Raw genomic sequence first — 56416 nt, forward strand, 5'->3', positions numbered from 1 at the left:
AGTGAAAGAGCGCCTCTATCGCCACAACTTTACCGGTGCCCAGCACCAGCTGGTGGGGTTACGAAATCCAGACCTTGAGCAGGAGAGCCTGGCGCTCTTGCGATCCAGTGCTACCCTTTCGGCCCGTATCGAACAGGCTGCCGAAGGGCAGCAACTGGTGGTGCGGGTCGCCAACACAGGCGCAGGCCACGCCCTGCCCACCGGAGTGGCCGATTTCCGTGAACTCTGGCTGGAGCTGACCGTCACCGACGCCAGCGGCAACATAGTGCTCACCAGCGGCCAGCCGGTGCAGGGCGCCGTCCCCGAGGATGCGCGCTTGTTCCGCAAAGTATTCGGCGATGCCGAGGGCAAGCCGGTGGGGCTCAAGTTCTGGCGCTACGCCAAACTGCTGGAAGACACCCGCATCCCGGCCGATGGCTGGCGCGATGAAGCCTGGCCGCTGCCAGCGGATGCCAAGGGGCCCTTCCAGGCCGATATCAGACTCAATTTCCGCACCTACCCCAAGTGGGTCAGTGATGCGGTGCGCGCCGCCGAGCCGAACCTGCCGGCGCCACCCATAGTGCTACTCGCTCGGCTACAACTTAATCGGCTGCAACTGACCCTGCAGCCCCTCCCCGTCACGCCCGATACGGAGCCTCAATCCTGATGTTTGCAAGTTTTCTCATTACCCTGCGCGAGGGGCTGGAAGCCTTCCTGCTGGTGGGCATCTGCCTCTCCTACCTCGCCAAGCTGGGGGCGAGCCGCTACAACAAGTTCATCTATCTGGGGGTGGGGCTGGGCCTCGTCGCCTCCCTCGTGGTCGCCTTCCTGTTCCAGGTGGTGGTGAGCCAGTTCGAAAGCGAGCGTTACAACCACCTCTTGATGGCGGGGATCCTGATCTTCGCCACCCTGGTGCTCACCTATATGGCAATCTGGATGCAAAAACAGGCCAAGTCCCAGGTGGGGGCCATGACGGCACGCATCGATGCCGCCATCGACGGCGGCAACCTGTTCGGTCTGGTGCTGCTCGCCTTCCTCGCCGTGATGCGGGAGGGCTTTGAAACCGTGCTCTTCTTCTCGGCCCTGGTCTATTCCGGGCAAGGGGTGGATCTGCACGAGGGACTGATGGGGGCGCTGGCGGGGCTGCTGGTCTCTGTGGTGCTGGTGTGGGGGCTGCTGCGCTCCACCCGCAAGGTGGCGCTGGCCCCCTTCTTCCGCTGGACCGGGCTGCTGATCATCATCATAGCCGCGGGGCTGCTGTCGTCCGCCGTCAACATGTTGCAGGCGGCGGACGTCATCACCTTCTGGACCACGCCCGTGTTCAACATCAGCCACATCCTCGACGATCAGGGGGTCTTCGGCACCTTCCTGCGCGCCCTGTTTGGCTACAATGCCTCACCGGCCGGCTTGCAGTTGCTGACCTGGGCCACCTATCTGGCCATCTTTGTCACCCTCTGGCATCGCAGCTATCGTCCTCGGGTGCAGGGATAAACCCGCCCCCGGTTGCAACCCCATTCGGGGCCGCGCCCTGGCGCGGTCCCCTTAGATATCAAGCCGTTTCGGAACACTCATGAGCGACAACAACAAGAAGATTGCGGTACTGGGTGCCGGTCCCGCCGGTCTGATGGCCGCCTGGCGCCTCTGCCAGGCCGGTTTTGCGGTCACCCTGTTCGAGCAGGAGAGCGTGGTCGGCGGCATGTGCGCCACCCAGACCTTCAAGGGGCGCGACGGAGAGTACCGCTTCGACTACGGCGGCCACCGCTTCATCACCAAGAACCCCGAGCTGCTCGCCTTTATCGACGAGCTGATGGGGGACGACTTGCTCCACGCCGAGCGAAAGAGCGTCATCCGCTTCAGCGGGCGCACCTATGACTACCCCTTGAACCTCACCAACCTGCTGAGGACTGCCCCCCTAACCCTGATGGCGGGGGCGGTGAAAGACTTGCTGCTGTTGCCCTTTGCCAAGAAGCCGGACGATTTCGCCAAGGCGAGCTTTGCCGAGTGGATCCAGAGCCACTTCGGCCGCACCCTCTACCGCCAGTTCTTCGAGGGTTACACCGGCAAGCTGTGGGGCATCAACCCGGACAAACTCTCCGCCGACTGGGCCGGTCAGCGCATCAGTCTCATCGATTTGAAAGACGTGGCGCGCCGCCTGCTACCAAGACGCAAGGGCAACCTCTCGGTGCGCACCTATGCCCGCAAATACCGTTATCCAAAGTATGGTTTCGGCCAGATCTTCACCACCCTGGGGGAGCGGCTGGTAGCAGAAGGCGTGACGGTCAAGACAGGCGCCACCATCAGCCGCCTCGAGCAGGTCGATGGCCGCATTGAGCGGGTCTATTGGCAACAAGAGGGTATTGAGCAGAGTGAGGCCTTCGATCAGGTGATCTCCACCCTGCCGCTGCCGCTCACCTGCCAGCATCTGGGCTTGCCGTGCGATCTGCACTACCGGTCGCTCCGCTTCGTCAACATGCCGCTTAAACAGGAGAACCTGTCGGACAACACCTGGCAGTACCTCTCCGACCCCCATATTCTGGCGACCCGCCTGCAGGAGCCGCGCCGCCGCAGCCCCTTTATGGCGCCACAGGGCCAGACCTCGGTGATGCTGGAGATCCCCTGCAATCCGGGGGATGCCACCTGGCAGGCACCGCTGGCCGAGCTGCGGGGCCGGGTGACAGAGGATCTGGCAACGCTTGGTGTAGATACCCAAAAGCTTGGGGACGAGACCTTCGAGGCGCGAAGCGAATACGCCTATCCGCTGATGGATCTCGGCTATCAGGCGCGCCGCAACGAAGCCATTCAGGCACTGATGCCGATTGGCAACCTCATCATGACAGGTCGCCAGGGGACGTTTCGCTACATCTTCACCGACACCGCCATGGAGATGGGGATGATGGCCGCTGACATGGTGATCGACGGGGTGGACAGACGCCACGCCATCTTCAATCATCGCAACGAAAACACCGTGATCGAGACCCAGAGCGTGGCGTAGCAACAGGAACAACCCCCTCCCGGCCTCCCCCTTCGAAAGGGGGAGGGTAAAAACGCCCTCCCCTGACAAGGGGAGGGTCGGGGTGGGGTCCAACGGATCAGGACTGGCGCCATGCCGTCAGGACAAATCAACAAGGAGAACAGGATGACCATACGCCACGGCTTGATCGCCCTCGCCCTACTGACGGGCCCGCTGCTGACCCTGAGCGGACAGGCGCAGGCTTACTCCTACGCCGCCGCTGGCAAGGAGCCGCTGATCGATGCTCGCGAGGCGCTGCTGGGCGCCGCCACTGACGGCAAGGATGCCAGCGCCACCTTGAGCGAGATTGCCGAGGAGCTGACCTATCTGGAACAGCATCACAAGGTGACACTGCAAGCGCCCCTGGCCGCCGCCATCAAGGGGAAAGATGCCGCTGCCACCGCAGCTTTGCTCAACCGTGCCTACAAGGCCGAGATCGAGCGTCGCCTCGAGGGGGCCGGGCAGAACCTCGGCGATTACCAGAGCGCCAAGGTGCTGGTGGTCAAGAGCAAGCGCTTCCTCGACCTGATCCTCCCCTCCCTCGGTGAAGGGGATCGCAAGGCCGCCGAACAGGCCCTGGCCAAGGTGCTGGACGCCATCGGCAACCCTGGGGTATTCGGGGTGGGCGCCAAGCCTGCCGATGCTGCCGCCTTCGCAGAAGCCGAGAAAGCGCTGATGGCCGTGCTGGCGCCGCTCTGATGACCACCAGCCAATCATTGCGCCATCTCGCTGTGACAAACCGTGGGTTTCGCTTCGCGCTACCCACCCTACGCACAGCCTGCCGATAGATGCACCCGGATGCCGGTTTGCCCCCTTCTCCCCTTGCGGGAGAAGGGATGGGGATGAGGGGGAAGGCAAGGTCTCGGCGTTGGGCTTCCCCCTGCACAACCACCATTTGGCTGCTTGCCCTGCTGCAAGGGGTCTGGACGGGCTGGCTATTTACCTTCCCGGTGGCCCTCGATTCCGACGATGCCCTGAATTTCGCCCACGGGGTAATGCGCTTTAGCGTGCTGGAGTTCTCCCCTCACTTTCCGGGCTACCCCGCCTTTATCTGGCTGGCGCGGCTGATCAATCTGGCGGTGGACGATCCCGCCGCTGCGGTGCAGTGGGCGAGCCTCCTGGGCACAGCGCTGATAGCGCCGCTCGCCGCCTTGCTGGCGGTGCGATTGTGGCAGCGACCAAGCCTGCTCGCCCCCGTCTGGCTGCTGGTGCTGGCCCTGCCGCTCACCCCGACGCTGGCACTCTCCGGCCTCTCGGACGGGCCCGCGCTCGCCGCCTGGCTCGGGGCTCTGCTGGCCTTGCAGCATCGCAGGATAGCGCTGACAGGCCTCATGGTTGGATTGCTGCTGGCCCTGCGCCCCTCCTATTTTGTGCTGGCCCTGCTGCCGCTCTGGCTCGGGATAGAGCACAAGGGTGAGCGGCTTAAGTTTCTGTTTCCCATCGCCCTGGTAGGGCTGATAAGTCTGCTCTTTGTCTGGCAGGCCGATGGCTGGGCCTATTTTGGCGAGGGGCGACGCTTTACCGACGGCCACTTCACCCTCTGGGGCAACACGGCGGCGGCCCACGGCGACCGGCTGCTGAGCTGGGCCCGCACCTTCCATGATCAGCTCACTCCGCTCTGGCCCTTGGCTGTCGGAGCCTTGCTGGTGCTGCCGCTCAGGCAACGAGTGCGCCAGCAGCAGAGCCTGTCGCAACTCTGGACCCTCTACTGGCTCGCCCTGCTGCTCTGGACCCTGTTTGGCCAGAACCCGGACAATCCCCGCCATCTGGCCCCCCTCAGCCTGCTCGGCATAGTGCTGCTGGCGGGCAGGCTACCCCTATGGGGCGAGCGACCAGCCATGCTGGGGGCCCTGTTGCTGCTGATGAGCACTCTCACCCCGCCTGCCGCGCCCGCCATGGTGCAGGCCGCCCGACTGGCCGAACGGACCTGCCCGGCCCTGGTGACCCAGTGGGGGGTGCGGCTGCTGCGCGAAACAACCACCCTGCCCGTCACCGATGGCTGGTACCAGGGGGATGCGGCCCTTGCGCTCACCCAGGGAGCCTGCCGCCTCAGCCGCCGCCCCATAGCGCAGAGCGAGATGCCGCTCCCCCACCAGGCGCACTGGTTTGCCCCCCGCTTTGGCGCCGAGCCCGGCCTCTGGCTCGCCATACCGCGCTGACAGGCGCAGGGCTCTGGCCCAAACGCGTCGCTGCGCCAGCTGACTCGTCTACACTCACTGCGCATGGGCGTGGCAGGGAGAGGATGCATGAAGGGAGGCAAGGAGTGGGCACTGGTGCCCCTTGTCCTGGCGCTGGCCAGCGCGCTCCTGGTGCTGCCTGTCTGGCTGCAGGGGGGCACCCAGGGGCACGATCTGTTCCACCACCTGCTCTCAGGCCACTATTTTGCCCGCCAGCTGTGGCAGGGGGAGCTCTATCCCCGCTGGCTGATGGCCATGAACGGCGGCTTTGGCAGCCCCACCTTCTTCTTCTATCCCCCGCTCCCCTACTACGTCAGCGCACTCTTTGCCGGTCCCGGCTCCCCCGCCCAGCAGGCCATCTATCCCCTGCTCGGCAGCGCCACCCTGGCGCTGTTGCTCTCAGGCGCGTTCGCCTATCTGTGGCTGCGCGCCACCACGCCCCCGGGCCGGGCCCTGGCGGTCAGCCTGCTCTACCTGATCCTGCCCTATCACCTAGCCATGGATCTCTATGCCCGCTTCGCCCTGGCGGAGTTCTGGGCCTTCGCCTGGGCGCCGCTGATCCTGCTTGGCCAGGATCTCGCCCATCGCGGCCTGCGCCAGGGCCTGCCCCTGCTGATCCTGGGGCTGGCGCTGCTGGCCTTCTCCCACCTGCCCAGCCTGCTGCTGATGATGGGTCTGGTCAGCGTGCGCGCCCTCTGGTTCGCCTGGCGATCCCGCACCCTGGCGCCCTGCTGGATAGCCCTGGGGGCCCAGGGGCTGGGGCTTTGCATGGCGGCGGCCCTGCTGCTGCCCGCCCTGGCGGATCAGGGGGCCATCTCCATGGAGCTGATGCGCGGCGGTATGTTCGACTTTCGGCGCAACTTCCTCGACCGCCTGCCTTCTGGCTGGGGGGACTGGCGCTTTCGCGGCCACCTGGCGTGGCAGAGCCTGCTGACCCTGGCCCTGCTGCTCATCGCCTGGGCCGCCGCCCGCGAGCCGCGCCACCCAGAGCTCCTGTGCTGGGGGGCGCTCGGGGTGGGGGCCTTCCTGATGATGCTGCCCCTGAGCCAGCCCCTCTGGAGCCTGCTGCCCCCCCTGCAACGGGTGCAGTTTCCCTGGCGGCTCAATCTCATCCTCACCCTGGCCACGGTTGCCGTGGTGGCCCTGGGCACCCCCACTCACCGCCCCTGGCAGTGGCTCTGGTGGGGAACACTCCTGCTGACCCTGATCACCACCCTCGCCTACGTCCGTCACGCCCCCCTCACCCAGGCCCCCACCCGGGAGGCCATGGCCCTCGAGTTCGACAGCAAGCGCAGCGCCCGGGAATACAGACCAAGAATGGTGCCGGGGGGCATGTTCGCCCCGACCCTGCTCGCCTGGAAGGACGAGTTCCAGCCCCCGGTGAGCGCCGAACCCCCGGGCGCCAGCTGGACAGTGCACCGCTGGCAGCCCAGGGCCCTGACCCTAGCGGTGACGGCGGCGGTGCCGACCCGGCTGGTCCTGCACCAGTATGATTACCCCGGCTGGCAGGCCTGGCTCGACGAGCGTCTGATGCTGACGGTGGGCGCCAATCCCCAGGGCCTGATGCAGCTCTGGGTGCCGGCGGGCAGCCACAGCCTCACCCTCAGGCTGACGGCGCGCTGGCCCGAGCGGGCAGGCAATGCCCTCTCCTTGCTCGGGTGGCTGGGCTGGCTGCTGCTTCTGTGCCACCACAGGGCAAGGCGTCCGGGGCACTGATCTCGCCGCAGATCTGACCTCAAGGGCCGGGGCAGGATAGACCTGCTCAAGCCTGCCAAAGCTGATAGACTCAACACTCGCCCCTTTTCCCGGCCCTGCCACGACTCGGATACCCTATGCCTCAAGCCACGCCCCTCTCTCCCCGCTTCCTGTTCATCCTGCTCGGCGCCCTGGCGGGCCTGACCCCGCTCGCGGTGGACATGTACCTGCCCGCCATTCCGGCCATAGCCCGGGATCTGGCCACCAGCATAGACGGGGCCCAGCTCACCATCAGCGCCTTCCTCGGCGGCTTTGCCATCGGCCAGCTGTTCTACGGGCCGCTCGCCGACAGCTTCGGCCGCAAGCCGGTGATCCTGGCGGGACTGACGATGTTCGCCGTGGCCTCGGTGGGCTGCGCCATGGCCGACTCCCTGCCGGAGCTGCTGGCCTGGCGTATGCTGCAGGCCGCAGGGGGCGCGGCGGGATCCGTGGTGGTCAATGCCCTGCTGCGAGATCTGTTCGAGAAGGATGCGTTTTCGCGGGCCATGTCCTTCGTCATCCTGGTGATGACGTTGGCCCCCCTGGTGGCCCCGGTGGTGGGCGGCTACATCAGCGCCCACAGCGATTGGCGGGTGATCTTCTGGCTGCTGGTGGGGGTGAGCCTGCTCATCTGCGTGGTGATGCAGTGGAAGATCCAGGAAACCCTGAAACCCGAACACAGGCAGCCCCTCAAGCTTGGCCAGGTGCTGCGCAACTACTGGGGCGTGCTCTCCCACCGCGGCGCCATGGGCTATGTGCTGTGCGGCGCCCTGTCGAGCTCTGGCATGTTCGCCTTCCTGAGCGCCTCCCCTTATGTCTATATCGAGTATTTCAAGGTACCGACCGAGCACTACGGCTGGCTCTTTGGCCTCAATATCCTGCTGATGATGGTGGTCACCTTCGTCAACAGCCGTCTGGTGAAGGGGGTGGGCGCCGAGCGCATGCTGCAATACGGCCTGACTGTGCTGCCGCTGGCCGGGGCCCTGCTTATCTATAACGCCTGGAGCCAGACCGGGGGCCTCTGGGGCATCGTCATCCCCGTGGTGCTCTTCGTCGGGCACATCAGCCTGGTGGGGGCCAACGCCATGACGGGCCTGATGGGCCATTTCCCCCAGTCGGCGGGCACCGCCTCGGCGCTCGCGGGCACACTGCGCTTTGGCATAGGCGCCGTGGTGGGCATTTTGGTCAACCTCAATCCCCCCGAGTCGCCGCTGCCCATGGCCATCGCCATCGCCGCCTGTGGCCTGGGCTCGGCGCTCAGCTACTGGATACTCACCGGCAAACGTGCCAGGGCGGCCTGACGATCCCTTCGGCTCACTGCTTGCCGACACGAAAAAGCCCTGTCCACCGGACAGGGCTTTTTGCATCTGGGGCGCGGGCCCTCAGGCGTCTGCCGGCAAGCCGCTGCGGGCCAGGATCTCGCTCTCCACGCCATCCAGGCTCAGCTGGTTCTTCTTGCGCCAGTAGGCCTCTATGCCCTCCTTGCCCTGGCGGGTCGACCAGTTGGCGAGATCCTCCCTGTCCCCCTGGTAGTCAAACAGGGGCACCGACATGCCGCAGGAGGTCTGGACCCGTTCAATGTCGAGCAGGAAGATCTGGCGGGCCGCCACGCTGGCCGGGAAGCGCGCCAGGGCCGTCTCCCAGTCCGGATCGCCCCGGTGCAGCACCCGCGCCTGACCATAGGCCCGCAGTATCATGGGCGCCCCCTCGAAGGCGCAGAACATCACCGTCATGCGCGGGTTCTGCAACACATGGGCCGCCGACTCGTTGCCGCTGCCGGTCAGGTTGAGCCAGGCCAGGGTATGGGCATCGAGAATGCGCAACGAATCCCCGCCCTTGGGGGAGAGGTTGACCGTGCCCTCCGCCGCCGTGCCGACAAAATAGATCTTCTGCGCCTCGATAAAGGCCACATGGCGCGGCGAGAGCGCCTCGAACAGTTGTCCCATAGTCCCTTCCCTTGCAATCTTCATGGTGCTCAGAACAGGGCGCTGTTGAGCCACAGATGCGCCCCTATGCTGACCATATAGCCAAGCAAAATGGCAGGCAACCACTTGAGATGGCCAACGAAGGTATACATGCCCCTGGCCTGCCCCATCAGAGCCACACCGGCGGCGGAGCCGATGGAGAGCAGGCTGCCCCCCACCCCCGTGGTCAGGGTCACCAGCAGCCACTGCCCGGTCGACATCTGCGGCTCCATCGACAACACGGCGAACATCACCGGGATGTTGTCGATGACGGAGGAGAGCAGGCCTATGACCACATTGGCCTGGGTCGGATCCCCCTGATAGAGGAGCTGGGACGCCAGCGCCAGATACCCCATGAAGCTGAGCCCGCCGACGCACATCACCACCCCGTAGAAGAAGAGCAGGGTGTCCCACTCGGCCTTGGCAATCTTGTTGAACACGTCGAACGGCACTATGGAGCCGAGGCGCAGCAGCCGCGCCTCGTCCCCAGTGCGCTCATAGAGGGCGCGCTCCCGCGCCAGGACACCAGGTTGGGTCTTGCGCAGGTAGAAGCCGAAAAATTGCAGATAGCCCAGCCCCGTCATCATGCCGAGCACCGGGGGCAGTTGCAGGAAGTGATGGCAGGCGACGGCTGTCCCTATGGTGAGGAGGAAGAGCAGCACTATGGTGGCGGCCCCGCGCCTGAGCGTCACCTCCTCGTCCAGCACCCTGGGGGCATGGCGCGGCACCATCAGGCTCATCAGGAGGGCCGGGATCAGGAAGTTGAGCAGGCCGGGGATGAAGAGCGCAAAGAACTGGCCGAAGGGCACCTTGCCCGCCTGCCACACCATCAGGGTGGTGATGTCGCCAAAAGGGCTGAAGGCGCCGCCGGCATTGGCCGCCACGACGATGTTGATGCAGGCCAGGTTGATGAAGCGGCGATCCTCGTTGGCCACATTGAGCACCACTGTGCACATCAGGAGCGCAGTGGTGAGGTTGTCCACCACGGGGGAGATGAAGAAAGCCAGGAACCCGGTGAGCCAGAACAGGGTGCGCAGGCTGAGCCCGGCCCGCACCAGGCGGGCGCGCAGGGCGGCAAACAGCAGCCTGTCCTCCATGGCGTTGATGTAGGTCATGGCCACCAGCAGGAACAGCATCAGCTCCCCGTATTCCAGCAGGTTCTGCCGAAACCCCTCGTGGGCCAGCGGGCTCAGCCCCGCGTCCGCATAGACGACGCCAATGGCTATCCAGATGATGCCGGCGGCGATCAGCACCGGCTTGGATTTTCGCAGCTTCAGGTACTCTTCGGCCATCACCAGGAGGTAGGCGAGCACGAAGATGACGAGGGCAAAGAGGCCGACGCCGCTGTGGGTCAGGGCTAGGGGGCCGCCCTCGGCCAGGGCGGGGCCGCAAAACAGGCAGAGCCCGGACAAGGGGGCAAGGCGTGAGGATCCAGACATGAGTGCGCGTCTCTTGAGAACTGTCTGGCATTGAGGCTAGCAGTGGACAGGGAAGTCACCCTCATCCCTATCCGGATGATCGAGCCACCCGCCTCGGGCAGGCGGCGTGGCTCAGGGGGCATCAGGGGGATTTTTTGCCAAAGCCGGATTGCTTGAGGGTGTAGCCTGCACTGTTTTGCCAGGCATCCAGCCCGCTTCTGTTGTTACCCGCCACCCGCCTCGGCCGGGCAGGCGGCGTGGCTCACTCAAGGGGTATCAGGGGGATTTTTTGCCAAAGCCGGATTGCTTGAGGGTGTAGCCGGCGCTGTTTTGCCAGGCATCCAGCCCGCTTCTGTTGTTGCCCGCCACCCGCCTCGGCCGGGCAGGCGGCGTGGCTCAGGGGGCATTAGGGGGATTTTTTGCCAAAGCCGGATTGCTTGAGGGTGTAGCCGGCACTGTTTTGCCAGGCGTCCAGCCCGCTTCTGTTGTTGCCCGCCACCAGACTGGCGGCCAGGCTCGGGCTGTTGAACAGCTGATCGGCGCTAAACACGAAGCCCCCCTCGGCTCGGGGCACAAGCACCCCCTTGGCCAGCAGCTCCTGGCGCAGCTCGATCACCGCCTCGCGCAAGGAGGCTGCATCCTCGCCGTTGGCGGTGGAGCCCGCCTGCACCATGAAGCCGGGGTTCTGCCGCTTGCCCACCGGATAGCCATGGGCCTCGGCCCCCTTGCCGTTGAAGTGGTAGAGCTCGCGCTCGCCGGGCTTGTTGTCGGAGAGCGCCTTTTGCAGGGTCATCAGCTCGTTGTAGATATCGATGGGGACCACGGCAGCCTGCTTGGCCCCCTTGCTGTCGACGATAAAACTGACTTGCTTGTGTAACATCCTTGCTCATCCTGTGACCCATGGAAGCCCCTATTCTAACCACCTCTGGCAAGCGGGATCCAGCAAGGATCCTCATCCCTTTTGCAGGCGCGATCACTAACTGGCATAGTGACTGACATTGTGAAAGCCATTGGCCATCAACCGGTTATCCCATGCTGAATCTGCGCAACCTCGGTAAACACTTCGCCAACGGCGGTGAGACGCTCCCCCTGTTTGCCGGGCTGGATCTCAAGCTCAACCCCGGCGAAACCTGTCTGCTGCTGGGGCAGAGCGGCTGTGGCAAGTCCACCCTGCTCAACCTTATCGCCGGTCTCATCCCCCCGGATGAGGGGGAGATCTGGCTGGGAGAGACCCGGCTCGACACCCAGTCCCCGGACGAGCGGGCCCGCTTGCGCGGTCGGCATTTTGGCATCGTCTATCAGGACTTCAACCTGCTGCCGACCCTCACAGTGCTGGAGAACCTCTGCCTGCCCCTGGAGATAAACCACCTGCCCCGCGACATGGCGCGCCTCGATGCCCTGCTCGAACGCCTGGGGATGAGCCACAAGCGCCACGCCTGGCCGGAGCAGCTCTCCGGCGGCCAGCGCCAGCGGGTGGCCCTGGCCCGGGCCCTGGTTCACCAGCCGAAGTGGCTGCTCGCTGACGAGCCCACCGGCAGCCTCGATGAACACAACGCCGAGCAGGTGATGGGGCTGATGATGTCGGCGGTGCGGGACACGGGCGCAGGCCTCTTGCTGGTGAGCCACAACCCCGGCTATGGCGCCCTGGCGGATCGGGTGCTGCGCCTGGAAGGGGGGCAGTTGCTCGAGGCCGGACCCCATGGGTGACGCCCGCCGCAGGGATGCATCATGCTGCCGCTGAAGGCGCTGCTGCGCCTCTATCGCGCCCACCCCTGGCTGCTGCTGATGAGCCTGGCCGGGCTCATGCTGGGGGTCACCCTGGTGGTGGCCATCGAGCTTTTGAACCACAGCGCCCGCACCAATTTCGTCGCCGCCCGCAGCCAGCTCGCGGGGGAAGCGAACTACCGCCTGGCCCCGAGCGGCGGCCTGGATGAGGGGCTCTACGTTCGGCTGGTGCGAAGCCAGCCCGCTCTTGACGCCATGCCCCAGTTGCACGCCTGGCTCAAGGATGAGCAGGGGCGCAGTTTCCAGCTGCTGGGGATGGATCTCTTCAACCCAGGCCCCCTGCGCCGACTCTTTGGTGAGCAGCCGGGGCGCGAACCCGACTTCACCCTGAGCCGCGCCGACAGCGTCTGGCTCTCGGCCCCCGAGGCGAAACGCCTCGGCTGGTCGCCGGGGCAGTCGCGGAGCTTTATGCTGGGCACGGATGCAGAGCGCGCCCGCACGTTGGCCCTCACTCTCGCGGGTACCTTCGAGCCGGGCGCCGTCCCCATGGAGCGGCTGCTGGTCACCGACATAGGCCTGGCCCAACCCCTGCTTGGCAAGGCAGGAAGGCTGGATCGCATCGTCTTCAAGTTAAGCGACGAAGAGGCCAATGCCTTGCAAAGGGCGCTGCAAACCTATTACCCCCATCAGCCGCTCTGGCTCGAGCCCATCAGCCCGGCCCTCGATGCCAGCCAGCTCGGGGATGCCCTGGCCCTCAACCTCAGTGCCCTCTCCCTGCTCGCCATGGCGGTGGGTTTGTTTCTGGTGTTCAACGCCCAGCGCTTCGTGCAGAGCGTGCGCCGCCCCCAGCTCGCCCAGCTCATCATCCTGGGGATGCCGCCAAGCCGGGTACTCCGCTATCTGGCCCTGGAGCTGCTCATCCTCGCCACCATAGGCACCCTGCTCGGGCTGCTGCTGGGCAGCCTCTTGGCGCTGGCCCTCATGGGGCAGCTCACCCAGGCGCTGGCAGACCTTTATGGCCCCAACCCCATCGATCTGCTGCGCCTCTCCCCGACCAGCCTCATCAAGGCGCTGCTGATAGGCCTGGCTGGCACCCTTGCCGCCAACCTCCCCGGCTGGTGGCAGTTGCTGCGCCAATCCCCTCTTGAACTGCGGGAGGGGAGCAGCCGCCCGCCGGTTTATCCCTGGCGCAGACGCCTGCTCGCCATCGCCATACTGTTGCTCTGCGCCCTCTGCCTCTTGTTGCCGCAGACCGGCCTGGGGGGCGCCCTCTTCGTGGCCGGAGGCTGGCTGCTCGCCATGGCGCTCGCCCTGCCCGATGCCCTGCGCGCCCTGCTGGGGCGGCTGCGCGGGCACGGCCCCCTCAGCGTCCGGCTCGGGGTGGCCGAGACCCAATACCATCTGGATCGCACCGCCATCGCCGTGATGGCGCTGCAACTTGCCATAGCCGCGGCCATCGGCATCGGGGTCATGGTGTCGAGCTTTCGCTCGAGCGTGGAGATCTGGCTCGGCCAGCGTCTGGCCGCCGACCTCTATGTCAGCGCCCCCAAGGGGGTGGCAGGCAGCAGAGGCCAGCTGAGCGAGCAGACCCTGACCGCTATCCTGGCCGCGCCGGACGTGCGTGCCGCCTCCCGCCGCGCCGTGCATCCCGCCCGCTGGCAGGGGCAGCCCATCGAGTGGGCGCAGATGGACTTTATCCCCGAGCTCAAGGCCGCCTACCCCTTGCTGGCCGGGCGCTGGCCCGCAACGCCCGACGAGGTGCTGGCGAGCGAGCCGCTCACTGTGCGCCTCGGGGTCAGAGTGGGGCAGACCCTGGATGTGACGAGCGAAGGGGGGCCAAGGCGGCTCACCGTCACCGGCGTCTATCAGGATTACGGCAGCGACAAGGGGCAGATACTGCATGCCTTCGAAGGGGGCGCGGTGCAATCCCTCGCCCTCTTCAGCCCGGATCCCGAGCGCCTCGGCGATCGGCTGCGCGCCCGTTTTGGCGAGCGGGTGAACCTGCTGCCCGCCCCCGCCATCCACGCCGCGGCGCTTAAGGTGTTCGATCAGACCTTTGTGGTGACCGAGCTGCTGAAATTGCTGATCCTCAGCATCGCCTTCGTCGGCATAGGCTCCGCCTTTATGGTGCTGGGGCTGGCCAGGCGCGAGGAGTTGCAGACCCTGCAGAGCCTAGGGATAGGCCCCCGCCACTGCCGCCGCCTGCTGGTGTGGCAGGGGGCGGGATTGGGGCTGCTCACGGCGCTGCTGGCCCTGCCGGTGGGCTATGGCCTCGCCTGGGTGCTGATTGAGGTGGTCAACCCCCGCGCCTTTGGCTGGCGCCTCGCCTTCGAGGCCGCCCCCTTGCACGCCGTCACGGCGCTCTTGCTCGCCCCCCTGTGCGGGGCGCTCGCCTCCTGGTATGCCGCAAGGAGAGTGGTATGAAAAAAGTCTGGAAGTGGCCGCTGATGATCGTCTGCATTCTCCATGGCGCTGCGGTCGGTGCCAGCGATCTGGGCACCCTGCTCGGGGGCGGCGGCGATCAGTTCAGGAAGGCCCTGCCGGGCCAGTCCATCCGCCTGCCCGCCGATCACGGCGCCCACCCCGACTACAGATCCGAGTGGTGGTATCTCACCGGTAACCTGACAGACGAGCAGGGGCGCGACTACGGCATCCAGTGGACCCTCTTTCGGCAGGGTATCGAGCAGCAGATAACATCGGACAACCCCTGGCTCAGCCCCCAGCTCTGGCTGGCCCAGTTCGCCATCACGGATCTCGCCCGTGGTACCCACCGCCAGGATGAGCGCACCAGCCGACAGGGGCCGGGGCTCGCCGGCGCCAGTGGCGGCGAATACTGGCTAAGAGAGTGGGTGCTTGCCTCTGAAGGAAAATCGCTCTTTCCCGCCACCTTGAAGGTGCAGAGCAAGATGGGTGAGCTGAACCTCAAGGTGAGCGCCGCCAAGCCGGTGGTGCTGCAAGGCAAAGCGGGTTACAGCGAGAAGAGCCCGGGCAACGCCTCCTTCTACTACTCCTACCCGCGCCTGACACTGAGCGGCACTTTGACCCTAGAGGGGGAGACCCGCAATGTCACGGGCCAGGGCTGGTTCGATCACGAGTGGAGCAGCTCGGTACTGGCCCAGTGGCAGTCGGGCTGGGACTGGTTCTCCCTGCAACTTGCCGATGGCCGCGAGCTGATGCTGTTTCGCCTGCGCACCAAGGAAGGTCGCCCCGAGCCTGAAAACCGCTACGGCATCCTGATCGAGCAGGATGGCAGCAGCCGAGTGCTCGCCCCGGAATCCATTGTCCTCACCCCCGGTAAAACCTGGCGCGGCCCCAAGGGGCAAGACTACCCCGTCGAGTGGCAGCTTAAAGCCGGTGATCTCAACCTCCGCATTAAGGCGCGCCAACCCAATCAGGCCATGACGGGGCGCTTTGACTACTGGGAGGGGGCTGTGACCGTGGAGGGCGATGCCAAAGGACTGGGCTATCTGGAGATGACGGGGTATTAAGCCTAGGGCCTGCTCTATTTCTCTGCATAATGCCTTGTTTAAGCTGTCTGCTCTCCCCGATTTCTGATCCCCATCAAAAATGCGCTTAAATTCCCCGCCCTAGAAAACGTTTCGCTCAACAACTGGATACGCACTTGGTACCCTACTCATCCGGCCCTCACAGCCCCAAAGGCAATCAGGGAGCGACTATGGTGTATCTCTCCTCAATTTGGTCAACTGCAGCACAACGGACTCTGTGATCCGTGCGGTAGCTATGTAGTTTGCTGAGAAAAGGAATCAGGAATGGATATCTGTGAACCCTATTGATGGATAATGAGGAAAGGTTCCATGTATTCATGGCGTGGATCCGTGGGATCGCTTGGGCATTTAAATATCAGTCGTATGTTCTATTCCTCAGTAATATTTATGAATATACTTGGAATAGAAATACCTTACTATATGGAAACTTCCACATAATAAATTATTAAACAATCACTTAATACTTATGGGGGTTCAATGAAAGGTAAAATTACTCAATGGAATGACGACAAAGGTTTTGGCTTTATTATACCTGACGATAGATCAGAAAAGATCTTCTTTCATATCTCCACTGTAAATCCAAGAAGCAGACGACCACAAATTAATGATGATGTATGGTTTGAAGCTACAGTAGATAGTCAGCAACGCATGAGAGCCACTGTGGTTTACTATGAAGGATTGACGCTTCTCCCTATCAAATCGCGCGCCAAACAAAACTCTCACATTAAGAGCCAATCAAGTGATAAGAAAATCATCCTTGAACCAGTCAGAAAAACGCTTCTGGATTATTTATTGCTGATCATTGCTATCGTTTCTTTAGCTCTAGCCGGTTTCAATTACTTTAAAACGAACGATGTAACAATATCGGTACTAATTGCATTGCCTACAGCCTTTTTTCTTGCTCTTTTTAATCGTTCCAAAACACCTTCAAGTAAGTTGTTTACCTGTTCTCGTTGCCGTTGTAATGTTCCATTTGATAATAGAACTATACGCGCATGGAACATGGGCACACTAAAACTCTACTGTTCAAATTGCCATGCTGAATGGTTGCGTAATCGAGAAACCACAAATCATAACCCCTACTCATCATCAAGCAGAGGCAGTGGTTGCCTTGGCACTCTAGCAATATTGATAGCCATTCCTGTGGGTCTATTATCTATTGCAAATTGGCTTAGTTAATCATCAATTAACAAAAACTTGGTGTGTGTCAGCTATGCAACCCCACAAATAAAAGTTCGTTGAAAACCTAGGACTACCATCGTTCTGAACACAATCTCAGGGTTAACACCGCCAAGCCTGTGGTGCTGCTGGGTAAAAATGGTTACAGCGAGAAGAGTCCAGGCAACTCCTCCTTCTACTACTCCTACCCGCGCCTGACGCTAAGTGGCACCTTGACCCTGGAGGGGGAGACCCGCACTGTCACGGGCCAGGGCTGGTTCGATCACGAGTGGATCAGCTCGGTATTGGCCCAGTGGCAATCGGGCTGGGACTGGTTCTCCCTGCAACTTGCCGATGGCCGCGAGCTGATGCTGTTTCGCCTGCGCACCAAGGAAGGTCGTCCCGAACCGGAGAACCGCTACGGCATCCTGATTGAGCGGGACGGCAGCAGCCGGGTGCTAAGCCCTGATCAAATCCGCCTCACCCCGGGCAAGACTATCCCGTCGAGTGGCAGCTGGAAGCCGCCGATATGCAGCTAACCATCCGTGCCCGCCAGCCCAATCAGGCCATGACCGGCAGCTTCGATTACTGGGAAGGCGCTGTGACTGTGGAAGGAGATTCCCAAGGGCTGGGCTATCTGGAGATGACGGGGTATTGAGACCTTGAAATCAGATCGGCTTCAAAAGATCATTCAAATTCCATTCGTTGAGTGAGTTTTCACTCAGCATTTAGGTGGTTGCTTGATACCATATCTAGATGGACCCTTTGTTGCCTTTGCACATATGATTTCTATCATCGGCTTGTTAGACCAAGAAAATTTCCACAAACGTCCACTCCTTGACCAAACATTAGATCTGTGAAATAAGAATGACGACCATAAGCACCCATGCTGGCTCAAAAATTTTGGCCCTATTTTTAGATAGCCAAATAAAGCTACTCGTAGATAACGTAAGCACTATAAATCAGTGTAACCAGCCACGTATCTCACACCTCTATGCGATCTATTCTGCAATTATCGAAGACGCAATTTCAATACGGTTGTTGTGTGATAACTCCCGAACTAACCAGGCCTATATTATCTCGAGAGCTCTAATAGAACGGGTCACAAATTTCTGTTTTCTTCAACTCTGCACGGACACTACATTTTCAGATTATCTTGATTACTCCCTGAACAAAGCAGGTCGAAGTCTAGATCAATCTATTGAAGCCAATGGACAGGTTAAAGCACGACTTACGCTCAACGGTGGAGATTTTGAACTCCCACCAAAAATCCGCGCTGCAATCGCAAAATTCACAAGTGAACGAGGAAGAGAAAAGACACGTTGGACAAATGTTTCCCTCCCGGAAAGAGCTGCTGTAATCGAAGCAACGTTAGGTAATACCGGATTATTTATGAGCCTGCTGGCAATTTATGCTAATGCATCAGAAGCATTGCACGGGACCATTTATGGCGCAATTTTTCACTTAAGTACCTATGAGATCAAGCCACCCCACGACCAAGTGAGTTTAGACTGCTATTTTCACCAAACGCTCTCAACCTTGTACTTAATGGCGGGTGCTAGCATAGACACATTGTTTAACCTTTTAGCATCACTCCACGATGAAACCTTCAATGCAGTAGCTAAGGAATCTAAAAATGCTTTCAAGGAGGCTGCAATTGCAACTGGGCTTGCAGTTGGTTCATAGATTCGATTACGCTCCGCTAATCAAACCTACTCGAAATGCTCCAAACCGACGTTCATTGGGATGAAAATAATATTTCCGTGTTGGGTTTCGCTCCGCTCAACCCAACCTACGCCAAACCTTATCGATTAAATGGCTTATATCGCAGCCGTCTGGTTGGATATAAACGCCAACGACTGTCGATTAAAGTGCTCCGGCTGCTCCACATTGCAGACATGGCCGCAGTTTTCGATGATGGCGAGCTGGCTGTAGGGGTCGCGGGCGACCTGCTCGCGTACCGGGGCGATAAACATATGATCCTCCTCCCCCATCAGGTAGAGGGTCGGGATCGGCAGGGCGCGCTCCTTGAAGTAGCGCATCAAGGGGTTCACCTCGGTGGCGAGGCGGAACCAGCGTTTGAACTCCTTCTGGCACAATTTCCGGGCCTCGCGCACGAAGAGGTTGCGGGACTCCTGATGGTGCTGGCGCGGCATGATGATGAAGGCGAACAAGCGGTAGAGCCACATGTAGGGCAGTATGTGCTGGCCGACCCGGCCAAGCTGTACCAGCACCCGGGAGCGGATGTCGAGGCGCAGTATGGCGCCGCCGAGCACCATGCTCTTGACCCGCTCCGGGCAAAGCTCGGCCAGGTGGCGAATGAGGATGGTGCCAAGGGAGATGCCGACAAAATGGGCGCGGGGAATGCGCAGGTGATCGAGCAGGCGCAAGATGTCCTCGGTCACGGCCCGAAAGCTGTAGTGGCCCTTGACCACCTGTTGCAACTGGTTGGATTGGCCGTGGCCGCGAAGATCCAGCAGCAGCACGTTGAAGTGCTCCCGGTAGGCGCGCAGTTGCTTGAACCAGATGGAGGAGCTGCCGCCGGCGCCGTGCACGAACACCACCCAATCCCGCTCAGGGCCAAGCTCAAAGGTCTTGTGGTACAACATCTTATGGGCTCCCGGGGGGTTGGGGGATATACTCGGCGGGCATATTAACAGAAGGGGCGCCCCGCTGAATATGCTGCCACCCATCATCGGACCAGCATGGAGTCCTGTATGAGCCTTGCATCGTTACGTGAATTTCTGCTAAGCCAGCCCGGCGCCACCGAGGATACTCCCTTTGGCCCCGAGATCCTGGTCTATCGCATCGCCGGCAAGATGTTCGCCCTGGTGGACTGGCAGGCAGAGCCGCTGACCATCAACCTCAAATGCGAGCCCGAGCTCGCCCTGCTGCTGCGAGAGATACACCCCGAAGTCAAACCCGGCTGGCACATGAACAAGCAGCACTGGAACACGGTGACCCTGGCCGAGAGCCTCGACGCCGAGCTCTGGCAGGGCTGGATTGAACACTCCTACCAGCGCGTGGTGGCGGGCTTGCCCAAAGCCAAGCGGCCACAGGCGCCGACCTTATCAGCAAAGGCAGGATAACAGCCATGCCGCAGACACAAAAATCCTCGCCCGCCCGGATCATCCCCCTGAGGGAGCAGCACATTCCCGCCCTGCTCGCCCTGTTCGAGCAGTCGGTGCGCCGCCTGGGCCCGGAGCACTACAGCCCGGAGCAGGTGGAGCAATGGGCCCAGGGCGCCCGTCATCCGGGTCTCGCCAGCCAGCTGCGCGAGCACCACGGCTGGGTCATGGAGCAGGAGGGCATGCCCCTTGGCTTTGTCACCTTAAGCGATGACGGCCACCTCAGCCTGCTCTATGTGAGCGCGGATCATCCGCGCCAGGGGCTCGGCGGCCTGCTGCTGGAGCGGGCCTTGCAGGCGGCCAGCCAGCTGGGCCTGCACAGCCTGACCACAGAGGCCAGCGCCTTCAGCCTCGCGCTCTTTCTGCGTCACGGCTTCGAGCAGGCCGGATTGGAAACCGTGGAGCGCGGCGGGGTCAGTTTTGTCCGCCATCGCCTCTACTGCCGCTTGCCAAGCCAGGGCCAGCCACTAAAATACCCACCATTTCCCCAAAGCAATGAATGAAGGCAGCCATCATGGTGGTAGAGAGCGACGGTTATATTGCGCTTATCGAGTATCTGGTAGAGAGTCTGGGCCTGTTCGAGAGCCAGCAGCAGGGCACGGGCTCCCAGACCATTGAGGATCTGGTGAGCAACCGGGTGGCAGACAACCTCATGGCCATCTGCGAGCAGAACCCCCAGCTCGACCCCAAGGTGCGTTTCATGATCATGCAGGAGGCCGACGCCGTGGTGGCCGATCTGGAGGAGGTGCTCTCCGCCGTCTGGCTGCGGGCGCCCACCCCGGCCCAGCACGCCTTCCTCGATGAGTTCATCGATCTCATCAAGAACCTGTTCGACAGCACCATCGGCTAGTCCCCTCCCCTGCGGCCGCATGGCCCGCAAAGATCCGCAAAATGAAAAGGGCCGCCTCAAAGGGCAGCCCTGCTTGCTATCACTTCCGATTCATCGCGCTTGTCAGTTGAATGAATATCGAGGCAAGAAATGTGTCTGGTCTTGGCTGCCGTCCATGGTAGCTACCCTGATTAGTCTGCCGAGGTTGGGTTAAGTTCCCGGCCATGACGCTTTTTTTAATATTTCTTTCAAAAAAACGAAACAGGGGCCTAATGGCCCCTGTTTTATCCAGGCTGCGCCTCAGCGGTTCAGGCTGGGCGGCAGGCAGACGCCAATGCCTCCCAGTCCGCAATAGCCTTCCGGGTTCTTCTCCAGATATTGCTGATGGTAATCCTCGGCGTAGTAGAAGGGGGCCAGCGGCAGGATCCGGGTGGTGATGGCGCGGGCATCGCCGCTCGCCATCATCGCCTGCTGGTAGGCCGCCAGGCTCTGCTGGGCGATGGCCTCCTGGGATTCATCCCCATAGAAGATCACCGAGCGGTACTGGGTGCCGATGTCGCCGCCCTGGCGCATGCCCTGGGCCGGATCGTGCTGCTCCCAGAACAGCTTGAGCAGATCGCCGTAGCTGATGACCTTGGGGTCAAACACCACCTGCACCGTCTCCGCATGACCGGTCAGGCCGCTGCACACCTCCTTGTAGGTGGGGTTCGGCGTCAGGCCCCCCTGATAACCGGCGGCGGTGGAATAGACGCCGGGCTGCTGCCAGAACAGGCGCTCCACGCCCCAGAAACAGCCCATGCCAAACCAGGCCAGCTCCTTCCCCTCGGGCCAGGGGCCCTGGGTCGGGTGGCCGTTGACGGCATGCTGCTGGCCGATCGCCAGCGCTTCCCGTCGTCCCGGCAGGGCCTCTGCCGGTGAAATAATCTGCTCCATATGCCCTGTCCTTGAATAAAATCCCGCGCGAGGCGGCTGACGAAAAGGAACCCCGAAGATAACAGGTTATGAGCCCGGATCAACCAAGGCGGCCCCTTCAGCGGGCTGACCGCCGCCCGGCTCGCCCAGGCGCAGGGCGTCTACGGCTGGTCAAAATGGCGGCACAAAACAGCAAAACCAATATTTAGTCTTGATTTGTGAATTTATTTTCATATATTGAGCAAATTGCTGCTTTTTTATGGAACGAAACACGTGCGTGAACGCGAACCCAGCCTGGTCCATGCCTTTCGGCAATCCACCCCCTATGTCAACGTGCACCGGGGTGCCACCTTCGTGCTGATGATGGGCGGGGAAGCCATCTGTCACCCCAACTTTGCCAACATAGTGAGCGACATCGCCCTGCTGCAGACGCTCGGCATTCGCCTAGTGCTGGTGTTCGGATCGCGTCCGCAAAACGACGAGGCGCTGGCCCGTGCCGGCATCGAGGCCCAGTACCACAGACGGATCCGGGTCACCGACGATCAGAGCTTCGCCATCATCAAGCAGGTGTGCGGCGGCCTGCAATACGACATCACCGCCCAGCTCTCCATGGGGCTGGCCAACACCCCCATGCAGGGGGCGCGCATCAGCGTGGTGAGCGGCAACTTCGTCACCGCCCAGCCCCTCGGGGTGGAAGATGGCATCGATTACTGCCACAGCGGCCGGGTGCGGCGCATCGACGTGGAGGGGATCACCCGCCAGCTGGATCAGCATGGCCTGGTGCTCATCTCCCCCATCGGCTGCTCGGTCACCGGCGAGAGCTTCAACCTGAGCTCCGAAGAGGTGGCGCGCCGGGTGGCGGTGGATCTGAAAGCCGACAAACTCATCTGCTTCAGCAGCACCCAGGGGGTGATGAACAGGCAGGGCGTGGCCATCTCCGAGCTCTTCCCCGAGCAGGCCGAAGAGCTGCTGGTGGAGCTGGAGCAGGCGGGCGAGGAGATGTCCGGCACCGCCCGCTACCTGCGCGCGGCCATCGCCTCCTGCCGCGGCGGCGTGCCGCGCTCCCACCTGGTGAGCTATCAGGATGACGGCGCCATGCTGCAGGAGCTGTTCAGCCGCGAGGGGCTCGGCACCCAGATAGTGCGCGAGAGCGCCGAGCGGGCGCGGGCCGCCACCATAGAGGACATCGGCGGCATCCTGGACCTCATCCGGCCGCTGGAGGAGGAAGGCATCTTGGTGCGCCGCTCCCGCGAGCAGCTGGAGATGGAGATAGACAAGTTCACCATCATAGAGCGCGACGGTCTCATCATCGGCTGCGCTGCGCTCTACTGCTTCATGGAAGAAGCCATGGCCGAGATGGCCTGCGTCGCCATCCATCCCGAGTACCGCAACTCCAACCGGGGGGATCAGCTGGTGGCCAAGGTGGCCGAGCGGGCCAAGCGGCTCGGCATCCGCCGCTTGTTTGTGCTCACTACCCGCTCCATCCACTGGTTCCGGGAGCGGGGCTTCGATCCCCTGGAAGTGGAAGATCTGCCGGTGGCGCGCCAGCGCCTCTACAACTGGCAGCGTCGCTCCAAGGTTTTGTCCAAGACGATTTCGTAACTGATTGATCTTGTGCCTAGTTGTTGCCAATTGTGTACTTTTTTACAAACTCGATTGACAGTGCAATCCAGTGCAGGGTATTTCTACATGCACGCCACCTTCCGAGGTGGCACCAGAAGAGGAGCGCTGCCCAGGCAGCCCAAGGGAGGACACCAGAGTCCGGTGAACTTGGGTCAGGGGGAGCAGCGCCGAGACGAGTGAGGCAACTGGATACCTCAACGTCGGCTGCGGGGGCTGAATCCCCCGGGTTGTCATCGGTCGTGTGCATCCCACAGGCATCCAGCAGGATCCTTGTGGGATGGGCACCGCGGATGGAGTGCTTCTGGCCGGGATCCTTACGTTTTCCTGCCATTTTCTGCCTCCTCCTCTCTTTTGCCTGATGAAACCGGATTTTCACCTTGAGACAGGAGTATGCAATGAACCCGATCAACGTCGCCAAGTTTGGCGGAACCAGTGTCGCCGATGCCGCGGCCATGAACCATTGCGCCGACGTGGTGCTGGCCAATCCGGCGACCCGGGTGGTGGTTCTGAGCGCCAGCGCCGGTGTCACCAACCTGCTGGTGAGCCTGGCCCAGGGTGAACTGGACGAAGCCGGGCAGGATGCCCAGCTCGACAAGCTGACCGGGATCCAGCAGGCCATACTGACGGCGCTCGGCAACCCGGGCGAAGTGAGCGCTCTCATTCACGCCCAGCTCGGCGACATTCGCACCATGGCCCGCCAGGCCTGCCAGCACACGGACGCCGAGCTGGCCGACCGCCTCATCGCCTGCGGCGAGCTGATGTCCACCCGCCTCTTCACCGAGCTGCTGCACCAGCGGGGCATCAAGGCCCAGTGGCAGGACGCGCGCCAGCTGCTGCGCACTGACAGCCGCTTTGGCAAGGCGACCGTGGATCTCGCCGCCACCCGCACTCTCTGCCAAGCCACGCTGGGCCCCCTGCTCGGCGACAGCCTGGTCATCACCCAGGGCTTCATCGGCGCCGACGCCGATGGCCGCACCACTACCCTGGGCCGGGGCGGCTCCGACTACAGCGCTGCCCTGCTCGCAGAGGCGCTGGACGCAGGCAGCATAGAGATCTGGACCGACGTGCCCGGCATCTACACCACGGATCCGCGTCTGGTCACTCGGGCCCGTCCCATCCCCGAGATCAGCTTCGTGGAGGCGGCCGAGATGGCCACCTTCGGTGCCAAGGTGCTGCACCCGGCCACCCTGCAACCCGCCCTGCGCCAGGACATTCCGGTGTTCGTCGGCTCCGCCAGGGATCCCGCGGCCGGTGGCACCTGGATCCGCGCCAGCACCGAGACCAGCCCGCTGTTTCGCGCCGTGGCCCTGCGCCGCCAGCAGGTGCTGGTCACCCTGCACAGCCTCAACATGTTCCACGCCTACGGCTTTTTGGCAGAGGTGTTCGGCATCCTGGCCCGTCACCGCATCTCGGTGGATCTCATCACCACCTCGGAGGTGAGCGTCTCCCTGACCCTGGATCACACCGGCAGCCAGAGCAACGGCGAGCCCATCCTGGGCGACAAGGTGCTGGCGGAGCTCGGCCAGCTGTGCAAGGTGGAGGTGGAGACCGACTTCGCGCTGGTGGCCCTCATCGGCAACCGCATGAGCGAGGCCGCCGGTGTGGGCAGCCGGGTGTTCGACGCCATTCGCGAGCACAACATCCGGATGATCTGCTACGGCGCCAGCGCCCACAACCTCTGCTTCCTGGTGAAAGAGCGCGAGGCGGGCAACATAGTCAACCGTCTCCATCAGGAGCTGCTCGACTGAGCCTGACGAGCCCTGGTCAGGCCCTTCTCCCCCCACGGCAGAAGGGTCTGGTATCGGGGGAAGGCCATGGCGCCAGAGCCGATACCAACGAAGAGGGGCGCCCATGCGCCCCTCTTGTCACTCTGTCATCCCCATGTCAGCGCGCAGGCTGGCTGGTCCGGGTCGGCAACAGGTTGGCCCGGATCTGCTCGCGCAGCCCCCCCAGCCGTTGCAACAGCGCCGCCTGACCGAGACCGGCCTCATCAAATCCCAGGTTATCGGCCAGCGCCGGGAAGTGCTCCCGCACCGCCTGCTCCAGCCAGTCGAGGCGGCGCAGAGTCATGGGGCCGCAGCTCTTGCCGCTGAGATCGTCCGCAATGTCGAGCCGGTGGCTGCGATACATGTCGCGCCACCAGTTGGCGGCGAGCGCCTGCTCGCTTGCCAGCGCCGCACTCCACTCCCCCACCAGCCCCTGCATCCGGGCCAGCACGGGGGCGCTGGCCCCCTCCCGTGACAGATATTGCAACTCCCCCTTCGCCCAGGCGAGGCAGAGCTCGCGCCAGTGGCGAAACAGCGGCAGGGGGTCTGCCTCCTCCAGCCAGAGCCCGGACAGGGTGCGGGTCTCCAGCCGCTCAGCCACATGAAATGCCGGATCGGTGAGGCCGTTGGAGTTGAACTCGTGCAGGGGATCGAAGGGCCACATGTAGCCAAAGTCGAACACCGAGATCTGCTGGCCGTCGTCGAGCAGGTTGCCCGGGCTCGGATCCCAGTCAAACCAGCCCCAGCGGGCCAGCTCGGCCTCCACCGCCAGCATCTGCGCCAGGTTGCGCTCATTGAGCCTGCGCACCGGATCTCCCCTCAGCCAGGGGGAGACCAGCACCCCGGCGCGGGCAGAGCCGAAGCTGGTGCAGACCACGTTGGAGAGTATGGTGGGGTGCAATTCCCGCAGGCTCTCTATCTCCCGGCGCCGCTCCAGCTCGGTGAGAAAGGCGGTCTTGCCGTCGACGTTGGCCACCAGGGAGTCTGACCGGCACCGCTTCAGGCACCAGTGGTGCCCCTCCACCTTGAGGTGGAACACCTCGGCGGTGAGCCCCTGACCATAGAGCTTGACGACGTCCGGGTGATCCTCGGTCAGTCTTGTCAACTGGGCCAGGGGCAGGGGACAATCTCGCTCACGCCCGATCCGGATCTCGTCCCCGTTCTCCAGCATCTGGAGCAATCTTGCCTGACGTGCCGCAACCTTGGGATTCATACATGTACCTCCAACCGTTACTGAGAGACTAAACAGCGCCCCCCTCCCAGACCAGCGGCAAAGGCCCATGATGACGCTTTCATCACAGAATGAGTGCCCCTGCCGGATCGGGATCACAATTTGCACGCACAGGCCGTCACCCAATATTCATCCCGTCGTCATTAAATTGACATCAAGGAACAAGCCCCTCACCATCGGGTCAAAATAGATGCAGCGTTGCTGCCCTGCCCGCTCCAAGGATGAGCCCCTATGAATGCCCCCGTCTGTGATCGCCCCCCCTCTTCCTCCCAGTCTCTGGCCGGGTGGTTGTTCGGTCTGCTGATCGCCCTGCTGTTGCTGACTCTCGCCCTGCCGCTGCTCAATCCCGTCGGCTGGCTCGGGAAGGCACAGCCGCTGATCCTGGGGCCCGCCGATCAGCCCATCGCCACCCTCAGCCGCCACAGCCTGCTCTACAAGAGCGACAGTCGCGGCCTCTATCTGGTGGTGCGCAGCCAGTGGCAACTGCTCAAGCCGCTGCAGGCGGGGGACAAAGTGCGGGTGGAGCTGCTCAACGACAAGGGCATTCGCATCGATCAGCTGAGTCAGGCGGTGGAGAAGCGCCAGAAGTGTCGCCAGAATCGCTGCACCCTGGATCTCAACAGCGCCCTGCGCGCCCCCGACGACGCCCTGGACAGCCGCTATCAGCTGCGGATCGGCCTGCTGCTGGCGGACAGACCCGAGAGCGCCGAATACAGCCAGATCCTGCAGACCCTGCCGGAGCGCGGCTTCAACCTGACCTATCTGATGACCAGCCTGCTGCTGGTGCTGCTGGTGAGCGCCGCCGTGCTCAGGGCCCTGCTGCCGCGGCTGCGCCGCAGCTACCGCTCCCGGGTGCTGGGCAGCCTGCTGCTCGGCAACCTCACCTTCGTGCTGCTGCACGGCTTCGTGGTGTTCAAGCTGGGGGAGTTTCTGCTCTGGTCGGGCTTTAGGCCCGAGCACTACTACCTCGCCTGGGGCAGCATGGTGCTGGGCTGGAGCCTCTGCGCCCTGGCGGGCTTCAACCTCTATATGGGGCTGGTCTTTACGGCGCTTTCGGGCATAGGCCTCTTGGCGAACTTCATGAAGATAGCCATCTACGGGGTGCCGCTCGGGGGGGACGATCTCGGCAACCTGATGGCCCTGCTGCACATACTGCTCGATCAGCACCCCGTGCTGCCGGTGCTGGCCGTGCTGGGGCTCTTGTTCCTGTGCTGGCGCTTCGCCCTGTCGCGCTGGATACTGCGCACGGCCGCAGCTACCGCCGCCTTCTTCGCGCTCTGCGTGTTCGCCACCCAGACCGGCAACAAGCTGCTGGGGGCCAACATCCGCTACGTGGACAGAGCGGTCAACTATCACAGGGACATCATCCGCGCCGGTCCCGGCCTCTACCTGTTCAACCTGGTGGACGAGATGCTGCAAAGCGGCAACATCTTCCGCTACCCCTTGCAGATCAACGAGCGTACCCCCGAGCTCAGCCAGCCGGCCCCGGGCCAGCCGCCCCGCTTCGATCTGGTGATAGTGCTGCAATACGAGTCGCTCTGGCTCGACTGGCAGGGCAAGATCTGCGCCCCCGCCCCCACCCTCTCCCTGCCTGCCGACGTGGCCCAGTGGCACAAGACCATCCACTCCCCCACCACAGGGGGCATGACGGTGCTGGCGGAGTTCGAGATGAATACCGGCCTGCCGGTGGGTCTGCTCAAGCAGGGGGTGGTGCCCTACTACTACCTCTCGGACAAGGTGCCCGGCCTTGCCAGGAGCGCCAGGCAGAACGGCTACCAGACCCTGTTCGCCCACCCCTATGTGGAGAAGTTCTGGGGCCGCGCCAAGGCGATCCCGGCCCTCGGCTACGAGGAGCGCTGGTTCGACACCCGCTTCACCACCCTCGAACATAAAGGGCTCTACATCTCGGACGATGCCCTCATCGATCACCTGCTCAGACGCAGCGAGCAGGATGACAAGCCGCTGTTCGCCTACGCGGTCACCATGCAGGGGCACGGCCCCTTCGACGGGGATCGCTACCGGGCCCAGCAGATCGACAGGGCCTGCCCGGATCAGAGCCCGGCGGACAGGCAGTTGCTCAACACCTACTACACAGGAGTGGTGGACGCCATGGCCTCCCTGGAGCGGTTGCTCAAGACGCTCGATCGCTCCGGCAAGCGCTACCTGGTGGTGGCCTTCGGGGATCACCAGCCCTTCCTGATGTCGGCGGGCAAGAACATCCATGGCGCCAAGCCGCCCCGGGATGCCCCCTACCAGATCCCCATGATGGCCTTCACCCGCAACGATGGCGCCATCACGCTCGATCGCCAGTTCGCCCCGGTGCGCCAGCTCTACCAGATGGGACAGGCCACCCGAGCGCTGCTGGCAGGGGATCTCACCCCCATAGAGGACAAGCCCGTGCTTCATCCGGTGCTGGGGGAGGAGAAGGGCTTCGACCCCTCCCCCCTGGTGCCGCAGATCCGCGCCAGCTTCCGGGCCGATGCCCTGCCCTGAGATCAATTAACATTTAAGAGACGGGGGCCGCAGATCCTTGCAACACCTTCCGGGCCTATGCCCTGCCCTGAGATCAATAAACATTTAAGAGACGGGGGCCGCAGATCCTTGCAACACCTTCCGGGCCTATGCCCTGCCCTGAGATCAATAAACATTGAAGAGACGAAGGCCGCAGATCCTTGCAATACCTTCAGGGCCTATGCCCTGCCCTGATCCCTGACCTGAGAAAGTGAAAGAGGCCGCAACTGCGGCCTCTTTGCATTTCTCTGGCGACTAACGGAGCCAGGACTCGCACAGGGTAAGGGTCTGCCTGTCGAGATCCAGTTCGGCCTCGATGCCGAGCGGCACCGTCAGCATGGGGTGAGTGTGGGCACAGTCGAACTCTGCCAGTATGGGGAAGCCGGGCTCCCCCACCACCTCCAGCAGGATATCGAGGGGCCGCTTGCCGCTGCCCTCATCGTCGAAACGTTCATGCTTGCCGAGGATGAGCGCGCCTATGCGGTCGAACACCCCGCACAGCTTGAGGTGGGCAAAGGCCCGCTCCACCGTCTGGGCAGATTTGAGGCTGTCTTCCAGCAGCAGAATATCCCCCTGCTTGATCTGCGGCATAAAGGGGGAGCCCCAGATCCCCGCCAGGGTGTTGAGGTTGCCGCCCATCAGCCGTCCCCGCACCCGGCCGCTGCCCACCGAGACAAGCCGGTTAGGCTGGCACAACTTGGCCCGGCTCTGGTTTTCCCAATCCAGCCGCTCGTCGGTCCAGTGGGTTGGGGTCGGCAGGGTATGAGGTGCGCTGGCCTCCTTCGCCAGACAGATCTGGCGAAAGCCCGCCAGGGTCTCGTCCACCAGCGGCGGGAACTCGCCAAAGGAGGCCACCAGTGCCGGGCCATAGAAGGTAACCAGGCCGGTCTGGGCGTGGATGCCGAGCAGCAGGGCCGTCACATCCGAATAGCCGACGATGATCTTGGGATCCTCTCTCAGCGCCTCGTAGTCCACATTGGGCAACAGGGAGTTTGAGTTGCTGCCGCCAATCACCGACATGATTGCGCGCACCTCTGGATCCCGGATGAGGGCATTGAGCTCGGCGGCCCGCGCCGCTATGGAGCCGGAGCGCCAGTGATCCCGCTCCCCGGTCAGGCTGCCCGCCTTGAGCCTGAAACCTTGCCCTTCCAGAAACGCCCTGGCACGTTCGAACCGCCGGGGAGCCCAGGCGGTGGCCGCGCTGGAGGGAGAGAAGAAGCCTATGGTATCGCCGGGTTTGAGCCCGGCGGGCTTGCGCAGTGCCATGGATGACGCTCGCTCCTGAGAGTCTGGGGGCCGGGATCCCCATGATCCGGCATAAGGCTCCATCCTAATCCAGGTGTTTTCTTCCCAACAAGGGCTGACTGGCACTGGGCAGGCCGTTCTTTGTTTGGAGAAATCAAACGACATAACCAAGTCGGATAGAAAAAGTAAACAATATTCCCGGCTCAGGGCCTCCCCCTCATCCCCGGCCCTTCTCCCGCAAGGGGAGAAGGGGGAATCGCCCCCCATACCATAGGGGTGCCGCGCCCAATAAAAAAGCCGACCTCGGGGTCGGCTTGCTGCAGGCGGCCAGGGGGCAAAGGCGAGCTAGATCACCACGGCGGTGCCGCTGATGCTGACCATCAGCATGCTGCCGTTCTGGCCCACCACCTCGTAGTCGATGTCGATGCCGACCACGGCGTTGGCACCCAGGGCCTGGGCACGCTCCTTGAGCTCCTCGAAGGCGATCTCCCGGGCCCGGGCCAGCTCCTTTTCGTAGGCGCCGGAGCGGCCACCTATGATGTCGCGGATGCCGGCGAACAGGTCCTTGAAGATGTTGGCACCCAGGATGGCTTCACCCACGACTATGCCGCGGTATTCACGAATGGCCTTGCCTTCCAGGGTGGGGGTGGTTGAGAGGATCATGAGGTCTCCTGTGGGTTCAATAGGGTGCGCAGGGCACCGTTGCCGCCATGGTAGCAAGGCGAAGACCAAAGCATAACCCCGCCTTGCCGGGGACAGCGGGGGACGCTGCGCACCCGGAGCTAACAAGTGATTGATTCAGCATCCAAAGTGCCATCTATACTGCCTGTGTCGCGGATCTTTTCCCCCTTTTACAGATGCATCTGGCACTTGCAGGAGGGGGCCGATCCTCAGGATTGATGGGAGAGGGACCTTGATGAAACGAACGCTGCTGCTGTTGCCACTGGCCACCTTGCTGAGTGCCCCCACCGAGGGCGCCGGCCTCTATCTGTACGAAACCGGTACCAATGATCTCGGGCTCGCCTCCGCCGGCATGGCCGCCAGGGCCCAGGATGCCACTGTGCAGCTGGTGAACCCCGCAGGCCTGAGCCACCTGGAGGGGCGCCACCTGACCCTGGGCGGGCAACTGCTCTACGGGGATGTGCCCTACGATCTGGACGATCCCGCCGAGGGAGATGTCGATACCGTCATCGGCTGGTTCCCCGCGGCCTCCGCCTACTACAGCCAGCAACTCGATGAGCGCTGGTCGGCGGGCCTGGCGCTCTATGGCAACTTCGGACTGGGGCTGGATTTTGGCGACTGGGCCGGCAAGCAGCTCATCGAGGAGGCCACCCTGATCGGCCTCACCCTGCAGCCATCCATTGCCTACCGCGTCGACGAGCACTGGTCGCTCGGGGCCGGGGTCGGCATCAACTACGGCCTGTTCGCCCTCACCCGGGAGGGCAGTGGCGGGGAGCAGAAGCAGGACGACAGTGACTGGGCCCTCAATGCCAAGCTGGGGCTGCTCTATGAGTGGAACCCGGGAAGCCGCGTCGGGCTGGGCTATGCCAGCGAGGTGACCTATCACTTCGACATAGGCCGCGACATCACCTTCTCGCGCCCCAATCTGCCCGGGATCAGCGCCACCATCCCCCTCTCCGGCATGGTCAACAGCCCCCAACAGTTGATGGTGAGCGCCTTTCACGCCTTCGCCCACGACTGGGCCATCATGGGCAATCTGGGCTGGCAGGACTGGAGCCGCTACAACGACAACCAGGTCGCCGTCTTTGACCGCACCTCCTCAGAGAAGGGGATCTATCAGGACAGCTACCACCTGGCGGTCGGGCTCCAGCACGATCTGACGCCGCAGTGGACCCTCAATGGCGGCGTGGCCTACGACAGCAGTGCCTATCGGGATCAGAGCCACACCTCCCTGACGGTGCCGAGCGGCAGTGCGCTGCGCCTCGGCACAGGAGTTATCTATGCGTTCAACGCCCAGGAGACCCTGGGGGCCGGTTTTGAGTACATACACATGGAGAGCGCCAGCGTCGATGAAAGATCCCTCTCAGGTCACTATCCCACCCCGGCGCTCTACTTCTTCGCCGTGAACTACGGCAAGCGCTTCTAGGCAGCCCCCTCTTGGACCATAAAAAAGGAGAGGCCTGGCCTCTCCTTGTCGTTTGTCTTGTGCTTGCTACTCAAGGCACAGGCTTAGTGCAGCTTCATGCTCGGGCGCAGCACCCGGTTGATGCGGCCCACCAGCATGATGAGGCCGGTCTTGATGTAGCCGTGCAGGGCGACCTGGTGCATCCGGTAGAGGGAGATGTAGACGATGCGGGCGATGTAACCTTCCACCATCATGGAGCCGCGCATCAGGTTGCCCATCAGGCTGCCCACTGTGGAGAAGCGGCTGAGGGACACCAGGGAGCCGTGGTCGTGGTAGAGGTAGGGCTTCATCTCGCCGCCGTTCATCTTGGCCAGGATGTTCTTGAACGCCTGGGTCGCCATCTGGTGGGCGGACTGGGCGCGGGGCGGCACGAACTTGCCGTCCGGCTGCGGGCAGGCGGCGCAGTCGCCGATGACGAAGATGTTCTCGTCACGGGTGGTCTGCAGTGTCTCTTTGACCACCAGCTGGTTGATGCGGTTGGTCTCGAGGCCGGCGATCTCCTTCATGAAGTCCGGTGCCTTGATGCCGGCGGCCCACACCATGAGGTCTGCTTCAATCAGCTCCCCATCCTTGGTGTGTAGCCCATCGCTAGTGGCTTCGGTGATCATGGTGGCGGTGCGCACGTCCACGCCGAGCTTCACCAGCTCCTGGTGGGCGGAGCCGCTGATGCGCTCAGGCAGCGCAGGCAGTATGCGGGGGCCCGCCTCCACCAGCGTCACCTTGAGGCTGTCGGTGGTGAGGTTCTTGAAGCCGTAGGCATAGAGCTGCTCCACAGCGTTGTAGAGCTCGGCGGAGAGCTCGACGCCGGTGGCGCCGCCACCCACGATGGCGATCTTCACCTTGTCACCGGGCTTGTATTCGGTGGCGAACTGCAGGAAGCGGTTCATCATGCTGTTGTAGAAGCGGTGCGCCTGGGAGGGGCTGTCCAGGAAGATGCAGTGATCCTTGATGCCCTTGGTGTTGAAGTCGTTGGACACAGAACCTATAGCCATCACCAGGATGTCGTAAGCCAGTTCCCGCTCGTTGACCACCAGGGCGCCGCTCTCGTCGTGGATAGGCGCCAGCACGATGCGTTTCTCGTCGCGCTTGATGTCGGTCAGGCTGCCGAGCTGGAATTCGAAGCCGTGGTTCTTGGCGTGGGACTGGTAGCTCAGGGCGTCGATGCCCGCATCCATGGAGCCGGTGGCCACTTCGTGCAGCAGGGGCTTCCACAGGTGGGTGCGGTTGCGATCCACCAGGGTGATCCTGGCCTTGTTCTTCTTGCCCAGCTTGCGGCCCAGGCTGGTCGCGAGCTCGAGACCGCCGGCGCCACCGCCTACAACGACAATATTCATCATGATGATTTTCCTTGGTTCCTCAAAACGAAAGGGAGCCATTGGCTCCCTAAAACGAAATCGGTTGACGTGATGGCTCAGGCTTCTTTGAAGGCCTTCATCCGTTGCAGATGGTGCGAGATGTTCTTGAACTTATGGGTCTCGCGCTCATCCCATACGATGTCGTAATAGTTCTTCAATTCACGTTCAGTGTCCCGATTATCGCGGATTTCATCCTGAACGGAAAGGATGCACAGGCAGTTTCCTGAATTTTTATTACGAAATTCGGTTACACACTTGGTGCCGATGTCATCGTACTCTTCCGGCCTGTCGATCTTGCCCTGCATGTTCTCTTCCGGGTGCAGGTTGGGGTTGAAGACCACCTGTTTGATGCCGCACAGAAAACCGATCCGCTCGCTCCAGTAGCCGCCGAGCCCGACTCCGCAGATGAGGGGCTTGGGGTCTGTGCTCATGTCGAGCTGCTTCTTCACCTCCTTGAGCAGGTGGCTCATGTCGTGGCGGGGGTGAACCGTGCTGTAGTGCACGAAGCGCACATCATCATCGATAAACTGCAACTGCAGCACTTTCTCATGATTGCCGGGGCTGGTGGCATCAAAGCCATGCAGATAGATGATCATGGATAAGACCTCAAGAACTGTGTCGGTTCTATCGAAACTACCCCAGCGAACGGCCGAGGCGCCACCAAAACATCGCACTTTCTTGCTTTGGATCACGCCCCCCGCCGCCGGAAAATCCTTTTTCCACCCCCTTTGGGCGCATTCGGCAGGGGAAAAGGGGCGCCAGGCCCCTGACGAGGCATCCACGGCGCCCCTGCCCACGCCCGGTCTCAGCTCTGGGTCTGCTCGAAACGATCCACCGCCGCCGCCACCAGGGCCAGGCTCCCCTGCCAGAAGGCCGCCTCGCGGATGTCCTGCCCCAGGTGTTTGGCGACCAGATCCTCGGCGCTCATGCAGCCAGTGTCTCGCAGCAGGGCGCGATAGGCCTCGGCCACGTTCGCCTCCCCTGCCCCCTTGCGGCTCATCAGCTGCTGATAGACCCCGAGGCTGAACAGGTAGCCAAAGAGGTAGGGGTAGTTGTAGAAACCGAAGCCCGCGATGGAGAAGTGCGCCTTGGCGGCCCAGAACATGGGGTGATAGCGGCCAAGGCTCTTTTCATACCAGCGCCCCCAGGCCTCGTCGGTGAGCGCCTTGAGCCGGGCCGATGACACATAGCCCTGCTCGCGCTCGGCCACCAGGGCCTGCTCGAAGTCAAAGCGGGCCGGGATATTGACCAGGAAGGTGGCGGCGCCGTCGGCTTCCGCCCAGGCGATGGCCTGGCGCTCCTCGGCGCTTCGGGCCTGCTCGAACAGGGCGCTGCGCACTAGCGTCTCGGCGAAGATGGAGGCGGTCTCGGCCAGGGTCATGGGGTAGCTGCGCTGGCTCATGGGCAAGTCCCGGATGAGCCAGTTGTGCCAGGCGTGCCCCAGCTCGTGAGCGAGGGTGATGACGTTGTCCATGGTGCCGGCATAGGTGATGAAGACCCGCGGCTCCACCGGATCGGCAAACTTGGTGCAGTAAGCCCCGGTGCGCCGGTTCGGGGTGGGGGCGGCGTCAATCCAGCCGCGCTCGGCCATCATGCGGGCGAACGCCCCCATCTCGGGATCGAAACCGGCAAAGGCCAGGGCGATGATCTCGATCGCCTCCTCGAACGGTATGCTGCGGTGGCTGCTCGCCGGGGGCGGCGCGAACAGATCCTCAGGCCCCAGCTCCTCTATGCCAAGGCGCTCGGCCATCAGCCCCAGGGCCCGCTGGCCCAGCCCGCGCGCCTGCCAGGTCTCCCGCATCAGGGTATCCAGGGTCGCCCGCTCGATGTGGCTCTGGTGGCAGGAGAGATCCAGGGCATCCAGGGGCCGCACCCTGCCGCGCTGGCGCGAGAGCTCCAGGCGCCAGCCGTTGAGGGCGTTGAGGATGGCGGCCACCGTCTCCTGCTCCCCCTCCCAGCCGGCGCTGATGGCGTCGAAGGCCTCTTTGCGCTGCGCCCGATCCGGGCTGGAGAGCAGGTTGCTCGCCTCTGCCAGCCCCCGCTCCTGGCCGGCTACCTGCACCCGGATCTTGCCCACCAGATCGTTGTAGAGGTTGCCCCAGGCGTGCAGGCCGTCGGTGCCAAGGCCGATGACCAGCTGCTCCGCCTCCACCGGCAGCCGTTGATCCTGCAAGCGGCGCTCGTGGCGCAGTCGGTACTCCTCCTCCCCGAGCAGGGGATCCTGCATCAGCGCCCCGAACTCGGCCTCGGGCAGCCCCAGCATCAGATCTTCGATGGGCGCCAGCGTCTTGAACAGGTCCGCATTGAGGGCCCGGGCCCGGGAGGCCAGCTGCTTGGCCAGGGGATCCCGGGCATCCTGGCTCCCCGTGCAGGCCGCCAGCACGGCGATGTTCCAACCGATCTCGCGGATACGCCGGGCCCGCAGCCGCACCTCCCGTAAGCCATCCCGCAAGCCATCCCGCAAGCCATCCTGCAGGGTGGCGCCCTGATCAGGCAGCGGGCCCAGGCCGTCGATAAAGACCGCCAGCTCGGCGAGGCTGGCGCGGGCCAGGCTCATGTCCGCTTCCAGTACGCTGCTGTCGAGGGAGGGGTAGATGTGCTGATTTTGCCACTGCTGTGGGTAGACTCGTTGTTGCATCGAACGCTCATTGTCAGAGACGGGTCCGGCCCGTCGTGAAACAGGGGTGGCCCCAGGGCCACGAACAGGAATACCAAGGCTGGCGGCGACACCAGCCGGATCAAACACGGGCGACTACACCAGCCGCTCGAGGCGACTGACCGCCTCCTCCACAGAGCGCAGGCTCTCTTGCCAGAGCTCAGAAGGATTCGCGACGACTCGCAACTACACCAGCCGCTCGAGGCGCACCACAGCGTCCTCGACATAGCGCAGGCTCTCTTGCCAGAAAGCGGGCTCACGAATGTCGACGCCTAAGTGCTTCTCCACCAGGCTCTCGGCGCTCATGCGGCCGGTGTCGGCGAGCAGCGCCCGATAGGCCGGCACGAAGTCGTCACCGACCCGCTCCTTCTGGGCATAGAGCCCCAGGCTGAACAGGTAGCCAAACAGATAGGGGTAGTTATAGAACCCGAGATCGGCGATGGAGAAGTGGCCCTTGCTGGCCCAGAACAGCTCGTCATATTGGCTGAGGCTGTCACCATACCACTGCTGCTTCGCGGATTTCATCATGGCCCTCAGCTGGCCCGCCCCCAGATACCCTTCGGCCCGGCCTGCCACCAGCGCCCGCTCGAAGTGGAAGCGGGAGGGAACGTCGAGCAGCAGGCTCGCGACCCGCTCCCCGTCCATCCAGGCGATGGCCAGGCGCTGTTCGCGGGTCTGTGCACGGGCGAGCAGGGCGTCCCGCACCAGGGTCTCGGCAAACAGCGAGGCGGTCTCGGCCAGCGTCTTGGGGTAGTCGCGCTGCGCCAGTGGCGCGTCCCGCAACAGCCAGCTGTGCCAGGCGTGGCCGAGCTCGTGGGCCAGGGTGATGACGTTGTCCATGGTGCCCTCGAAGGTGAGGAAGACCCGGGGCTCGGCGGGGTCGGCATACTCGGTGCAATAGGCGCCGCTGCGCCTGTTGTCGCTCGGCGCGGCATCTATCCAGCCCCGATCCGCCATCATGCGGGCGAAGTCCCCCATCTCGGGATCGAAGGCGGCGAAGGCATCGGCCACCAGCGTCAGCGCCTGTCCGAAACCAACGCTGGCCTGCGCCCCATAAGGCGCCGGGGCATAGAGATCCCAGGGGGCAAAACCCGTTATCCCCTGGGCACAGGCCATGGCTCGCAGGGTCCGCCTGCCGAGCTCCTTGTGGGCATCCGCCTCCCCCATCAGGGTCTCCAGCGTTCTGCGCTCGATATGACTCTGGTGGCAGGAAACATCCAGGGCATCGAGCCGCCGCCCCTTGCCGCGCTGGGTGGCGAGCTCGTTGCGCCAGCCGTTGATGGCGTTGAGGATGGCGGCCACCGTCTCCTGCTCCCCGGCCCAGGCGGCCTGAATGCCGTGCCAGGCGCTGGCGCGCCGCGCCCTGTCCGGGTGGGCGAGCAGGTTGTCCGCCTGGGCCAGCCCCATGGGCTCCCCCGCAACCTCCGGCCTGAGTCTGGCCACCAGGCTGTCGTAGAGATCCCCCCAGGCTTGCAGGCCGTCCACCGCCAGTCCCTCGATCAGCTGCTCGCTCTCGAGGGAGAGGGCCTGATCCTGCAACCGGCGATCGTGGCGAATGAGGTAGGCCAGCTCGAACAGCTCGGGATCCTGCAGCAGAGCCCGCACCTGATCCTCGGGGGCGTTCAGCCAGAACAGGGCCACCGGCTTGACGAGCTGGGCCAGCCTCGCCTGCAACTGCTGGCCACGGGAGAGCAGCACCCGGGCGGCCTCGTCGCGGCCGTTGCGGCTAAGCCTGTTGTAGGCGAAGGTCTGGCTGTTCCAGGCTTGTGTTCTCACGGCGTTGGCCTGGCGGCGAATGGCCCTAAGCAGGTGGCGCAAGGCGTTGATGTCCCGGGTCTCTGGCAGGCTGGCCAGCAGGTTGGCGATCTCGGTCAGGCCCTCTGCGGCGCGCTGGAAGTCGGCGTCGATGGCCGGGCAATCGGGGGCGGCATAGATGTGATCATCCTGCCAAAGGGTGTTGGTCATAACTGTCCTTGTCTGTTTGCGTCCATGTGGGCGCCCCGCCTCTGTGGGCAGTGGCCGCCAAATAGTACGAAGGGGGCCAGCCCTTGCCTAGCCCCCATTCTGGTCAACAAACAGCAGATCCGGCCTGCGACGCCCCCTGTCGGCAGGGGACGATTCCTGAGCGACCGCCGCTACTACTTCGCGGGGGTCAGCTTGCCCACCAGGGTCATGGCCAGCACCAGCAGCAGACCGGCCACCACTCCCACCAGGGCGCTCAGCAGGGTCGGCGTCACCGCGGCCAGCACGGCGCCCCCAGCCAGGGGGGCCAGACTGGCGGCTACCCCCTCGATGAGGTGATGGGCAAAGGGCCAGCCGTGAACCAAAATGCCGCCCCCCACCATGAACATGGCGATGGTGCCGACCAGGGCCAGCAGGTGCATCAGCCGGGGCGCCGTTACCAAGAGCCCCCGCCCCAGGGCCCGGCGCAGGACGCCGGCATCGGGTTTTTGCAACAGGTGCAGACCTATGTCGTCGAGCTTGACGATCAGCCCCACCAGGCCGTAGACCCCCACCGTCATCAACAGGGCTATGCCCGCCACCACGGCGATCTGCAGGCCGAGGCTGGAGCCCTGCACTGTGCCGAGGGCGATGACGATGATCTCGGCGGAGAGGATGAAGTCGGTGCGAATGGCCCCCTTTATCTTCTGCTGCTCGAAGGCCTCCAGATCGTCCGGGATCGCCTGCGCTGACGAGGCCGCCTCACCGCTGTCGTGGGGCAGGAACTTGTGGGCCAGCTTCTCGGCCCCCTCGAAGCAGAGGTAGGCGCCCCCCAGCATCAGCAAGGGGGTGATGAGCCAGGGGATCAGGGCGCTGATGGCGATGGCGGCGGGCACCAGGATCAGCTTGTTGCGAAACGAGCCCTTGGCCACCTTCCACACCACAGGCAGCTCCCGCTCGGCCCGCACCCCGGAGACCTGCTCCGCGTTGAGGGCGAGATCGTCCCCCAGCACACCGGCGGTCTTCTTGGCCGCCATCTTGGTCATCAGGGCCACGTCATCGAGCACGCTGGCGATATCGTCGAGCAGGGCCAACAAACTGGTTCCGGCCATATCAGGCATTCCTTATATCAGTGGGAAACATCTCACCAGGCAGCACGGCGCGCTTCCTGGTCACCGCCCCGGTCATCAGGGCCAGGTCACCCGGCACGCTGGCAATATCGCCCGGCAGGGCCAACAAACTGGTTCCGGCCATCGGAGGGGGTTCCTTGTTTCAGGCAAAAGATGGCACAGTGTAACGAGAAGCCGCCCTTTCGGCAGCCCCCCATGACAGGGTCAATCGGCCTTGTTTCACCTCAAGGCCTCAGGCCCAAGGAGTTCCCATGCAACCCTGGCAACCTCTGCTCGATTTCTGGTTTGGCGACGACTCAGGCGACGCCCCCCGCGCCGCCCGGCAAGCCCCCCTCTGGTGGGGCAAGAGCCGCGAGACGGACGCGCTGCTGGCGCACCGCTTCGGCGAGCTGGCACAGGCCGCCGCAGAGGGGGAGCTCGCCCACTGGGCCGAGGTGCCGGTGGGCAGGCTGGCGCTGATCCTGCTGCTGGACCAGTTGCCGCGCAATATCCATCGCGCCGTGCCCGCGGCCTTTGCCCAGGATGCCAAGGCCCGGGATCTCTGCCTCAGGGGCCTGTCCCTTGGCGCGGACAAGGCCCTCTCCCCGCTGGCACGGGTCTTCTTCTACCTGCCGCTGGAACATGCGGAGTCCCGGGAGCAGCAGGCCAGAAGCGTGGCTCTGTTCGAGGCACTGGCGGCCGAGCAGGCGGACGGCCCTGCCCGGGAGACCTTCGAGGGATTCGCCGACTTCGCCCGCAGCCATCAGGTGATCATCCAGCGCTTTGGCCGCTTCCCCCATCGCAACGCCATCCTGGGGCGCACCAGCACCCCGGAGGAGACCGAGTTTTTGCAGCAACCGGGCTCCGGCTTCTGAGCAGCTCCGCCAAAGGCGCATAAAAAAACGGGCCCAGTGGGGCCCGTTTTGCATGCAAAGGGTGACAAGGGGCTCAGGCCGCCTCGGCCAGCTCCTCCTCTTTCTTCTGGTAGGCCTGGGGGGAGAGCCCCAGCAGCTCCTGCACGGTGGAAGCCACAGTGATGGAGGAGATGGTGCCCACCAGGATGCCGGCGAACAGGGTGAAGGAGAAGCCGAACAGGGCGTCGCCGCCGAACAGCAGCAGGGCCCCCACGGTGAACAATGTGGTGCCCGAGGTGATCATGGTGCGACTGAAGGTGGCCTTGATGGCCACATCGGAACACTCGTGTATCCCCATCTGGGTGCGCGATCCGAGCAGGTCCCGCAGCCGGTCCGAGATGACGATGCTGTCGTTGAGCGAGTAGCCGATCACCGCCATCAGCCCGGCGATGACGTTGAGGTCGAACTCGATATTGAACAGCGCCAGCAGCCCTAGGGCCACCAAACCGTCGTGCAGCACAGAGACCAGGATGCCGATGGCCTGGCGCCACTCGAAGCGCACCGCGAGATAGGCGGAGATGGCCAGCGACGCCACCAGCACCGCCAGCATCCCCTGCTGGAACAGCTCGGCGCCCACCTGGGGGCCCACTATGGTGGTACGCAGCAGCTCCACCGGCAGGGCGAGTTGCTGCCCCAGCATGGTCGCCAGATCTTCCGCCGCCCAGGGCAGCTCGTGGGGAGGCAGCTTGATGAGCCACTCGCCGGGCACGCCGGCGCCGTGCAGCTCCACAGCTCCGGCCAGGGGGGCGCTCAGCAGTGCGTTGAGTTCGTGGGCCTCCTTCAGGGTCTGGATGCGAAACTCCAGCAGTATGCCGCCGGTGAAGTCGAGCCCAAGGGAGAGCCCGTTGATGGCGAGCACGGCTATGCTCGCCACCGTCAGCAGCACCGAGGCCCACATCCCGATGTAACGCCAGCGGGTCAGGCCCATGGCAATGATCATTCTCAGCATTCTTCTTCCCTCGACAGCAGATGGCTTGGGCTTCCCAACCGGAAGCAAGTGGCGCCGAGCTCGCTCGGACGCGCGGTGCTATGACGCAGGCAATGGGGGTCAGTCATGGTCATACCCTCAGCAGCTTGGCGCGGCTGTTGCCCCACAGGGGGTTGATGATGGCGCGGGTGCCCCAGATGCCGGTCACCATGCTGGAGATGAGCCCCAGGATCAGGGTGATGGAGAAGCCCTGCAGCGGCCCTGAGCCGATGGCGTAGAGCACCACGGCGCAGATGAGCGTCGTGATGTTGGCATCGAAGATGGTGCGAAACGCCGAGCGATAGCCAAAATCGATGGCATTGGCCAACGAGCCCCCCTCCCTCAGCCTGTCCTTGATCCGCTCGAAGATGAGCACATGGGTGTCCACCGCCATGCCCACCGTCAGCACCAGACCGGCGATCCCGGGCAGGGTCAGCACGGCGCCGGGCAGCACCGCCAGCATCCCCACCTGCATCAGCAGGTTGCCGATGAGCGCCGTGATGGCGACCCAGCCGAACTTGCGATACCAGGCCATCATGAACAGCATCATCCCCGCCATGCCGAACGCCAGGGCGGTGAAGCCCGCCTCTATGTTCTGCAGCCCCAGGGTCGGGCCGATTGAGCGCTCCTCCAGGATCTTCAGCGGCGCGGTGAGGGCGCCGGCCCGCAGCAGCATGGCGAGCTCTTGCGCCTCCGGCAGGCTGCCAATCCCTGTGATGCGGAACTGGTTGCCAAGGGCGGTCTGTATGGTGGCGACGTTGATCACCTCGCTTCTGGCCCGCAACTTGCCCTCGGCGTTGGTCTTGTACTCGGTGAAGACGGTGGCCATGGGCTTGCCCACGTGCTGGCGGCTGAACTGGTTCATCTTGCTGCCACCCAGGGTGTCGAGCACTATGTTGACCTGGGGCTGACCCATCTCCCCCATGTTGGCGCGGGCATCGACTATGTGCTCGCCGCTCAGCACCGGCTTGCGGGCCAGACCGACCGCCTGGCCGTTGCGATCCGCCATGAAGAAGCGGCTGTCGGCCTTGGCCTCGTAGAAGGCCAGGGATGCGGTGGCGCCTATCACCTCTTTCGCCTGCTTGGGGTTGTGCACCCCGGGCAGCTCGATGCGGATGCCGTCCTGACCCTGACGCTGGACCGAGGCCTCGACGATGCCGAGCTCGTTGATCCGTTTCTTGAGGATCGACAGGTTCTGGGTCACGGCGTTGTTCACCAGCAGGGTGCGCTCTGCGTCGCTCAGCACCAGCTTGAGCTCATTGCCGGAGCGGGAGAGCTTCCACTGATCCTGACGGGTGCCGGCGCTCTCCTTGATGATAGTGAGCCAGCCCTCCTGCCCGTCGACGTCCGGCAGGGTGACGGCCAGGGCCCCCTGGGCGGTGCGCATCACGCTGGCGCCGCGCAGGTTGGCCTCACGGAAGCGGGTGCGCAGGGTATCCACCAGGTTCTTGGTCTGGTTGTCGATGACAAAGTCCACATCGACCCCGATCAGCAGCTGGGAGCCGCCGCGCAAGTCCAGCCCGAGCTTGATGGGATCGGCGCCGAGCTGGCTTATCCAGGTCGGGGCATTGGAGTGAAACTCCAGGGTGAGGGCCGCACTGTCCACCCCCTGCTGCTCCAGCAACTGCTTGGCCCGCTGCTGCTCGGCCTGGGTGGCAAACACCAGCTCGATCCGCTCCTTCTGCTCGATCTGCTTCTGGGGCGCTATCTGGTGCTCCTGCAGCAGGCGCTGCTGCGCCCCGCTCAGGCGGGTCTGGCCATGGAGGCCCAGGGAGGGCTGCTCACCGAAGAAGGTGGGCAGGGAATAGAAGGTGAAGGTGACCAGCATCAGCAGCAGCAGGGCGTACTGCCACGGGCTCATGCGGTTCAGTATGGTATGACTCTTTTTTCTCATGAAATCGGCCTCTGTCAGGCGATGGCAAGGGCGACGCCGGGTCGCACCGTGCAAAAAAATGAAACAAGACAGCCTAGCCGTTCACTAAAAGTGAACAGCAACAGAGAGAAGATGAGGCAACAGCAGGCAGACTGACCCCATCGGGGTCAGGCGAGGAAGCTCTGGGAGAAGCGGTATTGCAGGTGCCGGCGCTGCAGGCGGCGCAGGTGGATGCTGGCGAAGTGATCGCGAAAGCTCGTCCTCGGGTAGAAGAGGGCGGCGTAGAGCAGCAGGCCGCACAACAGCAGCAGTATGGCCTGCTGGGCCCAGCTCATGACCAGCTCGTAGACCACGCTGCCGGGTTGATGATCCCGGCTCAGGGAGTGCTCGAGGCGCAGCAGGTGGCTCTGGTGGGAGCCGACGAACTTGACGACACCGTCGTCGCTGTCGCTGGCGCCATGGTTCATCTGGGCGCCGTCGGCGGGATCCGCGGCCTCCCCCATCAGCTGGGCGGCATGCTGGGAAGCGGGTACCTTGAGCCCCTCCACCGAAACGGTAGAGAGCAACAGAGTGAGCGCGATGAGCAGGGTCATCGCCGCCAGTTTCACTTTGTCCAGCAGGCTCAAAAAGTTAATTCCCGAATAATAGAAAGGGCAAACTACCATAGCCCCCCCACAAGGACAAGGGCGGCAGGCCATGACGCCTGCCGCCCTTGCGGTGCTGAACGCGGCCGTCAGCGGCTGCGGGTCATGGCTTCGAAGTCCTCGGCATAGTCCTTGAGCAGGGTGTAGAGGTGGGCGCGTTGGGAGAGATCCATCGACTGGCTGAGGGCGCTCAGCCACTGTATGGTGCGCTGGCGTGACTGGTCTGTGTACCCGGTGAAGCGGCCATCCATCAGGCCGTCCCCCTGTTGCAGCAACCGGGTCAGCTCCTTGCCAAAGTCCGGGTCCTGGCGCTGCTTCATCAGTCGCTCCAGCTCCTTGGTCCAGGCCTCCTGGAACTCGAGCCAGGGGGGCATCATCTCGTATTGCCACTCGGCCCACTGGGCAATGAGCGGCTCCTGGGCCGGCTTCACCTTGCCAATCCAGAACACCAGCCGCTCGCTCATCTTCTCCCTGAACTCCTTGAGCATCTGCGCCTTGGGCTCGGTGGCGAAATCATGCTTGCGCTCCTGCTGGCGTTTCACTCTATCGGTCATGAAGCGCGCCACCTGGGCATCGGTCAGGGTACTGGCGAGACGCACGGTGCGGGGAATGGCGTTCTCCAGGGTGCGGGTCAGGCTGGCCTGGGTGCGGTCCAGGTGCAGGGTGACCTGGGCCGGGGTCATGGGGCTGGCCACTGCCCTCGCCAGGGCATCGAGATCCCGGGCATAGATGGGCAGCTCGTGTTGGCGATGCCAGGCCATCAGCCCCTTCACCTCCTTGTCCAGCAGGGTCTTCTGGCTGCGGTCCAGGGAGAAGTAGTCGTCCAGTTGCCAGACGATGGCCGAGTCGAGCCAGTAGTAGATCACCCGGGTCGCGCAGCCGGTCAGCAGCAGGCAGAGTAGCAGCAGGCTCCAGCTGCGGGGTTGACGCCATGAGAATCTGGTCACCATGCATGCCTCCAAGTCGTAGAAAATAAGCGTCGCGCTGGCCCTTGCCCGGACTCACTCCAGGCGCTGGCGGTTCGTGTCGATGAGGGCCTGATAGTCGGGCCCGGGTTGTTGCTCCGCCATCAGCAGCGCCCACAGCAGGCCGATGTAATCGACCCAGGGCAGGAAGGCATCGGTCTGGAATCCCTTGCCATTGAGCAGCTTATGAGCGCCTCCCCTGCCTTCAAGATAGCAGCTCTCCAACTGGCACCGCAGCTCTTCGCTCCAGCCATGGGTGCGCTGTATGCTGGCCAGCTCGAAGCCGGGATGACCGGCAGCGCCATACTCCCAGTCGATGACCCAGGGCCTGTGGCCCAACAAGTTAGCCGGATTGAGATCATGATGGCAAGGGAGCCAGCAGTCGTCCGGCTCGTGGCTCGCGAGCAGGGCCCGCTCCAGCGCCGGCAACCAGGGGGGCACCTGGGCCAGGCGTTCACGATAGCCGGCGCTGTGGGCCCGCACCGCCATCACCACGGCGGGCAGCGCCAGTCGGTGCAGTCGTCTCAGCACCTCGGCCAGCAAGGGAGGTTGGGTCGCCAGGGGCGGCGGGGAGACGGCCCAGTTCGGCTCGTCGCACCAGTCCAGCAGCATCAGGCCGGTGGCGGGATCGCCGTGATGACAGGGCAAGGCCAGCCCCTGCCCCACTGCCCCCTGATAGAGCTGCCACTCGGTGGCGCGGTCGATGCCGAGCCGCACCGGATCCGGGTGGCCGCGCCGCAGGAAGCCACTCTGCCCCGAGGGCAGACGCAGCCGGTAGTTGCCGTTGGTCAGGCCGCTCGCCAGTGGCTCAAGGCGCCCCTGGTGCCAGGGGGCCGGCAGGCTGGCCAGCAGGCTCAGCTCCGCCAGATCCCCCTTCTGCCGGGTCGCCTCACCAGCCAAAGGTGGAGGTCTTCGCCTGCTTGCGGATCTCTTTCTGATCGGCCCACAGCAGCTCGCCATTCTCCAGATCCATCAGGTTCATGGTCATCTGGTAGTAGACGTCCTTCACCTTGCCATTGTCCTTGACGATGCTGGCCAGGTTGCCATAGACCATGTAGCGGGCGCCGGTCTGCTTGCCCAGGCGCACCATGGAGGCGGGATCCACCATTCCGCTGCTCTGCTGGTACTCGAGCTGCTGCTTGACCGCGCTCACCTTGCTCATGTCGACGAAGCGGAACTTGCCGGCGCGCAGCAGCTTGGTGCGGATGGTGTCCGTGATGGCCTCGGTGTCGATGTGCTCCGAGGTCTTGTTGCGGATGGAGTCCATGAACATCACGGGACGGCCCCCTGCGGTGATCTCGCCTGTGACCGGTGAGGCCAGCATGGAGTCCGCCATCTTGTCGGCGATGGCCTGCAAGTCGGAGGAGCCGTAATCCACCGTCACCGTCTCTGTCTCGGTGGGATCGCCATAGCTGACTGTGGTGCTGGAGCAGCCGCCGAGCAGCAGGGCCGAGGTCAGGATCAGCAGGGCATGGTTCATTCTCATCAGTTCGATTCCTCAATCACTTCGCGTACGTAAATCCGGTAGCCCCGGGCTGCCGGACTCGGCGCCAGGGCGGACAGGGTGCGGGTCTGGTAGCCGTGCAGCTTGATGGGGGTCCAGCCGCGGCCATCGCTGGCCACCTCCTGCCCGGCCTCATCATACCAATAGAACAGGTATTGCAACTTGTTGTCGCCGCGCTGGGTGCTGGCGGCGGCCACGTTGACCTGCAGCAGGCCGTTTTGCTGACGGCGGCTGAGTTCGGTCAGGGTGACGTTGACGTTCTGGTGCTGCTCCGCCACCGCTGCCGCCCCGGCCGCGCCATAGAGCGCCACGCCGGACGTATTGGTGGCGCACCCCGCCAGCAGCAGTATCAGCCCGAGGGCCAAGCCATGTGCTTTCATCTTGTTCTCCTTGCCGGTGGCCGAGGGGCCGAACCGGTCAGTCTGTGATCCTTGCCCAAAGGGGCATTCATAGGGGCATCACCCGGCTGCTCAGGCCCGCGCCGAGGCGCTGCACCCAGACTAGGGTGGTGCGCCCGGCGTGCACTGTGAGGGGGAGTGTGCGCATGGCGCTGCCCGCCCCCAGCTGGAGTTGCACCTCCCCGGCCGGGACCATTCCCTGCCAGCTCGATGCCTCGGCGGGCAGGGTCAGCCAGCTGCGGGTATCGGCCCGCTCAGAGAGGGTATTGAAGATGCCCACCAGGATATTGCCCACATCGCCCCCCTCCTTGGCGGCGCTGCGGCGCAACTGCTCCTTGGCCACCAGCCGCAGCGCCTGACGGGTCAGCATGCCCGGCAGCCGCTCCTGCAGATCCTTGGCCGCCAGCGATTCGAGTCGCACCAGCGAGCTGGTCCGCCCGGCCTGCTTGCCCACCGACACCGTCAGCGGGCCTGTGTCGCTGGCCCTGTTGTCGTAATAGGGTACCGCCACGGTAAAGGTACGAAAATCGCCGCTGGAGGTGGAGATGGGCAGCGGCAGGAAGATCTCCCGCCGCGCCGGGATCAGGCCATCTTCAAACAGCACCACCAGCTGGCCCTGATCCTTGGCCAGCGGCGGCGCCTTGCGATCCACCTTCTTCTCGGTCTCCTTGAGCTCGTCCGCGGAGCCGCGAAGCCGGGCCAGGCGCAGCAAGGCATCCTGCAGGCTCTGGTTGTCCGGCGCTATCTGGTAGCCCCGCTGATAGTCCACCCAGGCGTCATTGAGATCCCCGGCCGCCTCATAGAGCACGCCGGAGAAATAGAAGGTGTAGGCGTTCTGGAAACCGTTTTTCACCTGGCCTATCAGGCGATCGAGCTCGGGTGCCCCGCGCGACATCAGCTGGCGCATCTCCCCTTCAGCTTCTGACTCTTCGCTCTCTTCCTTGGCCTTGCGCACCTCGTCGGCCCGCGCCTTGAGCGCCCGCTCCTGCACCTGATTGGCGCGGCGCACCTCCACCAGGGCCCCTTCGGCATCCCCCCGTTGCAGGTAGTTGAGCGCCAGATAGTGGTGCAGCATGGTGCGCTCGTAGTCCGGCGTCCGGTAGGCCATGGTCTGATCGTTGGTGAGCAGGCTGCCCGCCTGGGCCAGCCCCTGGCTCAGGCGGTACCGGGCCTGATTGTCTTCCCAGGCGAGCCGGCTGTCGGCGGCGGCAAAGCCCTGCTTGCTGATCGCATCCTGACCCGCCAGCCAGGCGATGCGGCCTTTCTCAAGCTGATCCAGCACATAGGTGTCGTCTCCCGGGGTCGATTCCCGCACCTTCGGCAGCGCCTCGGCGGCATGACCCAGCAGCAGCTGGTTGCGCAGGGGCACCATCTGATCGGAATAGGAGACGAAGAGATCTTGCCAGCGGGAGGCGCAGCCTCCCAGCAGCAGACCGGCCAACAGCAGGCCGGTCAATGAGGCGGGACGCATCACAGGCTGAGCAGGGGTCCCAGCGGCTGGCCACCCACCAGGTGCAGGTGGATGTGGTAGACCTCCTGCCCGCCGTGGCGGTTGCAGTTCATGATGAGGCGGTAGCCGTCCTCGGCTATCCCGGCATCTGCCGCCAGCTTGCGGGCCACGGTGAACATGCGGCCGAGCGCCAGCTCGTGATCCGCTTCCACGTCGTTGACCGTGGGGATCAGCACATTGGGCACTATCAGTATGTGGGTCTTGGCCTTGGGCTGGATGTCGCGGAAGGCGGTCACCAGATCGTCTTGATAAAGGATGTCGGCGGGGATCTCCTTGCGGATGATTTTGCTGAAAATGGTTTCTTGCGCCATGGGTAACTCCTTTATATGAAAAAGAAAATTCAATGCAAAACTCAAGCGACTCCCAAAAATGTCGCCACAGCCCGCCAAGTGTGACACAAGCCGACATTTGACACAGCCGTTGTCCCAATCACTTCAGTTATTGTGAAGAATACCGATAGTGAGGATGACGTCCCGAGTACCCCAGCGGCATTCCCCGTGGGGGCATGCAGGGTACCAAAGGGACGGGGTACTCAGGCAAGGGACTTTTGCATAGACAGCGGGACAATAATGAAACAAACAATGTCAGACCTCTCGATCTTACAGAGAGTCTATCTGGGCTTTGCCATCCTGGTCGCCGTCATGGTCGCCAGCGCGGTACTGACCTTTCGCGGCCAGAGCGAACTCAACGATGCCCTGGACCAGGTAACACAAGAGTCCATGCCGCTGGTGATCGCCAGCAGCCAGACGCAGATAAGCCTGCTCAGCGCCAACAAGTGGCTCACCGACGTGCTGACCGAGCAGGATCCCAAGCAACTGCCGGCGGAAGTGGCCGAGCTGCAGCAGGCCAAGGGTCAGGTCGACAAGATGCTGACGACCCTCAGGCAGCAGGTGGCGACGCACCCCGAATTGCAGGGGGAGATGACAGCCCTCGGCAAGCTGGTGGCTGACTACCTGCAGCTGACCCAGACCCTGCCCACCGAGCACGAAGCCCTGCTCACCCGGCTGCACAAGGTCAACCAGGCCAAGGGCCAGTTCCAGGTCAGCCTGCCCCAGTTCAAGAAGAACCTCGGCGACATGATGGTCACCGTCGACGACAGCTTCATCAAGATGCTCTCCGAGACCCTGACCACCAAGCTCTCCGCCATCGAGCTCTCCACCATGGATGCCCTCAACCAGAGCATCCCCGCCCCCATCGAAGCGGCGCTCAAGCGCAACAAGATGCAGATCGAGGGCTTCAACAGCACCATCAAGGATCTCCAGGGGGAGCTCAAGGAGTTCGACAACAACATGGGCCACTACGTCCATGGCTTCGTGCGCGACACCACCGCCAATGAAGGGGTGCTCTCCCAGTACCTGGCGCTGATGAAGCAGCAGCAGACCATGCGCGAGCAGAGCAAGCAGGCGAGCCAGCTTATCGTCAGCATCCAGAACAAGCTGGAGGGGATCACCACCCAGAGCCAGCAGCTGATGAACGCCAGCATCAAGGCCTCCGATCGGGTGCAGACCCAGAGCACCCTGACCCAGGGGATCAGCATCGCCATCGCCATCTTCGTCGCCATACTGGTGGCCTTCACCCTCGGCAAGGCCATACGCCGCCCCCTGAAAGAGTTGCTGCGGGTACTGACCGAGGTGACCCAGGGTGACATGACCCAGCGGGTCGGCTTCAAGAGCCAGAACGAGTTCGGCCAGCTCGGCAGCCAGATCAACCTGCTGATCCAGCAGATGGGAGACGTGCTCAGGCAGCTCTCCCAGGCCTCGACCCAGCTCAACAGCGCCGCCCACGACAACCGCCACACCACCGAATCGGTGCGCGCGGATCTGGAGAAGCAGCGTCAGGAGACCGCCTCGGTCGCCGCCGCCATGACCCAGATGGAAGCCTCGGTGCGGGAGGTGGCCCAGGCCGCCAACCAGACCCTGGAGCGGGTGCAGGACGTGGAGAAGGCCTCCGAGATGGGCCGCAAGGTGATGGCAGGCAACATCACCACCACCCATCAGCTGGCGGGCAAGCTGCAGCAGACCGGTGCGGTCATCGCCGATGTGAGCGCCATGAGCGGCCAGATTGGCAATATCCTCGACGTCATCCGCGGCATCGCCGAGCAGACCAACCTGCTGGCCCTCAACGCCGCCATCGAGGCGGCCCGGGCCGGCGAGCAGGGCCGCGGCTTTGCGGTGGTGGCGGACGAGGTGCGCAACCTGGCCGGTCGCACCGCCCAGTCCACCAGCGAGATCCAGACCATGATAGAGAACCTGCAGCAGGGGGTCGCCCGGGCAGTCAACGTGATGCAGGAGTGCTCCCGCGAGATGGACAGCTGCGTGGATCAGAGCTCCCAGGCCAACAACGCCATGGAGGAGGTGCAGGGCATAGTGGTGCTCATCAGCGACATGTCGAGCCAGATAGCCTCCGCCGCCGAGCAGCAGCAGGCCACCAGCGCCGACATCGCCACCAACCTCAACCGCATCTCGGACATCTCGGATCTCAACTATCAGGGCATAGAGCGGGTCGCCGAGACCAGCCAGCAGCTCGACAGCCTGGCCGAGCAGCAGGAGGGGCTGGTGCAGCGCTTCCGGCTCAGCGCCTGATGAGGCCGTCTGTTCTTCCATTGCCCTGAAACGACGAGGCCCCGCAGATGCGGGGCCTCGTTTTTATTGCGGCTTGCAGAGAAATCAGGCGTAGGCGATGGCGCCCTTGCCGACCCCTTCATAGGCGACAATCTTGACGAACTTGTCCCCCACCTGCTTCTTCACTTCACGGGCGATATGGTGGGCCAGCAGTTCTATGGTGGTGTCGGTGTCTATCATCTCCACCTCGGCGGCCGGCATGGCGAGCTGGAACAGCCCCTGGGGCGCCAGGTACTTGAAGCCCAGGTGATGCTCTCCCAGCTCGGCCTTGGCCAGCTCGCTCAATTCCAGCTCGGAGAGGGCCACCTTGTCCTCCAGGGTGCCGAGATAGATGTCGGCCCAGCGCTCGGCCCAGTTCAGCTCCAGCTCCTCGTTGCGCGCTCCGTCCACCTCTATCTCGACCGGAGAGCGATGGCCGTGGGCGATGCGCTGGCAGTTGCCGTCATGCTTCTTCAGACCATGGCTGTAGTGGTAGAAGGCGCCCTCGATCTGCTCCTGACGCAGGGTCAGGGAGAGATCCTTGATGTTGCCAGGCAAGCGCTTGGCCAGCACCGCCAGCAGATAGCGGGTCACCGACTCCTTGTCCACCTGGGGGGCGGGAATGAAGGCAAACGCCTGGGTCGGGCAGCGCAGGTGGATGGAGCGACCCGGGCGCAGCAGATCCACTGTGCACTCGTCGTCGTCAAGGGGGTGGATGTGGACCAGGGCGCTCTCGGTCGGCACCAGCAGCTTGTGATCCACCTCTTCATCGATGATCGACTTGACGAGCTTCTTCACCCGACCAAAGTCCAGCAGCATGCTCATCTCGTTGAGCTCGCCGCTCATCTCGATGTCCACCAGCCAACTCTCCCCCACCATGCCGCGACGCTCGCACAGATAGCTGGAATCGATCACAGTCAAATCTCTAACAAATAACTTCATCACTCAGGCCTTGCTACAGAGAAAGTGCAGTTTGCGATATTATGACCCCGGATTATCGGCAAAGGAACTGGAACCCCCCATGAACAAATTGCTTATCAAGAATGCCACCCTGGTCAACGAAGGCCGCATCTATGCTTCCGACGTCTTGATCGAGGGTGAGCGGATCGCCCGCATCGCCCCGGACATCAGCGCCCCCGATGCCGTGGTGATCGATGCCGCAGGCCGTCACCTCATCCCCGGGATGATCGATGATCAGGTCCATTTCCGGGAACCTGGCCTGACCCACAAGGGGACCATCGCCAGTGAATCCCGGGCCGCCGTTGCCGGTGGCACCACCAGTTTCATGGAAATGCCCAACGTCAATCCCCAGACCACCACCATCGACGCCCTCGAAGCCAAATACCAGATAGCCGCCAACTCCGCCGCCGCCAACTACAGCTTCTACCTGGGTGCCACCAACGACAACCTGGAAGAGATCAAGAAGCTGGATCCCAAGCAGTCCTGCGGCATCAAGATCTTCATGGGGGCCTCCACCGGCAACATGCTGGTGGACAACCAGGAGACACTGGCGGCCATCTTCCGCGAGAGCCCGGTGATGATAGTCACCCACTGCGAGGACACCCCCTCCATCAAGGTGCTGGAAGACGAGGCCCGTGCCAAGTGGGGCGAGGATGTGCCCATGCGCGAGCACGGCCGCATCCGCAGCGCCGACGCCTGCTACAAATCCTCCAGCATGGCGGTGGGGCTGGCGAAGCAGTACGGTGCCAAGCTGCACGTGCTGCACCTGACCACGGCCAAGGAGCTGTCGCTCTTCACCGCCACCCCGGATCTGAAGGATCTCAAGGACAAAAACATCACCGCCGAGGTGTGCGTTCATCATCTGTTCTTCAACGAGGCGGACTACGACACCCTGGGCAGCCAGATCAAGTGCAACCCGGCGGTGAAGAGCGCCGCCGACCAGCACGCCCTGCTGGATGCGGTGCGCAACGACGTGCTCGACATCATCGCCACCGACCACGCCCCCCACACCTGGGAAGAGAAGCAGAACAGCTACTTCAAGGCGCCGTCCGGCGTGCCCCTGGTGCAGCACTCCCTGCAGGCGCTGCTGGAGCTCTACCACAACGGCGTCTTCTCGCTGGAGACTATCGTCAAGAAGACCTCCCACGCGGTGGCCGAGCGCTTCCAGGTGCAGGATCGCGGCTACATCCGCGAGGGCTACTTCGCCGATCTGGTGCTGCTGGATCTCGGCAAGCCCTATGTGGTCAACGACAGCAACCTGCTCTACCTGTGCGGCTGGTCGCCCTTCAACGGCTACCGCTTCCAGAGCACCATAGAGATGACTCTGGTCAACGGCCAGATCGCCTGGCAGAACGGTCAGGTTACCGATCAGGTATTGGGCAAGCGGCTCACCTTCAACCGCTGATCTCTGCTTGAAAGCGTTACGCCAAACGGCCGCCCACCAGGGCGGCCGTTTTTCATGCAAGACGGCGGCAAGGTGCTGACAAAATGCGCGACTGGTCGCACTTTGATCCGAAGTTGCTCGCAAAGCAGGCAAACGATCTCGGCGCGGGATTTCCCCTGTTGACAGGGTCGGGGCATCTCCATAAACTCCCTCCCCGTCAGCCGAGCTGACTCCGTCGGTGTGTAGCGCAGCCAGGTAGCGCATCTGCATGGGGTGTAGAGGGTCGGAGGTTCGAATCCTCTCACACCGACCAAATTCCCCGAGAAAGGCCTTGTCAAACGACAAGGCCTTTTCTTTTTGTCTCTCCAAGGCAACGCCCTGGCAGGCGATTGTCTCATGAGCGGCGTTGTGCTGTAGTGACCTCCTCTCAGCCAAGGGCCAGTACCATGTCACCAAGCTCCCCCCTCTTGTTCGTCCTCGCCCTGTGCGGCTCGCTGCTGCTCGGCGGCTGCGCCACCGCCTATGACAGCGAAAAGTCCTTCTGGAACGGCCAGACAGGCTTCTCCCAGACCCAGCTCGGGGAGACCCGCTGGCAGCTGGAGTTTGTGGGCAACGATCTGGTGGACAGGGAGACGGCCCGCAAGTACGTGCTCAAGCGAGCGGGGGAGATGGCGCTGGCGCAGGGGTATGCCTGGGTGCAGGTGCAGTCGCTGACCCTGTCGCGGGATGCGGTCAGGGTGACCCCGACCCGCCCCCAGTTCGGCTTCGATGAGTACGAACCCGACACCTTCATGGACGAGATGCAGGTAGAGCACCGCACCTCGGCACTGCTGATCTTCTCCCTCGGGAGAGCCCCATTGGACGACCAGAGCCTGGAAGCCATTTATCTGGCAAAGATGAAAACAAACAGTGATTAATATAATTAATTTACAAGATCCACATCACATACAACTAATTGCAACATAAAGTTCTGATATAAGTCGCTGGATTTCCCCTCCATGATTAGGCATGCTGCCAGCATACCGGCTGTCAGGATTCCATGGCCCGGATCACAAAAACGGACTTAGGTGGCACCAAACCCACCTGCACAGGCACTGCACATATCGAGACTGTCCCCCCATGAAAATGAACAAATTGACCGTTGCCATCCTCATTGCGATGTTGCTTGGCATTTTTACCGGGCAAGGCTATCGCCTGTTTGCCCCGGCCCAGGCCGCCACCTTTGCCAGTGACATCACCATACTGACCGACATCTTCCTGCGCCTCATCAAGATGATCATCGCCCCCCTGGTGTTCACTACCCTGGTGGTCGGCATCGCCAAGATGGGCGACACCCGCACAGTGGGGCGTATCGGCGCCAAGACCCTGGGCTGGTTCATGCTGGCCTCCCTGATGTCATTGACCCTGGGGTTGGTGATGGTGCACCTGATGCAGCCAGGGGTCGGCCTCTCCCTCTCCCTGCCCGATGACGGCGCGAGCTCAGGGGTGGCCGCCACCGCCATCTCCCTCAAGGACTTCGTGACCCACGCCATTCCGAAGAGCGTGATCGAGGCCATGGCCACCAACGAGATCTTGCAGATCGTGGTGTTCTCCCTCTTCTTCGGGCTGGCCGCCGCCGCCCTGGGGGATGCCGCCAAACCCGTGGTCAAGCTGATGGCAAGCAGCGCCGAGATCATGCTGAAGGTGACCGGCTACGTGATGAACTTCGCCCCCTTCGCGGTGTTCGGTGCCATCGCCGCCATGGTCGCCAAGGAAGGGCTCGGCATCCTCGCCACCTATGGCACCTTCATGGCCCAGTTCTACCTGGCCCTGGCCTGCCTCTGGCTGCTGCTCATCGCCATGGGCAGCCTCTTCATCCGTCGCCGCATCCTGACCCTGCTGGCCATGATCCGCGAGCCCATACTGCTCGCCTTCTCCACCGCCAGCTCCGAGGCCGCCTATCCCAAGACCCTGGACAGGCTGGAGAAGTTCGGCTGTGACAAGCGCATCGCCAGCTTCGTGCTGCCCATGGGCTACTCCTTCAACCTGGACGGCTCCATGATGTACTGCACCTTCGCGGTGATGTTCATCGCCCAGGCCTATGGCATAGAGCTCAGCATGGCCCAGCAGATCACCATGCTGCTGCTGCTGATGGTCACCTCCAAGGGGATGGCCGGGGTACCGCGCGCCTCCCTGGTGGTGATCGCCGCCACCCTGAACCAGTTCCAGATCCCGGAGGCCGGCATATTGCTGCTGCTCGGCATAGACCACTTCCTCGACATGGGTCGCTCCGCCACCAACGTGCTGGGCAACGCCATCGCCGCCAGCGTGGTGGCCAAGACCGAAGACAGCCTGGGAGAGACCCAGCCCGAGGGCGAACTCGCCAAGGCTTGAGTCAAGGACACCCAGCAAAAGGCCCGCAACTGCGGGCCTTTTTTTCGTTTGGCGGTCAGCACCAGCGCCTCACCCGCCGGCAGTACTGCACATAGCTGATGCCGAAGCGGGCACGCAGGGCACGCTCTTCCGGCAAGATCTGAAAGCGGGTGAGCCAGCCCAGCAACAACAGCGGCCCGAGCCAGACCCAGGGTCCCCCGAGATAGCAGGCCAGCGCAAGCAACCAGCAGAGCAGCCCCAGGTACATGGGGTTGCGGCTGATGCGATAGACCCCCCGGGTCACCAGCACCCGGCTCTGCTGCAAGCGGACTGGATGGACGCTGGTACGCTCCCGGCGAAAGTGCAGCAGCGCCCCGCCCCCCAGCACGGCCCCTACCAGCAGCAACGCCGTGGCCAGCACCAGCAAAACCCCGCTCCCCCTCTCCTCCCCCCGTCCCAGCCACATGGCAAGGGCGAGCAGGACAAAGAGCAACAAGGGCGGAATACGCAGCTCGAAACGCATATTTTCTTCCTGCAACAAGTGCCACAAATGACGCCATTGCGATACACTCGCAGCGTCGGTATCTGGGTAAAAAGTGAAACATATCATTAGCATAGCAACATGCTGACCCAGCCATGCCGCGGCCCGCATCTGACAGGGGCCCATCCTCAACGAAACAATAAAAAAGGAACCATCCCATGCACAAGAAAACCCTGCTCGCGACCCTGGTCTTCGGGTTGCTCGCCGGCCAGGCCGTCGCCGCCCCCTATCTGCCCCTGGCCAGCGACACCCGCAACGGTCAGGAGCAGACCGCCGCCAACGCCTGGCTGGAGGTGGATTTGACCGCCTTCGAGCACAACATCCAGACCCTCAAGGATCGTCTCGGCGACAAGGGCCCGCAGATCTGCGCCATCATGAAGGCCGACGCCTACGGCCACGGCATCGATCTGCTGGTCCCCTCCGTGGTCAAGGCGGGCATTCCCTGCATCGGCATCGCCAGCAATGAAGAGGCCCGCGTGGCCCGCGAGAAGGGCTTCGAGGGCCGCCTGATGCGGGTTCGTGCCGCCACCCCGGCCGAAGTGGAACAGGCCCTGCCCTACAAGCTGGAAGAGCTGGTAGGCAGCCTGGAGAGCGCCAAGGGGATCGCCGACATCGCCCAGCGCCACCATACCACCATTCCGGTGCACATAGGTCTGAACTCCGCCGGCATGAGCCGCAACG

General features: G+C 63.4%; 50 protein-coding genes, 1 tRNA gene, 2 pseudogenes and 1 riboswitch (2 of these 54 cut by a window edge). Of the genes and pseudogenes, 27 read left to right on the forward strand and 26 right to left on the reverse strand.

The genetic code is table 11. The annotated features are described in order from the left end of the window. The 7 genes from ACFWHB_RS13275 to ACFWHB_RS13305 form a co-directional block, all read left to right on the forward strand. Positions 1-646, forward strand: partial view of a YncE family protein gene (locus ACFWHB_RS13275; RefSeq protein ID WP_395948621.1) — the end only. The gene continues 2345 nt to the left of window position 1, outside the view; 646 of the gene's 2991 nt are visible here — the last part of the coding sequence; its start codon lies off the left edge, out of view; it ends in the stop codon at positions 644-646. Next, entirely contained in the window at positions 646-1470 is an 825-nt protein-coding gene (locus ACFWHB_RS13280) for an FTR1 family iron permease (protein ID WP_106887089.1), read from the forward strand. Before ACFWHB_RS13275 ends, ACFWHB_RS13280 begins: the two co-directional genes overlap by 1 nt. Before the next feature lie 79 nt (positions 1471-1549). Further along, complete coding sequence (locus tag ACFWHB_RS13285; RefSeq protein ID WP_395948622.1) at positions 1550-2971, forward strand: NAD(P)/FAD-dependent oxidoreductase; 1422 nt, start codon at positions 1550-1552, stop codon at positions 2969-2971. A 144-nt stretch (positions 2972-3115) separates the two neighbouring features. Next, entirely contained in the window at positions 3116-3688 is a 573-nt protein-coding gene (locus ACFWHB_RS13290) for a hypothetical protein (protein ID WP_395950204.1), read from the forward strand. Between the two features lie 200 nt (positions 3689-3888). Continuing rightward, positions 3889-5148 (forward strand): hypothetical protein, encoded by a 1260-nt coding sequence (locus ACFWHB_RS13295; RefSeq protein ID WP_395950205.1) that lies wholly within the window; start codon positions 3889-3891, stop codon positions 5146-5148. 87 nt (positions 5149-5235) lie between these two features. Next, positions 5236-6882 (forward strand): hypothetical protein, encoded by a 1647-nt coding sequence (locus ACFWHB_RS13300; RefSeq protein ID WP_395948623.1) that lies wholly within the window; start codon positions 5236-5238, stop codon positions 6880-6882. 116 nt (positions 6883-6998) lie between these two features. Next, positions 6999-8201 (forward strand): Bcr/CflA family multidrug efflux MFS transporter, encoded by a 1203-nt coding sequence (locus ACFWHB_RS13305; protein ID WP_395948624.1) that lies wholly within the window; start codon positions 6999-7001, stop codon positions 8199-8201. Between the two features lie 81 nt (positions 8202-8282). Here the strand turns inward: ACFWHB_RS13305 and ACFWHB_RS13310 are convergent, their stop codons facing one another. From ACFWHB_RS13310 to ACFWHB_RS13325, 4 genes and pseudogenes are all read right to left on the reverse strand, one after another. Next, complete coding sequence (locus tag ACFWHB_RS13310; protein WP_262109683.1) at positions 8283-8846, reverse strand: pyridoxamine 5'-phosphate oxidase family protein; 564 nt, start codon at positions 8844-8846, stop codon at positions 8283-8285. Between the two features lie 29 nt (positions 8847-8875). After that, a complete protein-coding gene (gene nhaD, locus ACFWHB_RS13315) occupies positions 8876-10303 on the reverse strand; it encodes a sodium:proton antiporter NhaD (protein WP_395948625.1) in 1428 nt (475 codons plus the stop codon). A gap of 121 nt (positions 10304-10424) precedes the next feature. Then, a pseudogene (locus ACFWHB_RS13320) lies at positions 10425-10517 on the reverse strand (DUF4357 domain-containing protein); the annotation flags it as partial. A gap of 171 nt (positions 10518-10688) precedes the next feature. Beyond that, on the reverse strand, positions 10689-11162 hold the full coding sequence (locus tag ACFWHB_RS13325) for a DUF4357 domain-containing protein (protein ID WP_025326602.1): 474 nt from the start codon (positions 11160-11162) through the stop codon (positions 10689-10691). Between the two features lie 152 nt (positions 11163-11314). Here ACFWHB_RS13325 and ACFWHB_RS13330 point away from each other — a divergent pair, with 152 nt between their 5' ends. The 6 genes and pseudogenes from ACFWHB_RS13330 (at position 11315) to ACFWHB_RS13355 (ending at position 18357) form a co-directional block, all read left to right on the forward strand. Next, positions 11315-11989: an ABC transporter ATP-binding protein gene (locus tag ACFWHB_RS13330; protein WP_395948626.1), complete on the forward strand. Its 675-nt coding sequence runs from the start codon at positions 11315-11317 to the stop codon at positions 11987-11989. 21 nt (positions 11990-12010) lie between these two features. Beyond that, positions 12011-14431 (forward strand): FtsX-like permease family protein, encoded by a 2421-nt coding sequence (locus ACFWHB_RS13335; protein WP_395948627.1) that lies wholly within the window; start codon positions 12011-12013, stop codon positions 14429-14431. After that, on the forward strand, positions 14428-15495 hold the full coding sequence (locus ACFWHB_RS13340; protein ID WP_395948628.1) for a lipocalin-like domain-containing protein: 1068 nt from the start codon (positions 14428-14430) through the stop codon (positions 15493-15495). Before ACFWHB_RS13335 ends, ACFWHB_RS13340 begins: the two co-directional genes overlap by 4 nt. Positions 15496-15990: 495 nt before the next feature. Then, positions 15991-16692 (forward strand): cold shock domain-containing protein, encoded by a 702-nt coding sequence (locus ACFWHB_RS13345; RefSeq protein ID WP_395948629.1) that lies wholly within the window; start codon positions 15991-15993, stop codon positions 16690-16692. Positions 16693-16784: 92 nt separating this feature from the next. Next, a pseudogene (locus ACFWHB_RS13350) lies at positions 16785-17329 on the forward strand (lipocalin family protein); the annotation flags it as partial. 209 nt (positions 17330-17538) lie between these two features. Next, positions 17539-18357, forward strand: a complete 819-nt coding sequence (locus ACFWHB_RS13355; RefSeq protein WP_368169405.1) for a DUF5677 domain-containing protein — start codon at positions 17539-17541, stop codon at positions 18355-18357. A gap of 134 nt (positions 18358-18491) precedes the next feature. Here ACFWHB_RS13355 and ACFWHB_RS13360 read toward each other — a convergent pair whose 3' ends face one another. Continuing rightward, positions 18492-19280, reverse strand: coding sequence for an alpha/beta fold hydrolase (locus tag ACFWHB_RS13360; RefSeq protein WP_289987372.1), 789 nt, complete (start codon positions 19278-19280; stop codon positions 18492-18494). A gap of 108 nt (positions 19281-19388) precedes the next feature. On the opposite strand from ACFWHB_RS13360, the gene ACFWHB_RS13365 reads away from it, so the two are divergent. Genes ACFWHB_RS13365 through ACFWHB_RS13375 form a run of 3 tightly spaced genes read left to right on the forward strand, consistent with a single transcriptional unit; the run spans position 19389 to position 20649 of the window. Continuing rightward, positions 19389-19760, forward strand: coding sequence for an MmcQ/YjbR family DNA-binding protein (locus ACFWHB_RS13365; protein WP_395948630.1), 372 nt, complete (start codon positions 19389-19391; stop codon positions 19758-19760). Positions 19761-19765: 5 nt separating this feature from the next. Continuing rightward, positions 19766-20302, forward strand: coding sequence for a GNAT family N-acetyltransferase (locus ACFWHB_RS13370; RefSeq protein ID WP_395948631.1), 537 nt, complete (start codon positions 19766-19768; stop codon positions 20300-20302). A gap of 11 nt (positions 20303-20313) precedes the next feature. Next, positions 20314-20649: a DUF3802 family protein gene (locus ACFWHB_RS13375; RefSeq protein WP_163137332.1), complete on the forward strand. Its 336-nt coding sequence runs from the start codon at positions 20314-20316 to the stop codon at positions 20647-20649. Positions 20650-20928: 279 nt separating this feature from the next. Here ACFWHB_RS13375 and msrA read toward each other — a convergent pair whose 3' ends face one another. Then, positions 20929-21561 carry a peptide-methionine (S)-S-oxide reductase MsrA gene (msrA, locus tag ACFWHB_RS13380; RefSeq protein ID WP_395948632.1) on the reverse strand — a complete coding sequence of 211 codons (633 nt, stop codon included), beginning with the start codon at positions 21559-21561 and terminating at the stop codon, positions 20929-20931. A 252-nt stretch (positions 21562-21813) separates the two neighbouring features. On the opposite strand from msrA, the gene argA reads away from it, so the two are divergent. Both argA and lysC read left to right on the forward strand, forming a co-directional pair. Beyond that, positions 21814-23142, forward strand: coding sequence for an amino-acid N-acetyltransferase (gene argA, locus ACFWHB_RS13385; RefSeq protein ID WP_025326593.1), 1329 nt, complete (start codon positions 21814-21816; stop codon positions 23140-23142). Between the two features lie 108 nt (positions 23143-23250). After that, positions 23251-23472: riboswitch (Lysine riboswitch) on the forward strand. 86 nt (positions 23473-23558) lie between these two features. Beyond that, complete coding sequence (gene lysC, locus ACFWHB_RS13390) at positions 23559-24911, forward strand: lysine-sensitive aspartokinase 3 (RefSeq protein ID WP_395948633.1); 1353 nt, start codon at positions 23559-23561, stop codon at positions 24909-24911. 136 nt (positions 24912-25047) lie between these two features. Here lysC and ACFWHB_RS13395 read toward each other — a convergent pair whose 3' ends face one another. Then, positions 25048-26142, reverse strand: coding sequence for a hypothetical protein (locus tag ACFWHB_RS13395; protein WP_395948634.1), 1095 nt, complete (start codon positions 26140-26142; stop codon positions 25048-25050). Positions 26143-26391: 249 nt separating this feature from the next. Between ACFWHB_RS13395 and ACFWHB_RS13400 the strand changes: the two genes are divergently transcribed. Then, positions 26392-28653, forward strand: coding sequence for an LTA synthase family protein (locus tag ACFWHB_RS13400; RefSeq protein WP_395948635.1), 2262 nt, complete (start codon positions 26392-26394; stop codon positions 28651-28653). 273 nt (positions 28654-28926) lie between these two features. Here ACFWHB_RS13400 and ACFWHB_RS13405 read toward each other — a convergent pair whose 3' ends face one another. Then, positions 28927-29937 (reverse strand): S66 family peptidase, encoded by a 1011-nt coding sequence (locus ACFWHB_RS13405; protein WP_395948636.1) that lies wholly within the window; start codon positions 29935-29937, stop codon positions 28927-28929. Between the two features lie 324 nt (positions 29938-30261). Further along, positions 30262-30579, reverse strand: a complete 318-nt coding sequence (locus ACFWHB_RS13410; RefSeq protein ID WP_025326589.1) for a heavy metal-binding domain-containing protein — start codon at positions 30577-30579, stop codon at positions 30262-30264. 253 nt (positions 30580-30832) lie between these two features. Here ACFWHB_RS13410 and ACFWHB_RS13415 point away from each other — a divergent pair, with 253 nt between their 5' ends. Continuing rightward, positions 30833-32023 (forward strand): OmpP1/FadL family transporter, encoded by a 1191-nt coding sequence (locus ACFWHB_RS13415; RefSeq protein ID WP_163137333.1) that lies wholly within the window; start codon positions 30833-30835, stop codon positions 32021-32023. 83 nt (positions 32024-32106) lie between these two features. On the opposite strand, the gene ACFWHB_RS13420 is transcribed toward ACFWHB_RS13415, so the two are convergent. From ACFWHB_RS13420 to ACFWHB_RS13445, 6 genes are all read right to left on the reverse strand, one after another. After that, positions 32107-33399, reverse strand: coding sequence for an NAD(P)/FAD-dependent oxidoreductase (locus ACFWHB_RS13420; protein ID WP_395948637.1), 1293 nt, complete (start codon positions 33397-33399; stop codon positions 32107-32109). Between the two features lie 74 nt (positions 33400-33473). Next, positions 33474-34013, reverse strand: a complete 540-nt coding sequence (ycfP, locus tag ACFWHB_RS13425) for an alpha/beta hydrolase YcfP (RefSeq protein WP_163137317.1) — start codon at positions 34011-34013, stop codon at positions 33474-33476. A 209-nt stretch (positions 34014-34222) separates the two neighbouring features. Beyond that, a complete protein-coding gene (locus ACFWHB_RS13430) occupies positions 34223-36055 on the reverse strand; it encodes a M3 family oligoendopeptidase (RefSeq protein WP_395948638.1) in 1833 nt (610 codons plus the stop codon). Between the two features lie 204 nt (positions 36056-36259). Further along, entirely contained in the window at positions 36260-38038 is a 1779-nt protein-coding gene (locus tag ACFWHB_RS13435; protein ID WP_395948639.1) for a M3 family oligoendopeptidase, read from the reverse strand. Positions 38039-38211: 173 nt separating this feature from the next. Then, entirely contained in the window at positions 38212-39126 is a 915-nt protein-coding gene (locus ACFWHB_RS13440; protein WP_163149148.1) for a DUF808 domain-containing protein, read from the reverse strand. A gap of 1 nt (position 39127) precedes the next feature. Continuing rightward, positions 39128-39268 carry a hypothetical protein gene (locus tag ACFWHB_RS13445; protein WP_395948640.1) on the reverse strand — a complete coding sequence of 47 codons (141 nt, stop codon included), beginning with the start codon at positions 39266-39268 and terminating at the stop codon, positions 39128-39130. Positions 39269-39395: 127 nt separating this feature from the next. Here ACFWHB_RS13445 and ACFWHB_RS13450 point away from each other — a divergent pair, with 127 nt between their 5' ends. Beyond that, entirely contained in the window at positions 39396-39998 is a 603-nt protein-coding gene (locus ACFWHB_RS13450) for a DUF924 family protein (RefSeq protein ID WP_395948641.1), read from the forward strand. Between the two features lie 73 nt (positions 39999-40071). Here ACFWHB_RS13450 and secF read toward each other — a convergent pair whose 3' ends face one another. The 9 genes from secF to hinT all read right to left on the reverse strand — a co-directional run bounded on the left by secF (position 40072) and on the right by hinT (position 48209). Next, positions 40072-40986 (reverse strand): protein translocase subunit SecF, encoded by a 915-nt coding sequence (gene secF, locus ACFWHB_RS13455; protein WP_290028601.1) that lies wholly within the window; start codon positions 40984-40986, stop codon positions 40072-40074. Positions 40987-41095: 109 nt separating this feature from the next. Further along, entirely contained in the window at positions 41096-42898 is a 1803-nt protein-coding gene (gene secD / locus ACFWHB_RS13460) for a protein translocase subunit SecD (protein ID WP_168234815.1), read from the reverse strand. A gap of 146 nt (positions 42899-43044) precedes the next feature. Then, complete coding sequence (locus tag ACFWHB_RS13465) at positions 43045-43542, reverse strand: hypothetical protein (RefSeq protein ID WP_368169395.1); 498 nt, start codon at positions 43540-43542, stop codon at positions 43045-43047. 68 nt (positions 43543-43610) lie between these two features. Continuing rightward, entirely contained in the window at positions 43611-44471 is an 861-nt protein-coding gene (locus ACFWHB_RS13470; RefSeq protein WP_106887116.1) for a DUF6279 family lipoprotein, read from the reverse strand. Positions 44472-44522: 51 nt separating this feature from the next. Next, entirely contained in the window at positions 44523-45386 is an 864-nt protein-coding gene (locus ACFWHB_RS13475) for a phosphotransferase (protein ID WP_205599402.1), read from the reverse strand. Then, entirely contained in the window at positions 45376-45972 is a 597-nt protein-coding gene (lpoB, locus tag ACFWHB_RS13480; protein WP_139744338.1) for a penicillin-binding protein activator LpoB, read from the reverse strand. The genes ACFWHB_RS13475 and lpoB overlap by 11 nt, the downstream gene beginning before the upstream one ends. Beyond that, complete coding sequence (locus ACFWHB_RS13485; RefSeq protein ID WP_395948642.1) at positions 45972-46370, reverse strand: YcfL family protein; 399 nt, start codon at positions 46368-46370, stop codon at positions 45972-45974. The genes lpoB and ACFWHB_RS13485 overlap by 1 nt, the downstream gene beginning before the upstream one ends. A 67-nt stretch (positions 46371-46437) precedes the next feature. Continuing rightward, on the reverse strand, positions 46438-47859 hold the full coding sequence (locus tag ACFWHB_RS13490) for a COG3014 family protein (RefSeq protein WP_395948643.1): 1422 nt from the start codon (positions 47857-47859) through the stop codon (positions 46438-46440). After that, positions 47859-48209: a purine nucleoside phosphoramidase gene (gene hinT, locus ACFWHB_RS13495; protein WP_025326574.1), complete on the reverse strand. Its 351-nt coding sequence runs from the start codon at positions 48207-48209 to the stop codon at positions 47859-47861. Before hinT ends, ACFWHB_RS13490 begins: the two co-directional genes overlap by 1 nt. A 258-nt stretch (positions 48210-48467) precedes the next feature. On the opposite strand from hinT, the gene ACFWHB_RS13500 reads away from it, so the two are divergent. Then, the gene (locus ACFWHB_RS13500) at positions 48468-50480 is read left to right on the forward strand and encodes a methyl-accepting chemotaxis protein (RefSeq protein ID WP_395948644.1); all 2013 of its coding nucleotides are present in this window, start codon (positions 48468-48470) and stop codon (positions 50478-50480) included. Positions 50481-50564: 84 nt separating this feature from the next. Here ACFWHB_RS13500 and ACFWHB_RS13505 read toward each other — a convergent pair whose 3' ends face one another. Beyond that, positions 50565-51440: a 6-pyruvoyl trahydropterin synthase family protein gene (locus ACFWHB_RS13505; RefSeq protein WP_395948645.1), complete on the reverse strand. Its 876-nt coding sequence runs from the start codon at positions 51438-51440 to the stop codon at positions 50565-50567. Positions 51441-51519: 79 nt separating this feature from the next. Between ACFWHB_RS13505 and ACFWHB_RS13510 the strand changes: the two genes are divergently transcribed. The 4 genes from ACFWHB_RS13510 (at position 51520) to ACFWHB_RS13525 (ending at position 55215) form a co-directional block, all read left to right on the forward strand. Then, the gene (locus tag ACFWHB_RS13510) at positions 51520-52863 is read left to right on the forward strand and encodes a dihydroorotase (protein ID WP_106887180.1); all 1344 of its coding nucleotides are present in this window, start codon (positions 51520-51522) and stop codon (positions 52861-52863) included. Positions 52864-53078: 215 nt separating this feature from the next. Continuing rightward, positions 53079-53155, forward strand: a tRNA-Pro gene (locus tag ACFWHB_RS13515). Between the two features lie 133 nt (positions 53156-53288). Next, a complete protein-coding gene (locus tag ACFWHB_RS13520) occupies positions 53289-53759 on the forward strand; it encodes a CC0125/CC1285 family lipoprotein (RefSeq protein ID WP_395948646.1) in 471 nt (156 codons plus the stop codon). A 202-nt stretch (positions 53760-53961) separates the two neighbouring features. Beyond that, a complete protein-coding gene (locus ACFWHB_RS13525) occupies positions 53962-55215 on the forward strand; it encodes a dicarboxylate/amino acid:cation symporter (protein WP_162520068.1) in 1254 nt (417 codons plus the stop codon). 55 nt (positions 55216-55270) lie between these two features. Here the strand turns inward: ACFWHB_RS13525 and ACFWHB_RS13530 are convergent, their stop codons facing one another. Continuing rightward, positions 55271-55717, reverse strand: a complete 447-nt coding sequence (locus ACFWHB_RS13530) for a methyltransferase family protein (RefSeq protein WP_163149251.1) — start codon at positions 55715-55717, stop codon at positions 55271-55273. Between the two features lie 176 nt (positions 55718-55893). On the opposite strand from ACFWHB_RS13530, the gene alr reads away from it, so the two are divergent. Then, a protein-coding gene (gene alr / locus ACFWHB_RS13535; protein ID WP_395948647.1) for an alanine racemase crosses the window boundary here: on the forward strand, positions 55894-56416 show its beginning. It continues 704 nt past the right edge of the window; the window shows 523 of its 1227 coding nt (coding positions 1-523); the start codon lies at positions 55894-55896; its stop codon lies beyond the right edge, outside the window.

The sequence above is a fragment of the Aeromonas mytilicola subsp. aquatica genome (genome assembly GCF_044336385.1).
Lineage (GTDB): Bacteria > Pseudomonadota > Gammaproteobacteria > Enterobacterales > Aeromonadaceae > Aeromonas > Aeromonas rivipollensis.

Bases quoted from the DNA above. Each gene is read 5' to 3' on its own strand.
- lpoB (WP_139744338.1), bottom strand. From the start codon at position 45,972: ATGAGAATGAACCATGCCCTGCTGATCCTGACCTCGGCCCTGCTGCTC.
- ACFWHB_RS13300 (WP_395948623.1), top strand. From the start codon at position 5,236: ATGAAGGGAGGCAAGGAGTGGGCACTGGTGCCCCTTGTCCTGGCGCTG.
- ACFWHB_RS13420 (WP_395948637.1), bottom strand. From the start codon at position 33,399: ATGATGAATATTGTCGTTGTAGGCGGTGGCGCCGGCGGTCTCGAGCTC.
- ACFWHB_RS13450 (WP_395948641.1), top strand. From the start codon at position 39,396: ATGCAACCCTGGCAACCTCTGCTCGATTTCTGGTTTGGCGACGACTCA.
- ACFWHB_RS13360 (WP_289987372.1), bottom strand. From the start codon at position 19,280: ATGTTGTACCACAAGACCTTTGAGCTTGGCCCTGAGCGGGATTGGGTG.
- ACFWHB_RS13410 (WP_025326589.1), bottom strand. From the start codon at position 30,579: ATGATCCTCTCAACCACCCCCACCCTGGAAGGCAAGGCCATTCGTGAA.
- ACFWHB_RS13510 (WP_106887180.1), top strand. From the start codon at position 51,520: ATGAACAAATTGCTTATCAAGAATGCCACCCTGGTCAACGAAGGCCGC.
- ACFWHB_RS13525 (WP_162520068.1), top strand. From the start codon at position 53,962: ATGAAAATGAACAAATTGACCGTTGCCATCCTCATTGCGATGTTGCTT.
- ACFWHB_RS13305 (WP_395948624.1), top strand. From the start codon at position 6,999: ATGCCTCAAGCCACGCCCCTCTCTCCCCGCTTCCTGTTCATCCTGCTC.
- ACFWHB_RS13500 (WP_395948644.1), top strand. From the start codon at position 48,468: ATGAAACAAACAATGTCAGACCTCTCGATCTTACAGAGAGTCTATCTG.
- ACFWHB_RS13470 (WP_106887116.1), bottom strand. From the start codon at position 44,471: ATGGTGACCAGATTCTCATGGCGTCAACCCCGCAGCTGGAGCCTGCTG.
- ACFWHB_RS13290 (WP_395950204.1), top strand. From the start codon at position 3,116: ATGACCATACGCCACGGCTTGATCGCCCTCGCCCTACTGACGGGCCCG.
- ACFWHB_RS13335 (WP_395948627.1), top strand. From the start codon at position 12,011: ATGCTGCCGCTGAAGGCGCTGCTGCGCCTCTATCGCGCCCACCCCTGG.
- ACFWHB_RS13530 (WP_163149251.1), bottom strand. From the start codon at position 55,717: ATGCGTTTCGAGCTGCGTATTCCGCCCTTGTTGCTCTTTGTCCTGCTC.
- ACFWHB_RS13485 (WP_395948642.1), bottom strand. From the start codon at position 46,370: ATGAAAGCACATGGCTTGGCCCTCGGGCTGATACTGCTGCTGGCGGGG.
- ACFWHB_RS13415 (WP_163137333.1), top strand. From the start codon at position 30,833: ATGAAACGAACGCTGCTGCTGTTGCCACTGGCCACCTTGCTGAGTGCC.
- ACFWHB_RS13340 (WP_395948628.1), top strand. From the start codon at position 14,428: ATGAAAAAAGTCTGGAAGTGGCCGCTGATGATCGTCTGCATTCTCCAT.
- ACFWHB_RS13375 (WP_163137332.1), top strand. From the start codon at position 20,314: ATGGTGGTAGAGAGCGACGGTTATATTGCGCTTATCGAGTATCTGGTA.
- lysC (WP_395948633.1), top strand. From the start codon at position 23,559: ATGAACCCGATCAACGTCGCCAAGTTTGGCGGAACCAGTGTCGCCGAT.
- ACFWHB_RS13435 (WP_395948639.1), bottom strand. From the start codon at position 38,038: ATGACCAACACCCTTTGGCAGGATGATCACATCTATGCCGCCCCCGAT.
- ACFWHB_RS13345 (WP_395948629.1), top strand. From the start codon at position 15,991: ATGAAAGGTAAAATTACTCAATGGAATGACGACAAAGGTTTTGGCTTT.
- ACFWHB_RS13325 (WP_025326602.1), bottom strand. From the start codon at position 11,162: ATGTTACACAAGCAAGTCAGTTTTATCGTCGACAGCAAGGGGGCCAAG.
- ACFWHB_RS13400 (WP_395948635.1), top strand. From the start codon at position 26,392: ATGAATGCCCCCGTCTGTGATCGCCCCCCCTCTTCCTCCCAGTCTCTG.
- nhaD (WP_395948625.1), bottom strand. From the start codon at position 10,303: ATGTCTGGATCCTCACGCCTTGCCCCCTTGTCCGGGCTCTGCCTGTTT.
- ACFWHB_RS13505 (WP_395948645.1), bottom strand. From the start codon at position 51,440: ATGAAGTTATTTGTTAGAGATTTGACTGTGATCGATTCCAGCTATCTG.
- ACFWHB_RS13330 (WP_395948626.1), top strand. From the start codon at position 11,315: ATGCTGAATCTGCGCAACCTCGGTAAACACTTCGCCAACGGCGGTGAG.
- secD (WP_168234815.1), bottom strand. From the start codon at position 42,898: ATGAGAAAAAAGAGTCATACCATACTGAACCGCATGAGCCCGTGGCAG.
- ACFWHB_RS13365 (WP_395948630.1), top strand. From the start codon at position 19,389: ATGAGCCTTGCATCGTTACGTGAATTTCTGCTAAGCCAGCCCGGCGCC.
- hinT (WP_025326574.1), bottom strand. From the start codon at position 48,209: ATGGCGCAAGAAACCATTTTCAGCAAAATCATCCGCAAGGAGATCCCC.
- ACFWHB_RS13370 (WP_395948631.1), top strand. From the start codon at position 19,766: ATGCCGCAGACACAAAAATCCTCGCCCGCCCGGATCATCCCCCTGAGG.
- ACFWHB_RS13430 (WP_395948638.1), bottom strand. From the start codon at position 36,055: ATGCAACAACGAGTCTACCCACAGCAGTGGCAAAATCAGCACATCTAC.
- ACFWHB_RS13465 (WP_368169395.1), bottom strand. From the start codon at position 43,542: ATGGTAGTTTGCCCTTTCTATTATTCGGGAATTAACTTTTTGAGCCTG.
- secF (WP_290028601.1), bottom strand. From the start codon at position 40,986: ATGCTGAGAATGATCATTGCCATGGGCCTGACCCGCTGGCGTTACATC.
- ycfP (WP_163137317.1), bottom strand. From the start codon at position 34,013: ATGATCATCTATCTGCATGGCTTTGATGCCACCAGCCCCGGCAATCAT.
- ACFWHB_RS13405 (WP_395948636.1), bottom strand. From the start codon at position 29,937: ATGGCACTGCGCAAGCCCGCCGGGCTCAAACCCGGCGATACCATAGGC.
- ACFWHB_RS13445 (WP_395948640.1), bottom strand. From the start codon at position 39,268: ATGGCCGGAACCAGTTTGTTGGCCCTGCCGGGCGATATTGCCAGCGTG.
- msrA (WP_395948632.1), bottom strand. From the start codon at position 21,561: ATGGAGCAGATTATTTCACCGGCAGAGGCCCTGCCGGGACGACGGGAA.
- ACFWHB_RS13355 (WP_368169405.1), top strand. From the start codon at position 17,539: ATGACGACCATAAGCACCCATGCTGGCTCAAAAATTTTGGCCCTATTT.
- ACFWHB_RS13285 (WP_395948622.1), top strand. From the start codon at position 1,550: ATGAGCGACAACAACAAGAAGATTGCGGTACTGGGTGCCGGTCCCGCC.
- ACFWHB_RS13280 (WP_106887089.1), top strand. From the start codon at position 646: ATGTTTGCAAGTTTTCTCATTACCCTGCGCGAGGGGCTGGAAGCCTTC.
- ACFWHB_RS13310 (WP_262109683.1), bottom strand. From the start codon at position 8,846: ATGGGACAACTGTTCGAGGCGCTCTCGCCGCGCCATGTGGCCTTTATC.
- ACFWHB_RS13520 (WP_395948646.1), top strand. From the start codon at position 53,289: ATGTCACCAAGCTCCCCCCTCTTGTTCGTCCTCGCCCTGTGCGGCTCG.
- ACFWHB_RS13440 (WP_163149148.1), bottom strand. From the start codon at position 39,126: ATGGCCGGAACCAGTTTGTTGGCCCTGCTCGACGATATCGCCAGCGTG.
- ACFWHB_RS13395 (WP_395948634.1), bottom strand. From the start codon at position 26,142: ATGAATCCCAAGGTTGCGGCACGTCAGGCAAGATTGCTCCAGATGCTG.
- ACFWHB_RS13490 (WP_395948643.1), bottom strand. From the start codon at position 47,859: ATGCGTCCCGCCTCATTGACCGGCCTGCTGTTGGCCGGTCTGCTGCTG.